This window comes from Bradyrhizobium sp. CCBAU 53421 (genome assembly GCF_015291625.1).
Classification (GTDB): domain Bacteria; phylum Pseudomonadota; class Alphaproteobacteria; order Rhizobiales; family Xanthobacteraceae; genus Bradyrhizobium.
Genome location: NZ_CP030047.1, coordinates 6,977,867 through 7,034,321 on the forward strand (window position 1 = coordinate 6,977,867; position 56,455 = coordinate 7,034,321).

Consider the following 56,455-nt stretch of genomic DNA (forward strand, 5'->3'; position numbering starts at 1 on the left):
GAGCATCCGTATCAGTTCGCCCGCCGGTTCTCGACGCTCGATCACCTCACCGGCGGGCGGATCGGCTGGAACATCGTCACCGGTTATCTCGACAGCGGCGCGCGCGGGATGGGCCTCGATGCGAACCGCGCGCATGACGACCGCTACGAGGCGGCCGAGGAGTTTCTCGCCGCGACCTATAAACTGTGGGAAGGCAGTTGGAAGGATGACGCGGTTCGACGCGACCGATCATCTCGCATTTTCACCGACCCTGCCAAAATCCATCGCATCCGGCACGAGGGCCGCCATTACAAGGTGGACGGCATCCATCTCGCCGAGCCCTCTCCACAACGCACGCCGCTGCTTTACCAGGCCGGAACCTCGAAGCGCGGCCGCGCCTTCGCCGCAAGACATGCGGAGGCGATCTTCCTCAACGGCCAGACCAGGCCGATCCTCGCCCGTACCGTTCGCGACATCCGCGATGCTGCCAAGGAGTTCGGTCGCGATCCCTACGATATTCGCCTGTTTGCCGGCGCGACGGTGATCGTGGCGCCGACCCGCGCGGAAGCCAACGACTTGCTGACTGAATATGCCGCACACGTTGATCAGGCCGGCCAACTCGCCCTGCTCTCCGGCTGGACCGGCATCGATTTCTCGACCTATCGACCGGATCAGGCGGTGCAATATGTCGAGAGCAACGCGATCCAGTCGATGGTCGAGAATTTCACGTTGCGCAGCGATCGCCCCGTCCGCGTCGGCGATCTTGCAACGCTCAGCCGCGTCGGTGCGCGCTCGCCCTTCGTGGTCGGCTCGCCCCAGGATGTCGCGGACGAGCTGATTGCCTGGGCGGATGAAACCGACGTCGATGGCTTCAACCTGTTCCGCCTCGTCGCGCCGGAATCGCTGAACGCTTTCGTCGATCTCGTGGTGCCTGAACTGCAATCACGCGGTGTCTACAAGACGGCCTATGCCGAAGGCACGCTGCGGGAGAAGCTGTTTCCGGGACGCGGGGCCCGCCTGCATGTCACGCATCCCGGCGCCGGCTACCGCCACGCGGCCTCCGCTGCGGTTCGTCCCGACGCCGCTGAGTAACGAAGCCCCGTTTCAGCGGTGACGCAGGCGGCGATTGACGCGGCGGGCGAGATAATCGCCCGCGGTCTGGACCGTCTGCACCAGCGCGATCAGCACGACAACGACAGCCAGCATCATCTCCGGCATGAAGCGCTGGTAGCCGTAACGGATGCCGAGATCGCCGAGGCCTCCGCCGCCGACGGCGCCGACCATCGCGGAATAACCGAGCAAGCTGACGATCGCGAGCGTCAAGGCGAGCAGCAGTCCGGGCAAGGCTTCCGGGATCAGCACCTTGAAGACGATCTGCAGCGGGCTGGCGCCGAATGAGGACGCGGTCTCGATCAATCCGGCGTCGACTTCGCGTATCGCCGCCTCCACCAGGCGGGCGATGAAGGGCGTTGCCGCGATGGTCAGCGGCACGATCGCAGCGCCCGAGCCGATCGAGGTGCCGGCAATCAGTCGCGTGAACGGGATGATGGCCACGACCAGGATGATGAACGGCGTCGAGCGGGCCGCATTGACGATCACGGCGAGCACGCCATTGACGGCGGGCGCCGCGAACAGCTCACCCTTGCGGCTGGTTGCCAGGAACACGCCGAGCGGAAGCCCGAACAGGGTCGCGACCAGGGCGGCGACCGACACCATGAACAGGCTTTCGCCGGTGGCCTGGATGATCAGATTGATGAGCTCACGCGACATAGCCGAGGCGCTCCACGCGGAATGTGTTGTGTGAAAGATAGGCGGCGGCCTGCTTGGCCGCGGCTTCGCCGCCGGGAATTCCTATCGTCAGCGAGCCGACATGCTGGCCGCCGATCTCGTCGATGCGGGCCGACAGCAGCGCCACATCGATCCCGAGCTCGCGCGCGAGCCGCGCCAGGATCGTGTCGCCGGCGCCGGCACCGCGCACCTGTATGCGGATGACGGCCTGCCCGCCCGCAACGGGCTGTCGCAGCAGGCGGCTGGTCAGCGACACCGGGAGGCTGTCGCCGACGGCCTCCGACAGGAAGGCCTGCGTGACCGGATGCCTCGGATGCGTGAAGATGTCGGCAACATGGCCGCGTTCGACGATCTGGCCGCCGTCGACCACCACGATTTCCCTGGCGAGCTGGCGGACCACCGACATCTCGTGGGTGATCAACACGATCGTGACGCCGAGCTCGCGATTGATGCTTGCCAACAGATCCAGGATCGCCCGCATGGTCTGCGGATCGAGCGCCGAGGTCGCCTCGTCGGACAACAGGACGTTCGGACGGGTCGCGAGCGCGCGGGCGATGCCGATGCGCTGCTTCTGGCCGCCGGACAGCTCGGACGGATACCGATCGAACTTGTCGGCGATGCCGACCAGCTCGAGCAACTCCGCCACCCGGACCGCAATGTCGGCCTTCGACCAGCCGGCGATCTCCAGCGGCAGCGCGATGTTATCAGCGGCGGTGCGCGACGACAGCAGGTTGAAATGCTGGAAGATCATGCCGATCGAGCGCTGTGCCAGGCGCAGCTCCCGGCCGGCGAGCGCGGAGATGTCGCGGCCATCGACGACGACACGTCCCGTCGACGGCTTCTCCAGGCCGTTGATGAGCCGCACCAGGCTCGATTTGCCGGCGCCGGAGCGGCCGATCACACCGGTGATCGAGCCACGCGGGATCGCGAAATCGATATCCTGCAGCGCGCGTACGCTCGGCTTGTCACGGTAGGCGGGATAGATCTTCGAGACCGTCTCGAACCGCACCATGGCGTCGCTCGCGGCGGGCTGCGGCACCGGCGACGGATGCGGTTCGACGGGCCGCGCCGTCGTCAGGGATTGATGCACGTTCATCCAGTTGGTCCAATTGGCAATGCTTCGGTCGGTCCGGGATCGCCCGGAACTCAATGACCAAAGAGCAGGTAGCTGCGGTCGACGGCGCGGCGGTCCCGCGTGTCGTCGGTCCAGCCGACGGCGCGGCGGTAGCTCCCCATCGCATTGGTCTGCTTGAGGGCGATCACGTCGATCGCCTGCGCGTCGTCCGCGAACGGAGAGACATAGAGCGCATCCTCGGGACAGTAAAGCTCGCAAAGGAAGCAGGTCTGGCAATCGCTCTGCCGGGCGATGACCGGAATTCCGTCCGTCTTGTCGAAAACGTTGGTCGGGCACACATTCACGCAGATGTCGCAGGACGTGCAGCGCTCGGCGTCGATGACCTCGATCATTCCGCGGCCTCCGCAAACGACGCCTCGGCATGCGGCCGGATATCGGTCCAGACCTCGTCAAGGCCGCCGGTCGTCACGTAGTGGCGCTGCCGCTCGTCCTGATCGGGGAAATCGTCGCGGCGATGCATGCCGCGGCTTTCCTGGCGGTCAAGCGCGCTGCGATACATCCACCGCGCGGTCGCGAGCATCGCCGCGCTTTCGCGGGCGCGCAGGATATCGGCCTTGCCGGCGGCGTCTGCATCGGACGCGTCGCGCCAGGCTGCGTCGAGACGCGCCAGCGACCCTTGCAGCCGTGTCGCTTCACGGAAGTAGTTCAGCTCGTATGGAAATACTTCGGCCTGGACGTCCTTCGCCAGCGCGGCCGGCTCGAATGCACGTTGGGAGCGGCTGCGGAAAGCGATGGTTCCGGCGGATGACAATTGTCGCCGGGCCGGCGCGGCAAGCTGGCTGGCATAGGTTGCGGCACCCTGCCCGGCCCAGGTCCCCGACGAGATCGCCCAGGCCGCATTGTGGCTCCCGCCACCGGTGAAGCCGCCACAGATCAATTCGCGCGTGGCCGCATCGCCGGCGGCATAGAGGCCCGCGACGCTGGTCGCACAGCTGTCGTCGACGATGCGCAGGCCGCCGGTGCCACGCACCGTGCCCTCCAGGCGCAAGGTGATCGGAAAGCGATCCGTGAACGGGTCGATCCCGGTCCGGTCGAACGGCAGGAAGAAGTTCGGCTGCGACGCGCGCATGTGACGCTGCACGTCATCGTCGGCCTTGTCGAGCCGCGCATAGACCGGGCCCCGCAGCAGCGCGCGGGCGATCGCCGACCGGCCGCCCTTCGACGCCGCGCCCGGGACGACGCTGCCGTCCTCGTGGCTGAAGGTCGCCCAACCGAAGAACAGCGTCTTGGTCACCGAGCCGAAGGCCGCGGATATCGCGTAAGGGTTGGAAAACTCCATGCTGCTGAAATCGGCACCGGCCTCGGCGGCCATCAGATACCCGTCGCCGGTCAGCACGTTCGAGCCCAGCGTCTTGCTCAGGAACGCGCATCCGCCGGTCGCGATCACCACGGCCTTGGCGCGCACGATCCAGCGGTCATGCTTTTGCCGGCGCACGCCGCTGGCGCCGGCGACCGCACCGTCGCCATCCACCAGCAGCTCCAGGGCCGGGCTGTGATCGAGGATGGTGACGCCCGCCTGCTTGGTGCGCTTGCGCATCAGCCGCATGTATTCCGGTCCTTGCAGCGAATTGCGCTGCGACCTGCCGCGATCGTCGACGGGATAGGGATAGCCCCAATCCGCGAGCCGGTTGCTCTGCTGATAGGTCCGGTCGAGGACGCGCGCCATCCAGCGGCGATCCTGCAAATGGCCGCCCAGCTTCTCGCGGTTGGCCATCGCGGCCTCGCGCTGTGCCGGATCCGGATCGACGTACCAGACGCCGGTGCCGGCCGCGGCCGTCGCGCCCGACGTGCCGCAGAATCCCTTGTCGGCCAACACCACGCGCGCCCCGCGTTCCGCCGCGCTGACCGCAGCCCAGGTGCCTGCCGGCCCGCCGCCGAGCACCAGCACGTCGGCATCGAACTCGACGGATCCGGTCGGCGCGAATACGCGCTCCGCGCGATGGGCTTTGCTCGTCATGGGTTCGCGCCTCCGGCCGAAATCGAATGCGACCGCAGATCGCGCCGCAGCGGTATCGTTGCGCGACCGGTTAGCGCTGGCAATTTCAGATATTTGCGCAGAATTGGACGAAGCTTTCATCGTCATAACCGGACGAAGAAGATTCCTGTTGCGGCATGGCGGATGTTTCGTTCCCGCCGGACGGCACGGTATGGATCGCGCGCGCAGTGCTTCCGTGAAGGCGGATATTTCTTTTTGCACGCGAATGCCCGCGGCGCGTTTTCTTGCAGGCATCGCGGCGATATGTCGTTGGTCCATCCACTCAGCGCACACGGCCGCCATGTCGCAACGTCAGCTTCATCTCAACGTCAATCTGCTGCACTCGGGCGTCTATGCGTCGGCCTGGCGGCTGCCGGAAAGCGATCCGCGCGCCTGCTTTGACGTCGGGCACTACGTTCGGGTGGCGAAGATCGCCGAGCGCGGCAAGCTTGATGCGATCTTCCTGGCCGATACGCCGGCGATCACGGACCGGATCGACTATCGCTCATTCATGTCGATGGAGCCGACCATCGTGCTGGCGACCGTCGCCGCCGCGACCAGCCATATCGGGTTGATCGCAACGGCGTCGACGACCTACAACGAGCCCTACAACATCGCGCGCCGCTTCGCGACGCTGGATTTGGCGAGCGGCGGCCGGGCCGGCTGGAATGCCGTCACCACGGCGGACGCCGCCGCCAGCCGCAATTTCGGCCTATCCAGCGTGCTCGAGCACAAGGCGCGCTACGAGCGCGCCAAGGAATTCGCCGAGGTCGTGCACGCATTGTGGGACAGCTGGGAAGACAACGCCTTCATCGGCGACAAGGCGACCGCACGATTCGTCGACACCTCGAAAGTGCATCCGATCGCGCATCGCGGTTCGCATTACACGGTCGCCGGACCGCTCAATGTTCCGCGTTCGCCGCAAGGGCGTCCCGTGACCGTGCAGGCCGGCGGATCAAGCGATGGCCGCGATCTCGCAGCCGCGCAGGCCGAGGCGGTGTTCACGCTTGCGCAGAACATCGATGAGGGTGTCGCCTACGCGCGCGATCTGCGTGCTCGCGCCACGGCCTACCGCCGCGCTGGCGACTCCATCGTCATCCTGCCGGGGCTTGCAACCGTGATCGGAAGCACTGAGGCCGAAGCCAGGCGGCGGCAGGATGATCTCTGGGAGCTGGTCCCAATCGAATACAGCCTCGCTCGCCTTGCCAGCACGCTGCAAGTCGACCCGGAGATCCTCGCACTCGACGCGCCCCTGCCCGATCCGTTGCCGCTGCCGGCCAATGCGAACCACACCATGTTCCAGGGCACGGTGAATCTCGCCCGCCGCGGCAATCTCACGGTCCGTCAGCTGCTGCGTGCGCTTGGCGGCGGCGTCGGGCACCGGATCATCGTCGGCACGCCCGAGCAGATCGCTGACGACATCGAGGCCTGGTTCAGAGCCGGCGCAGCCGACGGATTCAACCTGATGCCGGACGTCTTGCCGACGGGGCTCGAGGTCTTCGTCGACACGGTGGTGCCGATCCTGCAGCGCCGCGGCCTGTTCCGCAGCGACTATGCCGGGACCACGCTGCGCGATCATCTCGGCCTGCCGCGACCGGCCAGCCGCTTTGCGCGGCAGGCGACGGCCGCAGCGGGCGCCTGATCTCGTCAGCGCCCGCTAGCCGACAATGGCGGCTTTTCGCCGACCGCAGACGCGGCGCGCGCGCGCGGGATGACCTCTCTGGCGAAACGCTCCATCTCTGCCTCGAACGGCTGGAACTGCAGCATGAACAGTTCGATGCCCGCGGCATGGAACGCCTTGATCCGGTCCGCCACCGCGTCGTAGCTGCCGACGAGGCCGGCCGCGGTACCGCCATTGCTGCCGACCCGCGCCGATTTCTGCATCGTCTGCATCATCACAACCTTCGGATCGGTGTTCTGTTTCTGGATCGCCTTGATCGGCGCGTCCTTCCTTGACAGCTCAAGCAACCGCTCATAGGCGGCCTCGGCTTCAGCCTGTGTCTCGCGCGCGATCACGAAGGCCGACAGACCAAAGCGAAGCGGTGCCGACGCCCGCGGCCGGGCCGCGACATCGGCAATCAGGCCGGCGACATCCTCCAGCGGCTGCCCATTGATGAACCAGACGTCGCCGTGATCCGCGACCAATGCGCGCGCAGGTTCGGATTCGCCGCCGACATAGATCAGCGGCCGGTCGCGATAGAGGCTGGTCGGCCGCAGCAGATAGTCGCGCACGTCGAAATGCTCGCCCTTGTAGGTCAACCGCTCGCCCTGCATCAGCCGCGACACCACCGTGATCCATTCACGGCCATAAGCATAGCGGGCGTCATGCTCGGCGAAACCGATCCCCGCCCTGTCGAGCTCGGGCCGGTTCCAGGCGTTGACGAGGTTGATGGCAAAGCGGCCGCGGCTGATGTTCTCGATTCCGAGCGCCAGCTTGGCGAGCACGACCGGATGATAGAGATAGGGCTTGATGGCGGCGATGATCTCGATCTTGCCGGTCAGCGCCGCAATCGCAGCCGCCGCGCTCCAGGCCTCGAGCTGGTCGAGGTCTTCCTGATGCGGGTTGATCGTGTGCTGCGCGATCAGCGTCGAGTCGTAGCCGAGCGCTTCGGCCGCAAGCACGAGATCGCGGTTGCGTTCCCATGACGCATCATAAGGCTCTTCCGGATCCTGATAGGCGGCGCGCGAGCCGTGCACCAACGCCCAGATGCCGAAGCGGAGCGGTCGTGTCGTCATTGCGATCTCCAACATTCTCTACGTCACGTGTGAGCTGTTTCACGCCAAGTGCGGCGCGATAGCAAGCAACGGCGCATCAAAAGATTTTCCTTGTCGCGCCGCGCACGCGGATAAACCAGAAAACTCCGGAACCAACGACAATTGGAAAACCGCTCTATTTCTGTTGGCTGAAAATCGTGGGAGAGTTTGTAGCGTCTGAACGACGCTTACATTCACGAGAGCGGCGCGATGCCGATCGCGTGATCGTTGACCTGTGCCATGCGTGATCAACGACGATCACCCATGTCGATGAACGAGGACGGACTTAACCTTGAGCAACCTCGAACAGGCCGCTGCATCGGTCGCATTTGATACTTCGCCGAATGACGACCGCACGGCCGCGCCCTCCCGAACCAGGCAGTTCGAGATCGGCCGACGCGGCCTGCAACTGCTGTCGTGGCTTGCGCCCGCGGTGATCGTCATCGTCTGGGAGTTGCTGTCGCAGGCCGGCTGGTTGTCGCCGCAAGTCTTGCCGGCGCCGAGCAAGGTCGTCAGGACCGCATTCAAGCTGATCAGCTCCGGAAGCCTGCTGAACGATCTCAGCGTCAGCCTGTTGCGCGCGGCGATCGGCTTTGCGATCGGCGGCAGCATCGGCTTCCTGCTCAGCATCCTTGTCGGCTTCTCGCGGATCGCCGAGGCAATGATCGATCGCAGCGTCCAGATGATCCGCGCTATCCCCTTCCTCGCGGGGGTGCCGCTCGTCATCGTCTGGCTGGGCGTCGGCGAGGCCGAGAAGATCTTCCTGGTCGCGCTCGGCGTCACCTTTCCGATCTACGTCAACACCACGCTCGGAATCCGGCAGGTCGATCCGAAGCTGCTCGAGCTCGGCTGCGTCCAGGGCCTCGGCACGCTGGAGCTGATCCGGCGCATCGTCCTGCCGGGGGCGCTGCCGTCGATTCTGACCGGCGTGCGCTATGCGCTGGCCACCGCGTGGCTGGCGCTGGTGGTTGCCGAGACTATCGGCGCGCAATCCGGCATCGGCTTCCTGGCGATGGATGCGCGGGAATTCCTGCGCACTGACGTGATCGTGCTGACGATCGTCATCTATGCCCTGATCGGCGTCGCCGCCGACGGCATCGCGCGTTTCCTGGAGCGACGGCTGCTGGCCTGGCATCCGAACTATGGAGGCGCGCGATGACCTTGCACGTCGTGCCGTCTTCGACCGCGACGTCACCTGCCGTGGTGGTGACCAACCTGCGCCGCGCCTACGGCGAACGCGTCGTGATCGAGAGCCTCAATCTGCGCATCGAGCGCGGCGAGTTCGTCGCACTGCTTGGCGAGAGCGGCTGCGGCAAGACCACGCTGCTTCGGGCGCTGGCCGGCCTCGACCCGATCGACGGCGGGCGCATCGCGGCGCCGCGCCGCCCCGCGGTCGTGTTCCAGGAGCATCGGCTGCTGCCGTGGGACAGCCTGTGGCGCAACGTCTCGCTCGGCCTCAAAGCCGACGATCCACGCGGTCGCGCCGCGACGGCGCTGGCTGAAGTCGGCCTCGGCGACCGGCTCGACGACTGGCCGCGCAATCTCTCCGGTGGACAGGCGCAACGCGTCGCCCTGGCACGCGCGCTGGTGCAGGAGCCGGAACTGTTGTTGCTTGACGAACCCTTTGCCGCACTCGATGCGCTGACCCGGATCCGCATGCACGAGCTGGTGCGCGACCTGGTGGCAACGCATCGGCCCGGCGTGCTCCTGGTCACTCATGATGTCGACGAGGCGATCGCGCTGGCCGACCGCATCCTGGTGATGCGCGAAGGCCGGATCGCCTTCCAGCATCGCACGAACGGTCGCGGCAGCGCATCGATTGCCCGCACCGAGCTACTGGCAGAGCTCGGCGTCGGTGCCGTTCACCCTATCCCCGCTTGAATCTTCTGAAGGACCGCTTCATGCCTCGCCCCATCGCAAAACCTTCCCGCCGTGGCTTCCTCGGCGGCGCCGCGTTCGGCATCGGTGCCCTCGCCGGCTTCAACCTTCCGGAGACAGCGCAATCGGCCACCGGACGGGTCACCGATACCGTTCGTCTCACCTGGGGCCTCAGCGGCCTCAACCTGATCGCCAGGGAGCGCGGAGAGTTCGAGAAGCATCTCGCCAAGGACGGCATCAAGGTGGAATGGCTCGGTCCGTTTCCGAACCATGCCCCAACGCTGCAGGCCGTGACCGGCGGCAGCGCGGATTTCAGCTTCGGCGGCAGCACGACGCCGGCATTGGCCGCGATCATCGCCGGCTCGCCGCTCGTCTTCACGCAGTTCGTGGTCTACGAGCCCCGCACCACCGCGATCATCGCGCGGGATGATTCCGGCATCAACAAGGTCGAGGATCTCGTTGGCAAGTCGGTTGCGGTGAACCGCTCCGGCCTCGGCGAGTTCCTGCTGGTGGCCGCGCTTGAGAAGCACAAAATCGATCGCTCCGCGGTGAAGTTCGTCTACCTCAACCCGCCTGACGCAGCACCGGCCCTCGCCTCCGGCAAGGTCGATGCGTGGTCGATGTGGAGCCCCGGCGTCGACATCGCCCGGCTCGACTACAAGGCGCACGACATCTTCCTCGAGGGACGCGACCTGGATTTCCAGATCGACTACACGTCGTACCTGACCACAAGGAAGTTCGCGACGGAGAACCCCGGGCTGGTGCGCGCCGTCAACGACGCCTTCCGCGCCGAGGGAAAATGGATTTCCGAGAACAGCAAGGACGCCGAGTACATCGCGCAGAAGGCCGGCAAGTACAGCGACCAGGTGCGCGACCAGTTCGTCGCGCTTGACCGGAAGTACCGCTACTTCCCGGTCAATGACGAGAAATTCCTGTCCGAGCTGCAAAAGGCCGCCGACTGGCTGGTCGCGCGCAAGGTGCTGCCCGAGCCGGTCAAGGTCACCGATCACCTCGCGCAACTCTGAACCAGATTTTTCGACCAACGCCATCCGGGGTCATTCAATGAACAAGCCTGTATCTGCCACCTCGCTGCAGCCGTCCGATCGCCTCAGCACCCATGCACCCGACATCGACGCGCTCCTCAGCCGCATCGCAGAGGGCGCCAGCGATCGTGAGCGCGAGCGCGTCCTGCCCTTCCCCGAGATCGATCTCATCCGCAATGCCCGCCTTGGTGCCCTGCGGCTTCCCACCGATGCCGGCGGTGCGGGTGCATCGATCCGCAGCCTTTTCGAGATCGTCATTCGGCTGGGAGAAGCCGACGCCAACGTCGCGCACATCCTGCGCAACCATTTCAGCGTGGTCGAGCGCCTGGTACGCCGGCCGAACGACGATCAGCACCGGCAGTGGCAGAAGGCGGTCGCCGACGGCGCGATCGTCGGGCTTGCGGCGACCGAGCTCGATACGCCCAAGGTCGGCAACGTGACGCCGAATACCACGCTGACCGCCGACGGCGACGACTATGTGCTGAACGGCACGAAATATTACAGCACGGGCACGCTCTATTCCGACTACGTCCTGGTACGCACGGCCGATACGTCCGGCGCCAACGCTGCGGTCCTGATCCCGATCAAGCGCGAGGGCATCGATCTGATCGACGATTGGGACGGGCTGGGGCAACGGCTGACCGCGACCGGCACCAGTCATTTTCGCAACGTCCGCGTCAAGCGCCAGGAGGTGGTGTTCGATGCCCCGGATGCCGGCTACGGCATCGCCTACGCCAACACATTCGCGCAATTGTTCCTGACCGCGATCAACGCCGGCATCTCACGCGCAATCCTGCGCGACGCCGCCGCCCTGGTGCGATCCCGCAAGCGGACGTTCTACTACGCCCCGAGCGAAACACCGGTCGACGACCCGCTGCTGCAACAAACCATCGGCCAGATCGCAAGCGGCGCGTTTGCCGCCGAAACCGTCGTGCTGGCGGCGGCCGAAGCGCTCGATGTTGCGACCGATGCGTTTGACGCCGGCGACGCCAGCGCGGCCGAGGCTGCGCACCGTGCTGCGCTGCTTTCGGCGAAGGCCAAGATCGTCGCGGACGAATTCGCGATCCGCGGCGGCAGCCTGCTGTTCGACGTCGGCGGCGCCTCCGCCACCAAGAAGTCGACCAATTTCGATCGGCACTGGCGCAACGCACGGACACTCGCCTCGCACAATCCAAATACCTTCAAGGCCCGCTCGATCGGCCAATACGAGATCAGCGGAACGCCACTGCCAGCCAAGGGCTTCTTCTGACCGAAGGTCCGATCCGGCGAGGCAAGGAGAGGGAGAGACCCGATGAGCAAGCCGGACATCCACCTCGTCGATGCCGCGAACGAGATCGAACGCCAGTTTCGGCTGGTCATGCGCCGCCTCGCCGGCGGCGTCTGCATCATCACGGCCGGACAGGGCGAAGACATCACCGGCATGACGGTCACCTCCTTGACCTCGCTCAGCGCGGCGCCGCCCCGGCTGCTGGTCAGCATCAACCGCCAGGCCTCGTCCTTTGCGCCGATCGCCCGTCACCGGCTGTTCGGCGTCAACATCCTGGGCTCCGACCAGCAGGCGCTGGCGGAGCGCTTCAGCAATGGCCGCCTGAAAGGCCGCGAGCGCTTCGACGGCATCGCCTGGTCTCACGGTCCATCCGGCGTGCCGCTGCTCGAACGCTCGCTGGCGATGGTCGAATGCCAGGTCGAGGAGATCATCGAGCGGCATTCGCACGGCATCATCGTCGGCCGCCTTTCCAGCATGGAGCTCTCACACCGGCTGTCCGGCCTCACCTACTGGAACGGACAGTATGTCCAGATCGATCACGAGGCCGACCTCGATCTTCTGGCCGAAGTCAGCATTCCCCTTGCACACGTCCGATAGACCCGGAGCAGCCAATGAAGCGCGAAACGCCGCCGCAATCGCCGCCCTCATCGGTGGGGCCGGCAGGAAGTCCGCCCGGCCGCTGGCAACTCGACCGCATCGTCGCCGAGCTGCGCGTTTCCCGCGAGGAGACCCACAGCATCCGGCAGGACGGCGAAGCGCGGCGCGCCCCCTCGCGCGATGCGCTCGAGGCGATTCTCGACGGCCTCACCGAGGCGCTGTTTCCACGGCATTACGGGCAGTCGGACCTCGACGGCGAGAACATCGACTATTTCGTCGGCAACAAGCTGAGCATGGCACTGGACTCGCTCAGCGCCCAGATCCACCGCGGCGCGCTGTTCGTCGGCGACGAGCTCGAACCGGGCTTCGTGGCCGAAGAGGCGGTCGAGCTGACACGCGCATTCGCATCGCAATTGCCGCAGGTCCGGGGGCTGCTGATCAACGATCTGCGCGCGGCCTTCGTCGGCGATCCGGCCGCCCGGAACTTCCCGGAGATCCTGATCGGCTATCCCGGGATGACCGCGGTCATCCACCATCGCCTCGCGCATCTGCTGTACCGGCTCGGCGCGCGGTTGATCGCCCGCCTGATGTCGGAGATCGCCCATGCGCGAACCGGCATCGATATCCATCCGGGCGCCAGCATCGGCTCCGGCTTCTTCATCGATCACGGCACCGGCGTCGTGATCGGGGAAACCGCCATCATCGGCAACAATGTCCGCATCTATCAGGCCGTGACGCTCGGCGCGCGGCACTTTCCCACCGACGACGAAGGCAGCCTGATCAAGGGCGATGCGCGCCATCCGATCGTCGAGGACGATGTCGTGATCTACGCCGGCGCGACCATTCTCGGCCGCATCACGATCGGCCGCGGGTCGACCATCGGCGGCAATGTCTGGCTCACCCGCGACGTGGCACCGAACAGTGTCATCACCCAGGCCACCGCCCGGAACAGTCCGGGCGGTACCTGATCACACGCCTCACGCCGTCACCGGTGCCTTCCAGCGCATGAAGCGCCGCTCCAGCGCCTCGAGGACGGTGTTGAACACCAATCCGATCACGGTGATCGCGAGGATGCCGAAATACATCTGCGGGATCAGGAAGCTGTACTGGCTGTTGATGATGAGATAGCCGAGCCCGGCCTTGGCGCCGACCATTTCGGACGCCACCAGCACCAGCATGGCCGAGGCGCTGGCGAGGCGAATGCCGACAAAGATGGTCGGCAGCGCGGCCGGCAGGATCACTTTCCGGAACAGCTGCTGCGGGCTTGCACCCATGGTCCGCGCCGACTTGATCAGGAGCGGGTCGACCTGCTTCACCGCCGCGATCGTGTTAAGCAGCAACGGCCAGGCACAGCTATAGACCACCATCGTGATCTTCGAGAGCTCGCCGATGCCGAGCAGCAGGATGAACACCGGCAGCAGCGCCAACGGCGCGGTGTTGCGGCAGATCTCGATGAACTGGCTCAGGAGGTCGCCGAGCCGGGCATACCAGCCGACCGCAAGGCCCAGCGGCACGATCAGTGCGACGGAGATCAGAAACCCGCTCAACGCCCGCAGCAGGCTGGCCGAAACGTCGTCATAGAGCTCGCCGGTCTGCGCCAACTGCCAGCCGGCCGCGATCACCTCGGAGAACGGCGGCAGGAACACGGCGTCGATCAGACCGAGCCTCGGCGCCGCTTCCCACACCGCCAACAGGGCAATCAGCAGCAGGGACCGGCGACCCGCGGAGGCCAGCAGGCGAAGGGCAGCGCGCATCCGGACCGCCGTCGATGCCTTGCCGTCCGCGCCGGTCTCCCGCCGGCCATAACCAAGCTCCAGCAGGGTCAACATCTCCAGACTAGACATGCGCAGCCTCCTCCACCCCGCGGCCGGCGCGACGCACGCTGCCCGCCAACTGTCCCTGCTGGGCCTTCTGCACTTCCTCGCGCAGCAGGCTCCATATCTCGTGCCTGACGTGACCGAACTCCGGCAGCGAACGCACGTCCTCGGCCTCGCTGCGAAGCGCGTCCGGGATTGCGATCACCTGCTTGATCCGGCCCGGGCGCGACGTCATCACCGCGACGCGCTGACCGAGCACCACCGCCTCGTCGATGCCATGGGTGATGAAGACGATGGTCTTGCCGGTGGTGCGCCAGATCCGCAGCAATTCGCCCTGCAGCGTCTCGCGCGTTTGGGCATCGAGCGCGGCGAACGGCTCGTCCATCAGCAGGACCTCCGGATCGTAGGCAAGGCTCCGCGCGATCGCGACGCGCTGCTTCATGCCGCCGGAAAGTTCGTGCGGATAGCGATCGGCAAAGCCGGTCAGCCCGACCAGGTCGAGGAAGTGCCGCGCGATCTCCTGTCGCTCCCTCTGCTTCAATCCGGCGATATCGAGCCCGAACTCGACGTTCTGGACGGCGGTTCGCCAGGGAAATAACGCATATTGCTGGAACACGATGCCGCGGTCGCGACCGGGGCCGCCGATCGGCCGGCCATCGAGCAGGATGCGGCCGCTGGTCGGCGCCGTCAGGCCGCCCAGCAGATCGAGCAAGGTCGATTTACCGCAGCCGCTCGGTCCGACCAGCGCGAGGAATTCGCCAGCACGAACGTCGAGCGTGACGTCCTCCAGTGCGGTGAAACGGCCTGCCGGGCGGCCGCCCTCGCCTCGCGCGACGAACTCCTTGCGGACCTGCTCGAAGCGGATCTTGACCGGGGTCGTCATCGCGCCTCCGCCGTCTTGCCGGGACGGAAATGGTTGAACTCATTGGTGTAGGTGTCGGCGGCCTTGATCTGGCCGGGCTTGAACAGCCCGTCCTTCACGAGCCAGTCGATCCACACCTGGATCTCGGCATCCGAGATCACGCCGCCTTTGCTCGCGACACCGGTGCTCTTCCAGTACTTGATCGAGGAGCCGTCCTCGTTGCGTTTGCGTTCGGCGATGATCCGCTCGAAACGGGCCCGGACGTCCGCCGGTGGCGTGGTCTGGGCCCATTGGATCGCGCGCGAGATGCCCTCGACCAGCTTGCGCGACGCATTCGGATTGTCCTTGATGAACTTGTCCCGCAGCACATAGGCGCCGCCGGTGAACTGGCCGAACAGATCGGTATCGTTGAACAACGAATGGATGCCGCCCCGCTCCAGCGCCTTGTCGCGCAGCACGCCGCTGAGCGTGCTCACCTCAACCTGGCCCTGGCGCAACGCCTGCTCTCCGGTCACCGGCGGTATCGCCACCAGCGTCACCTGCCTCGCCTCGCTGGCGCTGAGGCCATTGCGCGCCAGATATTCGCGGAGCGCGAATTCGAGATGGGCGCCCAGCGTATTGACCGCCACCTTCTTGCCGATCAGGTCGCGTGCCGTCTTGATCGGACTGTCGTCCTTGACGAAGTAGCCCTGATAGGTGTTGGCGTCGGAGCCGTAATAGCCGACCACCGCCTTGATCGGCGCTTTCGCCGCGATCAGCTTGAGGATGGCGCCATAGAACGCGCCTCCGATGTCGATATCGCCGGTGACGACGGTCTGGATGTCCTGCGGTCCGCTGATGGTGTTGCCGACCCATTTCAGCTTCAGCGGCGCGAGATAGCCGAGGTCTTCGGCAAGCTCAGTGAACGTGACCTGCCCGGCCCAGCCCTGGTAGCGGATCTCGGTCTTCTCGAGCGGCGGCTCGGCGAAGGCCGGGGCCGCAAGGCCCATTGCGACGGCGACGGCGAACAAGGCACGCGCGGCCGCGCGCGCGGCGAGACGCCGCGAGCGAAGAAGTCGAATCAATGCGTTCATCGTGGTGACTTTCCCAGAGCTGAATTAGGCTGCCTTCGCGGTCTGCGGCTTTGATGTCTTGATGCGCGTCACGCTGTGACGGCCGTCGATCGAAACCGGGACCTCCCCATCGATCGTGGCGCGGCGCACCACGCGATGCTGATCGCCGTAGTCGTTGACCGCATAGTGCTGCGTGGCGCGGTTGTCCCAGATCGCGACGTCGCCGGCCTTCCAGTTCCACCGCACCGTGTTCTCGGGCGCCGTGATATGCGACTGGAACAGGTCGAAGAGTTTCTGGCCGTCATATTTCGGCAAGCCGACGAAGCGCTGCACGAAATTGCCGAGGACGAGCGTGCGCTCGCCGGTCTCCGGATGAACCCGCACCACCGGATGTTCGGTCTCGTAGACCGTGCCGGTGAACACCTCGTCGAAATGCTTTCTGTCCGCTTCGGTCGCACGCGACTTCACGGCGTAATCATAGGCATTGCTGTGCACCGCCCAGAGTTCGTCGGCGAGCCTGCGCAGCGGCGCCGGCAGATCGAGATAGGCAGCGGCAGTGTTCGACCAGACGGTATCGCCGCCATAGGGCGGGATCACCACGCCGCGCAGCACCGAGATCTTCGGATAGGCATCGACGAAGGTCACGTCCGTGTGCCACTGGTCGGCGCGTCCGCCACCGCGTCCCGAATCGAGATCCAGGATCGACGATGTCCCCTTCGACGGACCGATGGTCGGATGCGGCACCAGCTTGCCGAGCCGCACGGCGAAGCGCTCCTGCTCGGCGTCATCGAGGTGCTCCTGGTCGCGGAAGAAGATCACCTTGTGCTCGAGCAGCACCTGGTTGACGGCACGCACGACCTCGTCGGACAGGTCGCCCGACAGCTTGATGTTCCTGATCTCGGCGCCGAGCCGGGCTGCTCGTTTGACGATGTCCGCGCGCGGAATGACGTTGTCGATGGTCGTGGTGCTGCTCATGATCCTGCTCTCATCATGCGATCCCTGGACAAGGCTCCGCCATGCGCCGGTCGCGTGAGCGACGGCGGAGATTGATGGCATCGTTTGTGGGTGGGCGTTACTCCGCTGCCACGTACTCCGGCGGCCGCCAGATCGCCGACGCATAGAGATCCGGCGCAAAATCCTCGGCGATCGTCCCGTTGATGCGTGCTTCATGGGCGGCGATATCCGCCAGGAACAGATCGCGGCTGATCCGCGCCACGATCGATGGAATATCGCGCTTGAAGCTCGGAACGTCCCCGACCGGCAAGCCGAAGCTGACAAAGGCCGCGGGATTGAACACGTGGATGTCCCTCAGATACGGCGCGCGGCCCGGTACCTTCTCCAGATATTCATGCGCCGATCCGAGATAAGGATAGGCGGCCAGCGTCTCGTCCCGCTCGTCATCGGGCGGCGTGAAGCGATCGCGCCAAAGCTGGATCTCGTCCGCGAAATCGCGCAGCTCGGTCTGGGTCCCGAGATCGACCGAATAGCCGGTGGCGGCGATCGCAAAGTCGAACGCGAACGCGCCGTGGGCCGTCTCCGCAACGGGACGCACGCCCTGCAACCGTGCCGAGGTCCACGGCGCGTTCAAATGCAGATGGAAATTGGGGAACGACACCGCCCGCGAGATCGCATCCGGCGGCGGCGTCGAGCCGGCCAGTCGAAAGCGGATTGCCTGGTGCCAGCGCACCGGGTCCGGCAGCGCACCGTAATTGTCGTAGGCCCCCGGGTAGCCGCGAATCCGGATCACCGGCAACGACGCCAACGTCTGCCGCCGCGCGAACAGGTGAACATCGCGGGCGCCGGCCTCCAGCGCGACTGCCGCGGCATCGAAAGCCGATGCGGCGCTGCCGATCACGGCGACCGACAGGCCTCGCAGACTCCTGAAATCGATCGTCTCGGATGAATGCGCATACAATCGCTTCGGCAGGCCTTGCAAAGCCTCGGGGACATAAGCACCGCCGCTCCCGGCGAAGCCCGTGGCGAGCACCAGCTTCCGCGTGGTCTCGACAATCGGCGCGCCACTCCGTTCCAGATGCAGTCGCAAGTGGCCGTCGGCAGGCTCGACGCGGAGCAGCCGCGTTCCGTAGCGGATCGCGACACCGGTGACCTTGCGGTACCAGTCGAGATACGCCGCCCAATCAAGCCGCGGAATGCGATCGAGCGCGTCATAGGCGGCCGCGCCGTGGCGTGCCTCGTACCAGGCCTGGAAACCGAGCCCCGGCAGGCCCAGCTCGGGCCCCGGAAGCGTCTTCGGCGTCCGCAGCTTGTACATGCGCGCGCTGGTCAGCCACACGCCCGACCTTGCCGCGTCGGGCGCGGCATCGATCACCGAGACCTTGCCGATCCCCGCGCGCCGAAGCGCGAAGGCAAACGCGGAGCCGGACTGCCCGCCACCGACCACGACGACATTGTGATCGATGCCGTCGCGATCCGGAACCCAATTCTGCGGGTCGGCCCCGATCAGGCGAAGGGCTTCGCGGGCGACGCTGTCGGGATCGGATTGCGGCATGGAGAACGACCTCGCTTTGACGTTGCAAATCGTAAGAGCGGGCGATGTTCAGTCAATGAAACGAAACCAGCTTTGTTTTCGCCCGCGCGCAACGATCGCTTCGTCAGCCGCGCGCGCGCTGAAAAATTTGCGGCGATCGCCTCGGGATCGACCGCTTCCGACCCGACGCGACGAGCAAAATTGCGGCGATCGACACCGAGCGCATCCCAAATCACTGCGCGGTGGCGCCACCGCAATCGCACTCGTCTCCGCCCGGCGACCAACTCATAACGTTCATGCTCGCTTCCCGGACAACAACGCAAATTCATTTCAGCAGCACCGACGTAGAGTTTGTTGCAACCACAGCACCACGTCCGACACGCGGCTGCACGACAATGGACGGAGCAATGCCCCAACCCGGCAACATCATCAGCCTCGAGCGTGACACACCGGAGCTCGCCCGCTCCTATGACGAAGCGGGGCTCGTTCAATTCCGTCATGGCAAGTTCCTGATCGGGCCGCTGGCGATCAAATCGGGCGAGCAGGTGCTCGACATCGGAACCGGGACCGGGCGGCTTGCGGAATTCGTCGCCGGGCTCGTCGGGCCGACGGGCCACGTGATCGGGATCGATCCCCTCGCCGGCCGGATCGAGATCGCGCGGCTGCGACAGTCGGAGAACCTGCGGTTCGAGACCGGCCGCAGTGAAGACCTTTCGCGCTTCGCCGACGGACAGTTCGATGCGGTCTATCTCAACAGCGTGTTTCACTGGATCGCCGACAAGGACCGCGCGCTGCGGGAGATCCACCGGGTGCTCAAACCGGGCGGCCGCCTCGGCCTGAACGTCCAGGATCCGTTAAGGCCACATCAATCCCGCGTGCTGCTCCGCCAGGCCATCGCCAAGGCGGGCCTCGCCGACCACCACCAGGATTCCAGTCCGGTGCTCGGATCGACCGATGCGGAGCTCGAAGTGCTGTTCGTAGCCAACGGGTTCACCGACTATCGCAGCGAACTGCGCGCGCTGGTCGACATTCATGCCGATGCGGATTCGCTGCTGCGCTGGTCGGAAGCGAGCGCCTTCGGCAACTTTCTCGACGCGTTCTCGGCGACCGAGCGCAAGCTGGTACGCCAGGCGTTCGCGGACCTCGTCGAGGACAAGCGCACGCCCGAAGGCCTCTCGCTGGAACGCTATCTGCGCTTCGCGTTCGCCCGCAAGGCGGCGCCGGCCGCCTGACCTGATCATCCCGCACGAGTACCAGCCATGAGCAAACGGCAGCTTTCCCTCAACTTCTTCATCTATCCGGACGGCCACCATGAGGCGGCCTGGCGTCACAGCGCTTCGGCTTCCAGCCGCCTCCTCGATGTCACCTACTATCAGGAGCTGGCGCAGCGCGCCGAAGCGCACAAATTCGACGCGGTGTTCTTCGCAGACGGGCCGGCGCTGGCGGAGAATGTCCGCCACGCAGCGCGATTTCGGCTCGAGCCGATCACCCTTCTCACCGCGATCGCTTCCGCCACCCAGCGCATCGGCCTGATCGCGACCGCGTCGACGACCTACACGGAGCCCTACAATCTCGCCCGCCTGTTCGCCTCGCTCGACCATCTCAGCCGTGGCCGCGCCGGCTGGAACATCGTGACCACGAGCACGCCACAGGCGGCGCAGAATTTCGGGTTGCCCGAGCATCCCCCGCATCATGAGCGCTACGAGCGGGCGCGGGAATATCTCGATGTCATCACCAGGCTGTGGGACAGCTGGGAGGACGACGCGCTGGTCAACGATCCCGTTTCCGGCGTCTTCGCCGACACGGCGAAGATTCACGCCATCAACCACGTCGGGAAGCATTTTCGCGTGCGCGGGCCGCTCAACATCTCGCGTCCCCCGCAGGGCCGGCCGGTCTATGTCCAGGCCGGCTCGTCCGACGACGGGCGCGCCTTCGCCGCACGGTTCGCGGAAGCGATCTTCACCGCGCATCAGACATTGGCCAGCGCGCAGGAGTTCTATGCCGATATCAAGCGGCAGGCGCGCGCCTTCGACCGCAGCCCCGATCAGATCAAGATCCTTCCCGGCATCAGCCCGTTCATCGCTAGCACGCAAGCCGAGGCCGACCGGCTGCAGGACGAGTTCAACGCGCTGATCCAGCCGGAATATTCGTTGGCGCAGCTGCGCCAGATGATCGGTCTCGACCTCTCCGGCTTCGATCTCGACGGGCCCTTCCCGCGCCATCTGATCGACACCGATGGCGCGCGCGGTGTCGCCAGCCGGTTCAAGCTGGTCGTCGACATCGTCGATCGCGAGAAACCGACCATCCGTCAGCTGGTGCAACGCCTGGCCGGCGCGCGCGGCCATTGGGTGATCGCCGGGCCGCCGGAAAAGATCGCCGACAACATCCAGACCTGGTTCGAGAACAGAGCGGCCGACGGCTTCAACGTCATGCCGCCCTGGCTGCCCGGCGGCTTCGATATCTTCGCCGAGCAGGTCGTCCCGATCCTGCGCAAGCGCGGCCTGTTCCGTCACGACTACGCCGGCACGACGCTGCGCGACCATTACGGGCTGACCCGGCCGGCAAGCAGCTATTCCAGCTCAATCCAGGCGATCGCATGATCGCCTGACGCCCGCTCCGCGCCGCCGGCGCCACGAATCCCGCAGTGACCGACCTGCGACAAGAAGCGTCGATCGAAAGACCTCGGATCGACCTTCCATGACCGGTCCTGGGGTGTCCCGAGTCGGTCTCGGGATCGGCCTTGGGGTAGCCCCCTTGAAACAGCAACCGTCCCTGAACGGGCAACGGACTCCAGCGGGTCCGCCCGAGGCCGAAAATCTGATTTCTTCAACAATATCAATGGATTGGGCGGGAGGGATCGAACCTCCGAATGGCGGAATCAAAATCAGGCGGGACGCTGAGCGATATCAACGCACGTTCTGAATTCTGGGCAAAACCTTACCACAGACTGAACAATAGGTTAGCGCGCAATTCAGAATGACGACGGCGAGAGATTTGCAGTCCGATAGCAGCGCGAGAGGATTATTCTGGGCTGCGGGCGACAGCCCGAACCGATGATCCTCTCGAGGCCGCCGGGGCCGCCAATCACCCAGGGAGAGCCGACGTTACAATCCCGCGTGCGCCGTGAAGTGGTCGCCAGCGAAGTTCCTATGTCGGATCACCTTTCGGCTGCCGCTCGCCAACGATGGCATCACCCCGATTCCAGTCCGTTCGATGGGCTAGACTGACTTGGTGATAGTGAATGTATTCGTCGCTCACTCATCTGTTGGAGATGCTCTCCCCGTTGCCGATCTGCGGCCGAGGCTCGATGGTCAATCGGTGGTTGGCGTGTGATCCCAAACGTGAGCGCGTCCCACGAGCCGATGGTGAGGATAATGATCCTTCGGCACTTGCCGGTCTGTCGGGGGTTCGAGTCACCGGAGCGCTACCGCTTTTCCCCACACCAACCAAACCTTCGATACATTATCCAATCCATCGCATAGGGCAGTTCGTGAGCCCGTGGGGGCGAGTGCAGATTTATCCCAACAAAGCGGAACGTTGAAAGACCTCCGCCTGCAGATCAGGCGAAAATGACCTCTGCCGCGGAATATCGAAAGCCCGTCTTCGGTGCCGGCATCGTACCGCAGGCGCGTGGTGCCCCTCGTCTGCTTCCTTCCGACCACCTCCGGCCAATTTCTCGGCTGACCTACCAGATCGCGCCAGACCTCTCGCTGTCGCGCGGATACCATTTCTAGACTGGTCGCGGGTCGATGACGACTGGACAATCAACCTATCCCATGTGCCAGGCACACCACTGCGATTGCCTCGACAATGCGCTGGTCGAGACTGGCGTAAGCGCCCAGATAGGTCTGCGCATGCGCCGATTGGACGATCTCAAGGTTCGCCGACGCTGCTACGGCAGCCGTCTGGCGGATGGCCCTAACTCCTCCTATTTGTCGCGAACGGATGGAGCTGATTCTGCGGTCGGCCGCTCGCGCTCGGCGACGTGATTGCATGACGCGGTGCCTACCGTGCTCGCCAGCCTGCGCCGCGCTGTTTTTGCTTCGGCCAGTCCAGATAGCTCACCATAGCGTCCCAGCGCATCAGTAGAACGTCAAAACCAAAATGGCTCGTTGCGGAGCCCCGAAATCTCGCCAAAGGTTTCGCTCCGATTCAAATCGTGCGTCTTGCCATTTCACGCCAATCTTGTGGAATAATTCAGCTATCGATCGCGCAAGGTCGTCTGCGATGGGGCGCTTGCCGATGTTTACCGGCAAGTTGCTGCCGCCTGTAGACAACGGGCTGAACCTTCATCAAACGCGAGAAAGTGCGGCTAAAACTGCTTGCACTGGAATAGCCGAGGAATTTTGCGATGTCTGACAGAGGCTTGCTCGAGTCCGCGAGCAGCTGGCAAGCCATATTCAAGCGAACCTCCGCAAGCATTGCGCGGTAGCTTGTGCCCATACGGCTGAGATGACGCTGCAACGTCCGCGTGCTGATCTTGCAGGCGCGAGCTGTGCCATTTATGGTTGCGTCACCGTGTCGCAGCGACGCGACAATGGCCGTGCGGATCGCCTCGGACGAAGGCAAACGGACGGCTCTCATCTGTTGGTGTGAGGCACGAAGTCCATGCTCCGTCTAGAGAATACCAGATGCTTCGAGGCTATGGGTATTCCGTGTGGCCGACTGTCCGGTAAAACCAGGCATCTTTCGATCACACAGCGGCTCTCTTCGACATTGTCGAGCGCACGCAATATTGCGAGGGTACGGAGTGAGAATTCATGGCGACGCAGAACGAAGCGCTCACCTTTCCTCCATTCCGGTCGTAGTTTGGATCTCAAGCAAGCCTATGCAGCGAATTGCTGGCCGTCTGGCCATAAGCCGCCAAAAAAGCCGGCAAGGCTCGCATCAAACGAGCGGCTCCGCTGATCGACGCAATAGACCGCTGGGGTGCAGAGAACGGTGGATGCCCGGAGGGGGTAGCGAACTCTTTCCTTCTTGACGGCGACGCCAACACCAGGTCCCAGCGAAATTCCCGCCGACAGGCAGCATTCATTTTGCGATCGAGGGGCGGCTCGGTGGCAAATATTCATTTGACGCGCAGCCAATTCCTCATGCCCTTCGTTGATATCCTTAGCGAAATCGGCGCATCGACGGGTTCGTTTCTGGCAAAATTTCATCTTCCGACATCATTGGAAGAGAAAGCCAATCACTATGTTCCGATTCTGCGTGCAATCGACTTCGCGGAAATCGCCCGGAGATCACAAGGTATTCCGGATTTTGGATTCCTCGCTTCCCAACGTCTGCACTATTGTCACCTGAGCGAAAAACCCGGACTCTGATCGGCCATGCCCCAACGCTGTTGGTCGCGTTGTAACAGGCTTGCAAATGGGCATCGATCGAGGACTCGAACTTGAAGAACTGGCTCGAACGCCACGACGATCACGTGAGGTTTTGCAGCAGTCTCACTGGAACAAAAGGACTCCTGCATCTCGAGCATTCACAGTGGCTTCAGAATATTTTCCCCATATACATCGTTCAGCAATTCGCCGGACCGGATTGGGCTCCTGCAACAATCGCCTTTGAAGCCCGCTATGCGCCGAGCCCTGCGTGTCAATCATTCTGGCCGAATACGCGCTTCCTGTCTGGACAGGACGCATCATGGATCGACGTGCCGATCTCGCTCCTCAGCCTCCCCAACCGTGCAAGGGTGAAAGTGCTCTCCCTGCCGGACGGTCAGGCTGGCCCGTCAGGTCATGATATCATCGCAACGCTCAAGTTGATGTTGCCGTCCTACCTCGACCAAGGACTTCCGGCTCTCGCTGAAGTTGCGGAGATGGCTGGCGCGAGCGCGAGAAGCCTACAACGCAAACTCGCGTACGCCGGCATGACATACTCGGATCTGCTCGACACAATCCGGTTCGAGAATGCAAGCAAGCTTTTGCGGGACACGGATTCCAAGATTATTGAAATCGCATTCTCCTCCGGTTACACTGATCCGGCGCATTTTACTCGCGCCTTCCGCCGAGTTACCGGCGTTACGCCGCGACAGTTTCGTGCGCAATCGCGGCCGTGATAAGCGCATTCTGCGTTGGGTGCCATGCCACCCGAATGATTGAAAGTATCCTTTGATTCGACACGACCTCACCGTCGATCTATCTGGATCGACCTCTCCTCCTTTGCGCCGTGGAGTTGAAGCGTCGGTCTCTATCAGCAGAACGGCGTGACGCCGCCGACGGTCACGTGGCGCGGCGCGTGTGCCACGAAAGCGCAGGACCGTCATCCTCGAAAGCGCATCAGGCGAACCTAAAAGTCCGGACCGAATACGTCATCGTTGAACTGGGCTGACGCGTCATCGTTTTCCATGCTGTTGATCAGGTTTTGCTCCGGATTCGTAAAGCCGCTTTCCGAGAGCGCAGTTGCCGGCAATGCACCATAACTGGCGCGATATTTGTCCATCGCGGCCACGCTGCCGACATACGCACAGGTACATCCGGAGGGATCGGCGTAGACGTAGTAGGGGCGTCCGCCCTTTTGCCGTAGCTGAAACTGATTGGTCGGAAATGACATCAGCCGTTTCAACATCTCCGGCGTGGTAGCTGCGATGGGATTAAACCCCGATGATATCAACAATTGGCCCGTCGATTGCTGAGCGTAACTGCGGGCACCCGAGTATAACTGGACGAGAAGAACGACCGAAACGATGGCTGCAGAAGCGCCTGCAAATCGAAGACGCATTTTTTCTCCGGAGATACCTGGATGGGCTACCAATTGGAGCCGAGAGTGAAACGGAAGGCGTCTATAGATATGCCGTATACGAGCCGATCCAGACCAGGATCGACATCAGCAGGCCGATGACGCCGGCGTTGTCCGCGAACACGGTGGCGGTGCCCGGCATTCCGAGCCGGAGTTGGCTGCGGTCGATGGTCTTCGGGATCGAAATAGCAGCCGGATAAACCTTCGCGCCTCCGATCGAACCGACCCGCGCCAGCGTACCTGAGACCGCTATCTGGCCCTGCCCCACGCCTTGGGGAATAGCCGTGACCGTCGCTTCATGGATACGGCCGGGGTCGTCGTCGAAGACGAGCTTGACCTGCGCGCCGGGCCTGATGGTCTTGAATCCGTTCGGCGGGAACATGCCGGTGATGACGACATCGTCTGCGACGATGAACGACAGCACCGATCGCGCCGGCATGGCACGGTCGCCGACGGACAGCGCCATGATTGTAACGACGCCATCACTTACCGCACGGATCGTCGTCTGCTCGAGCTCCCATTTGGCATGGTCGAGCTGGGCCAGGATCTGCGCCACGCTCGTGTTGACACCGCCGATTTCCGATTCCATCGCCAATTGCGCGCTCAGCTGGGTGGCCTTGGCCGCCTGGAGCTGGAATTCGACCGTGTCGTACTGCACCTGGACGTCTTGCAATTTAAACTCGGCCTGCGCGTCCTCGCTGACGAGCTTGCGGTAATCGGCGAGCCGCTGGGTGTGAAAGGCGAGCTGCTTGGTCAACCCGTCGACATTCGCCGTCGCCTGCTCGTAACTGGCCTTCAGCTGCTTGACCTGCTGGCGTGCTTGCGCGAGCGACGCCTCGAGCTGGTTGACCTTGTACTGGAACGGCGCCGGATCGATACGAAACAGCACCGCGCCGGCCTTTACCGGTTCGTTCGGCTTGGCCGGAATTTCAACCACCTCGCCGGAAACGTTAGGAGCGACCTCCATAACGCGGGAAATCACGACAAAGCTCCCCGACGGGGTCAGGTAATTGAACATCGCCAAAAACACCGCGAGGATGAAAGCGCCGACGAGCCCCGCGAGCGTGCCGGACGCCCAGCCCCACCTCACCAGCTTGAGCCTAAAGAAGACCAGCCATACCAGAACGAGGTAGAGCGTCAGAATGATGAGCACGACCGAATTCCTCTATCTGCCGTGCAGAATTGCACACCCACAAGCCTGGTAGAACGGCGATATCGGCCAATGCTTGATCCGCGACACTGTCGCCGCGCATCCGGCCGATACCAATCCTATCTCTACGACACGCGCTTGAAGCCGGGCGGCTTCCACGTCCCCTCGCCAGCCGGCAGAATCGACGGCGGCGTGGTTTTGGGCCAGTACAGCCGCATCGCCACATAGATCGGACCGTCCGGCGCCGGCAGCCAGTTTGCCTCCTTGTCGGCTCCGGGCGACTTGTTCTGGACGTAGATCGTCAGCGAACCGTCGGAGCCGCGCTTCATGTGCGGCAACATCGGCGAGTTGATCAGATAGCGATTGATCGGGTTCTTCACCAAAAGCTGCGTCTTGCCGTCGTACATCGTGACAGACCAGAACGCATTGACCGGCGGCAGTTGCTCCGCAGGGAAGGTGAGCGTGTAGTTCGACTTCGAGCAGTCGAGCTCTTTGCCATCGGCGTCCACTTTGCCCAGAGGGTACATGGCCTCCACCGCGTCGTTGCCATAGATGCCCGCCTTCGCTGCTGCCGCGCGCAGGAGCCAATCGCCATGAAAGAATGCGGCATCGCCGAACGACGCGCCGACGCGCCAGCCGTTGATATCCTTGCCGAGGGTTGCTACCGCCTCGGTGACCTTGCGCTCGCCCTCCTTCATGCCGAGCAGGATCTCGGCTTTGTCTTCCAGCGACAGGCTGCGGAAATCAAAGCTCTTGCCCGGCCCGACACCGATCCGCGCCAGTTGTTCGCGGATCCAGCGATCCTCCGGCAGCGCCGGCGCGAACTGAAGCACGAAATCCAGGTATTCGAAGAACTCCGTGCGCACGAGGTCCTTCGCGAATTTGGGGAAAGAAAGCGCCGGTGCCGGCGCGGGAGCAGGCTGGTTCAGGAAGCTGGAGAGCGATTGCATCTTGTAGCCGGCCTGAATTTTCTTGACGGCCTCGATATCGGCCGGGTCGAATAATTGCGTACGCAAAAGCGCGAGGCAGAAATCGGTGGTCGAGCGGAACACCTTCTTGATGCCGGCGGGTGTCGCGCCAGTCCATCGCGGGCCGACGATCATATAGCTTCCGGCATCGCTGCCAGTGGCGCGCGTGCCGACATAGCCAAAATTATACGTGTTAAGGTCGTTCAGCTGCAGCGCGTAGTAGCGCTTGGGATCGATCGCCGGCACCGAAAAGACAAGCGGCTCGGCCCGCAAGTCCAGCCAAGCGAACGAGTACGGCGTGTCACTGTTGGGCGTGATGACGGCTGTATCTTCGTATGTGAAGACGCGCGCCTCGTTGAACAGCGTATTGAACGGCGCCTTGTACTGGCCCGACGACTTGTCGACCGCGTACTCATTCATGACGCCATAGGCCATCACCATCGGCAGGCCATAGATGAAGCCAGCCTCTGCAATGTCCTTGGCCTTGAAGAATCCCGGACGTTCGGACCATTCGGCCCAGGCCTGGCTCGATTTGGCGCCAGCAGCGGCGACGCTCGCCAGTGCGGCAGATCTCAGTAAATCGCGCTTCGTGAGCATGTACGGGCTCTGGATCGATCGCTTTTGCATCAAAATACTCCGTTTCCGTGGTGGACGGGGCTGACACGCCAAGCGTCTTTTCGTCCGTTTGCCAACCTAACGAAAACGCGCCCACCCGCTATGCAGATTCGGCAAGTGGCAGACTCGTGCGAAGCAATGGTCTGAAATCGCGTTCAGTTTAATGCCAGCAAGGGGTCTTCGACTTCGGCATGCGCCCGCTAGCCGATTCCCAATTCGCCAAGCGATTGGTCGGATGGCCCCGATCCAGGTCAGAAACTGCATAGCAGATGCTGGAAAGTACAGGCTAGCCTGCCTTGCGCGGCACAAGATGGAGCGCCGCAACGCTGCCATACAACCGTCTTGAACGAAACCAATCCCAGGAAAGAACGATGGACATCACCCGCCGTTTTGCGCTGAAGACCGGACTTGCCGCCGCTTCCACCGCACTGACCCCGTCGATCCTCCGAGCGCACGAAGGCCCAGTATTTGATATCGTTGAAGGGGCGGAAGATTTTTGGCTCGCCACCGACGCCTATGTCTTCGGTTATCCACTTGTCACAATCGAGATGACGCGCCGGGTCTTCACCAACGTGGTCAAACCGGAGGGCACGCGTGCCCCCATGGGGCAAATCATTAGGTTGCGTCAGTATCCGGACGCCTCGTTTCGCGATGTGACAGCACCGAACGCCGATACGCTCTACACCACGGCATTCTTCGACGTCGGCAAGGAGCCATGGGTGCTGAGCATTCCCGACATGAAGGACCGGTATTTCCTCATGCCGATGCTCGACGGCTGGACCAATGTGTTCGCGGTGCCCGGAAAACGCACAACCGGCACCGGGGCGCAGACCTATGCAATCACGGGTCCGGGCTGGAGCGGCACGCTTCCGTCCGGCGTCAAGGAATTGAAAGCCCCAACCAACATCGTCTGGCTGCTCGGCCGGATCTACTGCACGGGCACTCCGGAAGACTACGCAGCCGTCCACGCCTTGCAGGACCAGTTCAGGCTGGTGCCGCTGAGCTCCTACGGAAAGGACTACACGCCTCCCTCGGGCACGGTCGATCCGTCCATCGACATGAAGACGGCCGTGCGCGAACAGGTCAACCGCATGGATGCGGCCGAATACTTCACCCTGCTCGCCCGGCTGATGAAAGTGAATCCTCCCTCTGCTGCTGACGCGCCCGAACTCGCGCGGTTCGCCAAGATCGGTCTTGTCCCGGGCCAGGACTTCGATGCCAGCAAGCTGGACGCGGATTTCGTCAAGCGCATTCCCCGCGCCGCGTTCGATCGCATCATGCTCCAGCTCAAGGTCAACGACGCCATCAAGAAGGTCAACGGATGGATCTACGACACCGAGACCGGCGTCTACGGGACCGACTATCTCAATCGTGCGCTGGTCACCGCGATCGGGCTCGGCGCGAACCGCAACAGAGACGCGGTTTATCCGCTTTCGCTAAAGGACGCAGACGGTAGCGACTATCACGGCTCGAACAAATACGTCATGCGTTTTCCAAAGGGCCAACTGCCGCCGGTGAGCGGCTTCTGGTCCGTTACCATGTACGATGCCAACTATTTCTTCGTCTCCAACCCGATCAATCGTTACTCGATCAGCTCACGACAGAATCTCAAGGTCAATCCGGACGGATCAACGGACCTGTACATCCAGAATCAATCCCCGGGGGCCGACAAGGAGTCGAACTGGTTGCCCGCGCCGACCGGCAAGTTCATCCTGATGTTGCGCATGTATTGGCCGAACGAGGACGACCCGTCGATACTCAATGGCACGTGGTCGATCCCGGCGGCCAAAAAAAGCGACGTAAGTTGAAGCGGCGGGGCTGTGGGGACGCTTCGCGGCGTCCCCTCGCCCGTCACGCTACGCAGCGAATTGAGCAACGATCTCGCACCGTTGTAAAAAGCTCCCCCGTGACCAATGATGCGCTAAGCTTTCGTTGCGAGCGCTCGCCCGGAAGCCAATGTAAGCGGCGGCGCAGGTACCCGGTTGCGGAGAACAGTAGCCAAATGCTGATCGACACACCGACCGCAGCGCACCTGTCGCAGGTCATTTCGCAAGTAGCGGCGCCGGCGTTTCTCCTTGGCGCGGTTGCGGCCTTCGTGTCGCTTCTGATCGGGCGCATGAATCGCGTCGTCGACAGGCTACAGGCATTGCACGCTACGGCCGACGACGGCCGTTCCGGAATGCACCCTGATATCCCACACCTCGAGCGTCGCGCTGTGCTTCTGAACAAGGCAATCGTTCTCGCGACGGTCAGCGCAATCGTCACCTCGCTGCTGGTGATCCTGGCGTTCGTGTGCACCTTCTTTCAATTCCAGCATGAATACGGCGTTGCGCTACTCTTTGTAGTCGCTCTCAGCTTCTTCACGCTCTCGCTTGTGGATCTGGTGCGCGAGGCCCGCCTTTCACTGCATGACCTCAGTCATCACAAGCCCAATCCGTAGCAAGCAGTCGGCTCATCCGGACTCTTTCGGGGTGTAGCGCCAAGACTCGAAATCGGCTCGTTTCTGGACGGGCCGGCGCTTCCTCGAGTCGAGAGGACCATCGTCCAGTGCCGGCTGGCCGCAATTGGTACACACGGCGCGTCGGCCCGCGGCTGGCCCAGCGCAACGACGCCAGGCCGAACTCCGCGCGGTCCCGCTAGTAGCATGGAGGATAGGGATAGTATCCGCAAACCGGCGGCCGATAGTAATACGGGTGGTAGACGTAAGCAGCCGCAGCGCCAGCCGCCGCGGCGGCTCCGGCATAATACGCACCTCGATAGGCGGTGCGTCGCGCAACGCCCGCGAATGAAAGCGGCGTAAACGGAAGGCCGATGATGTCGATGAAGACAGAGGCAGGACCATCGGCGCCCTTGATGTCACCCTCGAGAATATCGACATCGAAGGCAAGGTTGTCGCCTTCGAGCTTGGGATTCTTCAGCGTTACAACGACATCGCGCACAGTGTTGCCCTCCTTTTGGAATACGGACACTGTGGCGTTGGGCGGATTCTTTGCGAAATTGTCGCTTCCGGTTCCCCAGTCTTCCACGATATGGCTGGTTAGATCGTGACCAGCCGAGCGAACCGGCCGGTCCGCAAATATGATCGCATTTGGCGCGACGCCGGTGAGGACCAGCTTGCCGGGCTGCACGTTCGCGCCCCTGGAGTTGAACACGATCAGCGATGGAACGACCTGGGGTTTGGTGGCCCCGATCGTCTTTAGAGGCGCGCCGGGCGCCGTGTCTTGCGCCAAGGCCATGTTTGTGACCGTCAGAGCACCAAGAAAAGCAATCGCACGCATCGTATTCGACAGCATGATCAACTCCGGAATCATGGGCTACCTGGGCCCAAGCATGATGGAAAAGAATGGAGGCCGGCCGAATTGGCCGACCTCCTTTCTTCATCAGTAACCAAACTTGTAGTTGAGGCGGAGTGCGAGCAGACTCGCGTCCGTCTTGGTGTTGGCGGTGATGGACGTGATGCGCCCGAGTGACGGCGTCGAGAAGGTGTTGCTCTCGTTCACTCGCCACAGATAGTCGTACTCGATGCCGGCCGTCCAATTTGGAGAGAAGCCGTACTCGAAGCCGACACCCACGACGCCACCCCAGCGGGTCCGATTCGCAAAGGCGAGGCCCGTGCCGGTCACATTGTCGATGATGGCAAAGTCCTGGCTACCAACCGCGCCGCCGCCCTTGACGTAGAACAAGGCCTCGTTGGCCGCGTAGCCAAGTTGAGCCGTGAAGAGACCCAAGCCGGCGAGGGTCGACTTGTAAGTGCGTGTCGGATCCTGCGCACTGATGCGCGTGTTGCGGATGTTGGCCCAGTCGCCCTGCGCTTCCAGACCGTACACCAATTGTCCGGCCTGCCAACGATAACCAAGCTGGCCGCCGATGATGCCGCCGCCTTTGCTATTGCAGCCTTCCGCGAACACTCCACCAATTCCATTGACCGCGGTGAGATCGATACACTGGTTGCTCCAGCCATATCCGCCGTTCATGCCGAGATAGAAGCCGGACCAGTTGTACATCATCGGCGCAGCGATCGGCGCCGCCTTGTACGTCGGCCGCTGCGGAAGATCGGCGGCCTTTGCAATACCCGTGAACGAAACGGACATCACCACCGCTGCGGTAAGTAAGCTGATTTTTTTCATCGCCTGTGAGCCTCATAGAATGTGGAAAACACATGAGCCATTTGCCATCGACCTTGTCTCAGTCGGTATGCAGAAACTGTCACCGCCGACCAATTCTTGGTGGTGTTGCACCAAAACCCCACTCCAAGGTCACGGCGCGTTACCTGACCTCGATGCGAGAGACCGGCGATATGTCTCGGATGGCAACTCGCCAAACAGCGACCGGTAGTGGCCAGCAAATCTGCCGAACTCAGTGACGCCATGGGTCGATAGGATATCGACGACTCCGACCGATGCACCGTTGTCACGACTGATCTCATGATAAACCAGGTTCAACTGCCGCAGCCTCAGATAGTGCTTTGGCGAGAAGCCGAGATAGCGCTCGAAAGCGCGCAGCAAGGTGCGGTATTCCACCTCGGTCGCTCTCACGATATCCTTGATATGGACGATGCTTTCCGACCTTGTCCCGACGAACTCGAGCGCCTCCAGAACGATTCGCTCGTACGAGAGGGTGTACTTGTTGGGCAGGAAGGTTTCGCTCAGACGACTGTCCCGGATGCAAGCCAGCTGATCCATCAGGGCCTGCTCAGCCTGCCGGGCCATCGTAGGCCGATCGACGGGATCGGAGATGGAACGCAAAGCCTGCCTCGACGCCTCGATCAGTTTCGATTTGATCGGCTCTGGCAGCCGGATGAGGTGCTTGGCGGTCTTCGGCGAAGCCTGAGTCGTGGCTGCAGGGAGCATCTTCCTCGCGATACTCTCCTCCTTCGGCAGCGACCACGCCACCCATTCGACATGACCGGAGCGGACAAAGGTGAAGTGACAGTTGGGAGGGAAAATGACCAGGTCAGAGGCCTGGCATGGTGCGCCATCGAGCACGACGCGATCGTTGAAGTTGGACGACTGGATGATCAACGTCGTAAAATTCGGGTCAGTGACGCCATGTGCAATCCCCGGACCGCCGTCTGCGCCGAACTGAAGGATCGTGCGATTCAGTGTGAGCGACTTCACCCCCCAATCGTGAGTGGACGGAGCGGATTTCAGAAACGTCACCCTCGCGCCCATAATGGCGTCGGTGTATTGCCCGAAATCATTCAATTTCAAATTATCCCGCTCGTCTGAGCGGCACTTCAAGCGAAAAATAGAAACAGGCTGTGCCGCTTTTAACAAGACCGCGCACAGCGGATCGGTCCGTAGCGGGCGACCGATCCGCTCTTAGGGCAATCTACTTCATCTGAATGCCCATCATCTCCCGCTCCGCTTTGAACACGACGGAAATAGCGTCGATGATGAGTTTTTCGGGATTTGCCTTGCAGTAGACGATGACTTCGTGCTCCACGAGCTTGCCCTTGCGCAGGTCGAGGAAATGCTTCTTGGCAAGGCCGTTGTACCAGCCGCTGTACCAGGCCGTCAGTGCATCGGCGTCCTCCTGGTAGGTCCCGGCGAGTTGCGCGCAGGTCAGCTTCTGAACATCGATAAATCCATTCGCGTCGACATAGGCCGATAGCGGGGTCTGGGCCCTGGCGGAAACCATTGTAGCAACCAGCAGAGCTACGGAAAGCAGCAGTCTCGAACGCATTGGGGATCCCATTTGTAATGAATCGGATGTGGAAAGGTCTCAGACGACTTTCAGAGGCCGGGCGCCTTCGCGGGCGACTGGCATCCGAGCTGAAAAGCATCGGCTCGGATGCGCGATCGAGATCAAGACAGTCCTATCGGACGGTCGAGGCGGCGTATCGTCCGTCGAACAAGACCGAATATGTGATCAATGGCCCTTGTTCAGAACCGGTAGTTGATGCCGCCACGCACGACATTCAGTTCATCCGTGCTGACTCCGGTGCCGACGACTTTCGTGTAGAGATACTCGGCCTTCACGGACCAGTTCGGTGTGAAGCCATATTCCACGCCGAGACCCGCGGAGATGCCCGGACGCCAGGACGAGCCTGAGCAATCCGGCAGGACGCCAAGCGTGCCGCAGGGTACGCCGGCGATGGTTGATGCGCTGGCGGTCGACTTGACGAAGGCCCCGCCGCCGGTGGCGTAGATCAGCACGTTGTTCATGGCGATACCGACCCGAGCCCTTGCCGTCGCCAGCGCGCTGATGTTTGACGAGGTGTTCAGCGTAACGCCCTGCCCGATGCCGAGAATGCTCGGCGTTACGACGGAGGACCCGCTGATGTTGGCCCAGTCGATGTCACCTTCCAGGCCGAGCACGACGTATCCCTGCTGAATCTGCGCACCAAACGTGCCTCCGATCATGCCGCCACTGATGTCAAAACCGGCTCGATCGAACCTGTTGGCGAACAGCACCATCGGGTCCTGGTTGCCCCAGCCGTACCCGGCGTTGCCGCCGATATAGAACCCCGTCCAGTTGTAGACGGCGGCAACCGGAGCCTGCGCCTTGTAGGCGGGCGCCGCCGGCAAATCCGCAGCAGCCGCGTAACCGCCCATCATCAGCGAAGCCGCGATCGCAACTCCAAACTTTCCAGTCTTATTCATTGCCGCACCTGATTGATTGAATAAATCGTGCAGCGGTGATCGCATCGAATGCGCGCAACCTACTATGCAGATTCTGACGCGCGCGTTCTGTTTTCCCGACTGTGGCCAAGTTGCCGCAGCGGAAGCATCGGCGCGCAGTCGATGTTGAGCGTCAATGGTCTCTCGGTGTCAGGCGAGCAGGCTGACGAATATGCAAATTCTGACAATCCGGTGATGTCGAGCGGCGACCGGACGCTCCTGGCCTGGTTCAACCTTGCCGAAACACCGTCATGGTGACCGGAAGCCTAATTGCGTGCGAAATAGAGCGGCGTTCTGAGCGTGATCTGGTAAGCAGGCTTTGGCACCCACATGATCTGCGCGGTCACGCCAAACAGGCGGTTGTCGTTGTCGTCCATCCGGTCAAGGTCCAGTCGCACGATCGGCTGGGTGAAGGAGGAGACTGACGCGCGGCTCAAGAGCTGAGCGCCGCCGAAAACCTGCACGCCCGCGCGACCCGTAAACTTCCAGTTGTTCGGCCATTGGTAGTAACCGCCGACATAGCCCATGATATCGGGATGGATGGTCGCGAGTGGACTACCGACGATAACCCGCGTGTCCTGTACTCCCGCGAGCCACCCACGGGTCTCGTCCTGGTCGAACGCATAGTCGAATTCGAAGATGTTAGTAAAAGTCGTGGTAGCGAATGGCCCATTCGGAATCGCCTGGGTAATGGTCGATTGCCAAGTCAAGGTCGGAAGCGAGCCGCCGTTCTGATTGTAGAGATCGGCCTGAAATCCAAGATTCCAGCTCGTGATCGCCACGGACGACCAGCCGGTCATCGGAGTGCTGGTCGAGCTGGCCGACACGCCGGCATAGAGCGAGACGTTATCGCTCACATCGATCGTCATGGGAAGATCGACCACGGCACTCTGGGCGCCCGGCAGCGTCGCACCGCCTGCAATTGCCGCCAAGCTGCCAGCATTCGAGACGGCGGCGGATTGCAACGCCGTGAGCAGCGACGAATTGCCGAAACCGACTGCCAGCGCACCGGCGGGCACCCTCGCGTAGGTGGTTCTCATGTCGAGGTAGACGTTCGGAGTGCTCGACACCCCCTTCGACGAATCATCGTCGTCAGCACGGGCAATTCCGCTGGAGAGGCAAATCAAGACGGCCAGCACCAATCCTGGGAAACCAACGCAATTGCGCGCCTTCAGCGCTCCAACTTTCGCCGTAACCTGCAAGACGCTCTCCTCGAACGAGATCCTTATGGGCGATGTCTGACAGTAGTGATGCGGCCAAGCTGATCGATCGGGTAGCGACAGGCGCTATGTCGGTCAACTCGCGCACTATGCGCCGTCCGGCGAACCCGGCACATTGCGGGAGAGCATCGTTGAAACGATATCCACAATGCGTCGGAACGGTCTATGCAAAACCTGCCAATGCACAGGCTTGCCGCATTGCGGCAGGCTCCTACGGCAGATCCGGCTCCTTGGTATCCTCGAATGTGGCCGGCCCGACCAATGGCGGCTCGGACGTTTCCGCAAGCCAACGGTGAATGATCGCCGAAGGTATCGCCCGCCGCGGTGTGCAGGGATTGATGGTGCCCGCGGTCACGATGTATCCTTGCTCGAACTTCTGGCGAGCAAACCTCCGGGCGTCGAGCTCGGTCGGAAAGCTCTCACTCCGCCTCGGCTGGCGTTGCGCAGATGCCTTGCGCATCCTTTTCGGCACCTCGAAGGAAACATACCAGGCCTTCGTCAGGTCAATCGACACGGCGCCCTTCCGATTGGTTTTCCCTGTAGGCTCGCCTCATCTCAGCCAGCCCGCTCCCGCTATGCGCTTTCGACATCACGATCTTGAACCACGCCCATCGCGCTCGCGCCGAAAGCTCTCGACCGTGGATTCTGGTAGTCGATCCTGGCGTTGCGCAGTCCAGCTCTGCCATCGTGCGATATCTCGCTGTCCCGGCCCGCCGCTCGAAGCGTCTGCGAAGGGCTCTCGCCGAACAGCTTGCGATACTCGACCGAAAACCGTCCAAGCTCGAAAAACCCGAAGCAGATCGCAATTTCCGTCACCTTTGCGGTCTCGCAGTCCACCGCAAGAAGCGCCTGCCTTGCCTGGTTCAGTCGGAGCACACGAATTCGACGGCACGGTGATTCTCCGTAAACGCTTCTGAACGCCTTTCGTAGGGTACGCTGGCTCACCGAGAGCTGATGGCATATCGCGGGGATGCGGGGCATTTCTTCGGCATTCCCCGCAGCGATGGCTTCGGCGCGCGCGACAAGAACGCGATATCGATCGCTGGTACCGCCAATCATTGGTCGGCGCCTTTCGATCGCATCAAAAAAGCCGGTGAAGTGAGGAAGCTACCCCCAATATTGCAACGCAACCCGTTTGCATGGCCCCCTGACGGACCACTTCGCGCGGACGTGCAGATCAGATTGGCAGCAGCAATGGCAATAGGCGAGGCGCAGTGCATAATGATTGACCTCAACGTCTGGCTTTACCTCTGCATCTCGCGTCTTTCAGCGCGAAGCGTCTTGCCATTTCGCGCCAATCATTTACGCACGGCGCCATTTCTTTCGGGCCGCATTGCCGCCGAAAAACACAGCTCAAACACCAGTAGAATGCCAAGGCGATGCTCGTTTGCGGGGCGACGCAGGGCCGCTGGCTGCGTCGTGGCCGTGCGCGTTCGCGCCTACCACGACCAATCAGTGCAAGCGCCCACGCACTAACTTTTGCTGGCACGCGCCTTGCCATCACCTTTTGCGGCCTGCTGCTGTCGATACGCAATCGGCGGCATTTTCATCAAACCCGCAAAGCTTCGGCTGAAACTGCTCGCTCCGGTGTAGCCAAGCCGTAAGGCGATGTCCGAAATGCGTTCGGTGGACTCGGCAAGGAGGCGGCAGGCAGTATCGAGACGGACTTCGGCGACCTATTCGCTGCAATTCGTCCCCATACCAGCGAGGTGTCGCTGCAGCGAACGCACGCTGAGGCCCAGTCGGCGCGCCGTGCGCTGCACAGCTGCGACATCCTGACGCAGCAACGCCGAAATCGCCGCTCGGACAGAGTGTCGGGATGGCGAAGAGACGGGTTTCATGCGCACGTTATGAAGGATTGCAAGCGTGATCTCCTTACTCAGACCGCTGCTGCTTGCGATCTTCTTATAATGTGATCGAATTGGTGGCCCGTCTGGCCATGGGCCGCCTAAATTGCAATTTCGGATTCAAGGTCAATTGCGCACGTCTCAGCCTCACATGCTCCGCTGCAATGCGGCGCTCCATGCATCCATCAAGCAGATTTCGCGATCGCTCCTCATACTCTTGCGACGACAAAGCGCGGCCGTAAAGATGAACGCCGCACGCAGGGGACGAGCAACATGAGCGGAATTCCCCTAACCCGCTGCCAATTCCTCATTCCATTTGCAGACATTCATAACGAGATCGGAGCTCCCACCGCGACGCTCCTGTCGAAATTTGGCCTCCCGACAGCGCTGCAAGAAAAAGCCGATCATTATATTCCGATATTGCCTGCCATATCGTTTGCGCAAGCCGCGCAGAGATCGCAGGGCATCACGGATATTGGCTTTCACGCTTCGCAACGGCTGCAGTTCTGCCACCTGAGTGATAAGCTTCGAACCATCATCAGCTACTCTCCAACGCTGTTCGCCGCCCTGCAGCAACTGTGCAAGTGGGCATCGCTCGAAGACACGAACTTGTACATGTGGCTGGAGCGCCGCGGCGATCGTGTAATAATTTGCAGCAAGCTGGGCGGGACTACCGGCATGCTCCATCTTGAACACTCACAATGGCTGCAGAACGTCTTCGTCATCCACATTGTTCGACAGTTCGCCGGGTCGGAGTGGGCTCCCTCAACGATGGCCTTTGAGGCGAATTATGCACCAGGCTCGGAAGCTCAGGCTTTCTGGCCGAATACGCGCTTTCTGCCGGGCCAGGAAGCCTCCTGGATTGATGTGCCCGTGGCGCATCTCGACCTACCCAGCCTGACACACGATACGGTGATGAATCTCTCCGAGGACGAGCCTCAGCCGTTCGGCGACGAGCTTGTCAGTGCACTTAAGCTGATGCTGCCTTCTTACCTGGATGAGGGAATCCCGGCGGTCGCGAAAATCGCTGAGATGGCGGGCACAAGCGTCAGGAGTTTTCAACGCAAACTCTCAAGCGTTGGCCTGACATATTCAAGCTTGCTCGAATTGATCCGTTTTGAGAATGCCGCCAAGCTTCTACGTGAGACGGACGCCAAGATCATCGAAATCGCGTTCTCTTCCGGCTATGCCGATCCGGCGCATTTTTCGCGTGCGTTTCGCCGTATTTCCGGCGCTACGCCACGCGAATTTCGGGAGAAATGGAGACCGCGGTAGGCACAGCCCCTGCCCTTGACGCATCGCTTCCGTTTTCGACGGCAGCCCCTTCCGATTGGCGCGGAGGCAGTTTTCGCCGGCGCAAGCCCGCTATGGAAAGCGCGCCACGAGCATTCGTCGAGCAATTCGGGACTGCACAAGCGGCGGTCGGACGGCGGCGCGCTAATAGATCGGACGCAGTTGGAGCCCGGAAAGGCCGAGGGTCACATTGACAGCTACCGAGCCCTCTACCGAAACGGGCTGCAACGCAAATGACCGCCCCGACCCACCGACAAGAACATTGACGCCGGCGCCTAAACCGAGGCCGATGTCGCCTGACGCCCCGACATATTCGCCGGCGAGAGCTCCGGGCGGAGGGCCTGCCGTCGGGGCAAGGACCGCCCAAGCGAGTGCGCCTCCGGCCGAAACGCCGATATCGATTCCGACGGTATTGAGGGCGCCTTCATAGAGTTGTGTCGGAAATGGCGAGTTTTGTGTAAAGCGACACGACATCGATTGATGGCCGAAGATGACAAACCCGACGCTAGGGTCGAGCTTGCAAGCCAGCATGCCGATCTGGGTCCACGATGCCTGCTGGGCGCCTGCGGAGGACACGGAGCCGGACCATGCACAGAGGAGGCAGAGGACAGCCAGAATTCGTGCACGCATTTCGCTTCCCGATCCTCTCGCAGCAACTCGTTGATCGCGGATCGGCGCTTGGTCCCGACCGCGTTCTGTTTTCGCAGAGGAGCATGCGCGATGCCGATGCGACTATGCAAAAACGGCACGCCGCTTCCGTCGTGAACGAAAACTAGCACTTCGATGGCGGGATGGCGGGCGAGAGGCCAATGGCCGAGCCACTTAATTCATCACCTACGTCTGTCCTAGCATGGGTTCGAACGAGGGGCTGGACAAGAGTACCCAGCAACGAACCGCTCATATTGATCAGAAGTTGTGTGCGACATAAGGTGCTTTTCCGAAGACGACGCTATTGTCGAGCGTTCTCTGGTATCCGAATGAAGCGCGGAGCATTCAGGTGTTCTGGATGAGAACGATAAGGATCGAGGATCCGCTGCTCTCCCCGAGCGCAATCCAGGGATGCGAGGTCAATCTATTTCCAACAAAGCGCGGCGAGTTCGAACTGAAGATGGAGCAGATTGGATTGGACCGGCTTTGGATGAGCCGGTACGAGGTAAATCTGCCGCAGGTCAACCGAATTGCCGTCCGGCCGGGCCGAAGATCCATTGGCTTTCTGACGCAATTGGATGGCGCTCCGATGCAGCACTGCGGCGTGGACGTCGCGCCGGGCGACATCATCATCGACAAGCTCGACGTGTCGCATCAGCGTTCCGACGCCAATCACCGCTATGCCTCCATGTCACTCACCGAGGATGATCTGAGTGCAACGCTGGCGACTGTCGTTGGATCTGACCTTCTGGAAAAGTTGACAACGCGCGTGGTTCGACCCCACCCGGAGTTGATGTCGCGCCTGTTGAAGATGCATCAAACCGTCGGCGATCTGGCCCAAACGACCCCGGATGCTCTGGAGTCGCCGGAGCTACGTCGCGGGGTCGAAGAACAATTGTCCCATCTAATGGTTCGATGCCTCGCGGAAGGAGCCGGCATCGAGATCACGAGCAACAGGCAGCGCCACGATGCGATTATCGCGCGGCTCGAGGATCATCTGGCCGAAAATTCCGACCGTGCCGTCTACCTGACCGAGCTCTGCGCTGCGACCCGCGTTTCCGAGCGGACGTTGCGATCGGCCTGCGAAGAGCATCTCGGCATGGCTCCAATGCGCTATCTCGCCTTGCGACGAATGCATATGGTCCGGCGCGCACTGCTGCGCGCTGACGCCTCCACGGCTACAGTCACCCGTATCGTGACCGACTACGGGTTCTGGGAGCTCGGGCGCTTCTCGGTCGCCTACCGCACCCTGTTTGGAGAGTTGCCCTCGCAAACACTGCGGCGCCCCGCGCAGGACCCCGATCTTCATCTCATTCGTCCCACGACGCTGCCGACCGAAGTTATCGTGGGACGGCTTCACTAGCCCAAGCATTTACTTTACCTTACCGCGCAAATCGACAGGCCATTTTTCGCCAATTCGGCTCTCGCTCGAAATTTCATTTCCGCGCCTCTTTGAGCGCGCCAATTCGTCTCGCGCGCCGGAATTGCATAGTCGCCTCCCATCCGTTGACTGATGGTGGCCCATCGAGGAAGCCCTTGGGCATCAAATGGTCGCGAGAGCCATTCGCCCGTCCGATGGGACAAGGGATATGGCTGAGCGCTCCATTTCAAGGTTTGACGATCCAGCAGCCTACGAAGCCGGATTTGGTGACGCCGGTGTAATTCTTACGATAACTGGTCCCGGAGCTTTCGAAGCGGAGCTACTGCGGCTGAAACTGGAGCATCTCGTCATCGTACGGTTGCGCGAATGGCTACCGCGAGTTGCCTGCATTTCGCTTGCAGCCGACAGGGTCTATCTGTCCTTTCCGGTTGGCCGGACGAGCCTGGAATGCGACGGGTTTGCCTTCCAAAGCGACCGGATCGCCTTTCATGGCGCAGGCCAACAGGTGCATCAGCTATCGAGCGGGAAGTGCCAATGGGGCCTGATATCCCTGCCTCTCGATCAACTTGCAAGCAGTGGCGCGGTATTGACCGCCCGGCCGATCCTGCCACCGCGCTCCACCAGACTGCTCCACCCTTGCGGCGCGGACCTGTCCCGTTTTCTAAGCCTGTTTCGGCACGCCTGCCATCTGGCGAGGCCCGCAGGCAAACTAATCGAGCGGCCCGAAGTGGCAAGAGCGCTCGAACAGGAGATGCTTCATGCCGTGATCCATTGCTTGGCCGGCGACGGGATGGAAGACAGTTCCAGGACACGCTCCAACCACACCGCCTTGATGACACGGTTCGAAACAGCGCTGCACAAATCCGTCGACCGGAAGGTCACGCTGCCCGATCTTTGTGACGAAATCGGCGTGGCCGAACGCACATTGCGGATGTGCTGTCGCGAGTTTCTCGGCGTCAGCCCGATGCGATACCTCTTGCTACGCAGGCTGAACAGCGCACGCGCCGCACTGCGGCGCGCCGACCCGTCTACAGCGAGCGTCGCCAGCATCGCGCGGGAGCATCAATTCATTGAACTCGGACGCTTTGCCGCGACATACCGTGCCGCTTTCGGAGAAGCACCGCTAACGACGCTTCAGCGCAAAGCCTAGCTGTTGTTCGACGAGCCGGTCGACGACGGCGATCAGACTGCAAATTGCAGATGAACGAGAGCTCGATCCACCACGCCGGACGATGCAGAAAACATCATGATTGGACGCCCCTTCATTTCTGCCGATTTTGCATAGGCGGCCGGTTTCGCGGTGTCTACGGTCCGCATCGACCAACCGCCGGAAGCCTCCGGCCGATCGCAAGGAGAACGAGATGCGCAACAAGAAGGGCATGCAGATTTGCATGGCGTTGCTGGCAGCGACGTTACTGCTCGACACCGGGACCGCGCCGGCTCAGAACGCCACGCAAGGACAATTGAAGACGATCGGCTCGCCATCTGCTGCGCATGCTCAAATTGTGCCGTCGCTTATCGTTCTCAATTCCCGCGGTGCGACATTGCAAGGCGACAGTCTGGTGTTGACCGGGATCATGCCGAACTCGATCATATTCGCGGACCGGCCCGTGCGCGCCGCCGGCCATCAACTGACGGCTGACATCGTGGCCGACTGGGGCACAGGCAAGGACAGCTTTGCCAGCGATCCTCCGAATGCGACTGTTTCGGCTTTCAACAGCAAGGACGGCACCGTCAAGGACGCCGTCGTCGTCCTGAAGAATCCGAAGCTGGACGGAGACAAGTTGATCTTCACCGTTCAGACACTCGAAGGCGATCTCACCGGAGCGGACGGCGCGGCCTCGATCTTCATCGATATTATCGGCCGCCCCTTTACACCGCTTTCCTTTGCAGGCGTCGCGCGGCGCACCGCATACCGGGGCGCAATGTATGCCGGTGCTGCAGCCGTTGGAGCTGCCGCCGTAGGAGCTGCCTATGCCCGGCCCTATTGCGGCTATTACCCCTATCCTCCTTGCTACTGAACAGGTCTCGTGCCGGGCGGCACGTAGCGGTCGCCCGTGCAAGGACCAGCGATCACTTTGCGTCGCAACAGCCACCCGTTTTCAACAGAATCGGCCACAGGCAGAAGTCGGGGCTTGAAGAAGCTCCGTCTGCTTTACACCCAAACACCGGATGAACTGAGCTGACAGTGATGGCCTCGCAAAAATGACCTTCCTCCTCGTCAGCGCGGTTCGCGGAACCGCGTCGTCGACGCATCCTTCTTAATTGGGGTCGATGAGACCAAAGCGTCTCAAGCGACGTCGGCACGCACGGGTTTGCGTGAGGGCGAGATTCGGATAAGGATCGGCAGCGGCGCCCCGCGTTGGGCCACCATCTAGCGCGCGAAATCGCAGAAAATCGTACGATTGGATGCGGGAGCGCTACCGCTTTTCCCCACACCAGGCAGGCCTACGATATCGCATCCAATCTTACGGATAGGCAGTTCGTGAGCTTTGGGCGAGCGGAGCTTTACGTTCATACAGGGGATGTTGAAAGACGCCCACCGGTCGGGCGAAAGCAGCCTCTGTCGCGGAAAATCCGAGGCGAGCGCAATTTTCGGTACCGCGATCGTGGGATTGGACGGGGCGGGGCCCCTCGTCGGAATCCATCCAGTGGGGATTGCAGGTTCAAATCGGGGACCTAGTTTGCTCTCAACTTGCGAAATCAAAAAGGCGGCCCGAGCGGCGCGGCCGATCCTACGGCGTCGCAATCAGATCGGAACAATCCATGCCACGGGCAGGCCGCTGCGCTCTGCATCCACCATTTCAGCGACGTCGCCGTCAGGCTGGTCGCCCATGCAGGCCAAGAACTGCCTCGCCGTCGATGTCAAACAACCGGATCGCCTTGCCCCATTTCGACATAGGCGAGTTCGGCACCGTTTGCGGAAATTCGCTTCACGTCCTGAGCGATCGCGGTCGCCGCCAAAAATATCAACATTGCAGTCCTCAAAATGACCCTGAACATTTCCGTCACCATCGACGTGCGCATTGCTTTTTGTTGCTGCCCGATCGATCCTCGGCGAGTTCCCGAAGCGGATTGGCATCGAGTACGACGATGCTGCCGTGCTCGAGCCGAACCCACTCACGCGCGGTCCAGGCGCGCAACTGCTTGTTGATGCTCTCGCGCGTCATGCCGACCATCTCGCCGATTTCCTGTTGGGTAATGGCGATCGTCCGGCTTCCGGGGTTGAGCTTGCGCCCTTCGGTCAGGTGAAGTAGCGCGCTGGCGAGCCGGCCCGGCAGATCGAGCAGGATGAGTTGTTCGACCTGCTCGCTGGTGTGGCGTAGCCGCTCACAGAGCAGCTCGATGAATTTCATCGCCAGTGCCGGTTGGCTTCGCACGAAAGGCAGAAAATCTCGACGGTCAATGACGAGGATCTCGCAATCGGTGTTTGCGATGGCATCGGCCGTCCGCCCCTTGCCGGTAAGAACCGCAATCTCGCCGACCATCTCACCCGCTCCGATCAGATTGAGAATCGCGTTGCGGCCTTCTGACGAGGAGATACTGATCTTCACCGTGCCTGAAATTAGCGCAAACAGGTTGTCTCCCGGATCGCCCTTGGAGAAGATCGTCGCTCCTCGCTTCAGCGAAGTGTGTCTGGCGTAACGGCAGAGCTGGTCGAGCGCTTCGGGCGCAAGATCGGAGAAGAGCGGATGCTTGCGCAATACCGCCCACTTACTGCAAGCATTTCCTGCCTGATCCTGAGACATCACGGTCAGAACTCCAGACGCGGAATCCGCAGAACGAGCTTCCGGAAATCGGCAACCTTGCTACAGAAGACACCGCCTACCGCCTGCAGTTGTAAGTGGAAGAAACGCGGGCATCTCCGAATCGCGGACATTTGTTTGTTCCGGAAGGGTATAGGATAGCCTAGGCTATTGCTTGGGAGGCGGTGCCAAAGTGCCGATCTGGTGAAGCTGTGCAAAGCGGTCGGGGACTCCCCAATGCTCAACCAATTTGCCTTTCTCAAAGCGACAAATATCGATCACCGTGAAGGAAACAGATTTTCCTGAGCGCGAGTGTGTTCCAGTGCATGTGCTTCGCCCCCATATCTTGCTGCCACTCTCGACGAGGTCTTCAACTGTCAGAGAGAGGTTGCTTATGTTGCGGCGCGCTGTTTGGATTTGATCCTTCAAAATCTCAGGTCCGGGAACGTCTGTCTTGGCGAGGTATTCGTGTTCAATCAGCCTTTCGGCGCAGACTTCATCCGCGATGGACAAGTCACCGCGGTTGAAGCCGCGATCGATGATGGCGTTGAACAATCGGACATTCGTTGAGGGGCCGCTTTCTTGAGCCACCGCAGGGTGGATTTTCGCAGAGCAGATAGCGATGCTCGCGAATATTGTCCCAAAGAGCCGCCTTGTAAGGCTTGTTTTCATCGCATCCTCCTCTGTGGGGAATTGGACATGCGGTAAAAGGCTTTGCAAAGGCTTTGCGATGCTGATGGCTTATTGTCTGACATGACCAAATCTTCAAAGAAACACGGCGTTAGAGCGCATGCGTGAGCGTTTGGCAAAGACGGCTATAGTCTCGTTCGACCTCTCCGGGGAAACGACGTCCATAAAACGCCCGCGCGATGTCAAAGAACCTCTGCGGGGTGAAGTCGGGCAGATGGCGCTTCAGGATGATTGCAGCTTCGCGAGCTTCACCGTAGCGTCCTTGCAATCCGAGAGCACAGACAAGTTCAATCCATTGAGCTGGAGCGTCGCTATAAAGCTCGATGGCTCGTCTCGCGGAGTCCTCCATCGCCTCAAGGTCACCCGTCTTCCAAAAGCACCAGCCTGCATAGTGGTGCCACCGATGACTGCGAGGGTCTCTCGGACTTATTCGCATTGCCTTCTCGATTAATTTCAGGCTCTCGGAAACCTTTTGGCCGGCGACCCGACGAACATTTGCCAACAACGCTAGAGTCTGCGGATCCTCTGGACCATCAGAAGCCGCAGTGCTTAGGAGCTCCAGTGCGAGGTCAATGTTTCCCGAAGAATACAGCGCAGTATCGGCGCAGTTTGCCAGCACATAGGGATTTCGTGGCGCCACTTCCCGTGCGCGGGCCGCGTAGCTGATGGCTGCTGCTCTGTCCTGCGAGGCATCGGCCCTCGACCAGAGCGCCCGCCAGGTATGAACAGCTGACAACAACGATTCAGCCATGGCGTAATCTGGCTCAATAGCGAGTGCCTGCTCCAGTTCTTCAATGGCCTGGGCCAAACCCTCAACTCGTCGCTTGAACAGGATGTGACCATTGGCCCTCTGCAGTCTGGCCCAGGCATCGAGATTCGGCGTCTCGCTTGCAAGTGCCCGCTTGATTTCAGATAGCATTAGACTTGGCAGCAATCGGCTTGCCGCGAGTTTAATGATCTCGTCGCGAACCTCGAAAAACCGGACAAGTTCCCGGTCAAACGTTTCGGCCCAGATGTGAAGGCCGGTTTCTCCGTCGATCAGCCGAACGTTGATGCGGAGCTGAGCTCCGCGAACTTCCACGCTGCCTTCGAGGACGTAGCGCACTCCGAGTTCCGCCGCGATCCGGCGGATGTCGAGCGAGGAGCGTTTGTAGACCATGGCCGACTGACACGCGGTTACGAATAGCCCGGGGACTCGGGCCAGCGCCATCGCCAGTTCTTCGGTCAGTCCGTCGGCGATGGCTTCATTGCGATGCCGGCCGAGGCCACGATCGACGAAAGGAAGAACTGCGATCGAGGGTCTGCCCTGAATGGGCGCCATTAATCGTGGATTGGGTGGCGCCGCCACATCATGCTGACGATTGATTTCAGCAATCCAGGTCGCGGGCTGGATTTCATTGTCAAGCGGCTGTGCCGGCGGCAATGATCCGAGTGCTCTGCCTATGGTTGCCGAGCTTTGATGTGATGGGGTACGTCCGCATGATTTGAGCGCTTCGGCGAAAGTACGATATTGTTCAATCGCCAGCGCCACGTCTCCTTGATCGAGATAAAAGTGAATGAGCGATTGCTGAGCCTCTTCGCATGTCGGGTCAAGTGTAATCAACCGTTGCGCAAAGAGCTTTCTCTCACTCGGTCCGGTAGTCGATAATCTTAACAGACACAGCAGGCTTCTGCATGCGTCCTGCCGAAACTCGAGCCGCCATTTGGCCAGCCACTCCTGAAAGGAGCTGTTCTTTATATTGGCGTCTTCAAAGAGGTTGCCCCGAAAAGTCCGGACCACTGTCGCATGATCTCCGCGCTGGATCGCATCTCGAAACAATTCGATATCGGTTCCGATCTGTGCGGGAAGTTCAATCCGGTCGCCCTGGCTCCAGTCAGCCGCCGTCGTGATAGCCAAGTCGTGGCGTAATGAGAGAAGTTGCTGGCGAAGATTGGATCGTGCGCGATGGCTTCTTCCGTTCTTCCACAACAAATAGGACAAGCGTTCGCGGGTCCAATTGTTCCTCTCGACGGCCAAGCAAGCCAGGAGTGCCCGGGAGCGCTCGCTTCGGATCGGGATTGACAGCCCGCTTCCGTCGCTGACCTCAAGGTTTCCCAGACAATTCACGGTGATCTTGCGCTTGGTCATCATCGCAATTTCCGTAGCACTGGATGGCGGGAAAGCTTAGCCGAAAACACTCTCCGGCCAGCGTCAATTCTTTCAATCCGAGGGCGCGGCATTTTTGACGCGCAGGTTCAAATGCCTCATGCGACAGATCGTGTGGCAATAAAGGGGGATGCCCTAAAACGAGACCTTCAGGCTATCAACCCGCGGCACGGCTCTCGCCGCGCAAACATCTGAGCCGCTGCCATTTGGGAAAATACCGACGAAACCGGAGTGCAGCAAATGGAGGCCATTTGTGAAGCAGCGTACGGGCCTCCTCGTGGAAACAGGCCCGCATGTCGCCGGGGTCCGCGCGACATCCGGCGAAGAGATTCCGGACGAGCTCATCGCCAGGCCGTACCGTACGTTGCCGCAAACTAGCCGAATTGGACGCCTCGCGGAGGAGCATCGTCGCTGGGCCCCGGTGCTGCAGGCGTCGGGGTTGAAGTTCGGCTAGGTAATAGATATCGAACGAGAGCCGCCCTTGGCGATTCTGCGGCCAAGTGCTCCGGGCCGAGGGAGAGATGCTGCGACAGGGTTTCATCGGCGGCACCCAAACCGATGATCGGCGATCAGTACGAGGTCGTGGTGCAGACCCACGCCACCATCAAGCTCGACTCGAAGGCGGCATCTGGCCGATCGAACCGACGAGGTCGTGGTGCCGGAGCCGGTGCGCCAGCGTCGGCGTCTCGTGGTGATGCCGAGTCCGCTGATCTGCGATCCGCTCGCTGGGCCTCATGTCCAGCCCGCCGGATTGGGCGCACCCACCACCCGCAGCTGGCTGGCCGTGGTGCCTTCAGACGCCACTCACTTTAGGTGGGGCAACCAGCATACTTTCCGGCCCCGCCCATCAGACCACAAGCCGGCGCAGTGATGGCGCCCGACTTCAGCCCGTCATATACGGCATTGCCGATAACACCGGCGAGAACGCCCAATCCAAATGCTACCAGGGCTGGGTTGCCACCTGAGACCTGCTCCAGGTGATCGAGGGACAATTCGTGGCTGATGCTCGGCATGTAGTGCCTCTTCCCTTTGCTCTAAGTGATGGGCCATCCATCACTAGGAGATCATGCGACAAGCCGAGCCACCGATCCGTGACTAGGATCACGCACGGCGTTCGCTTGAGCTGGCGCACCTTCCGCTCGATTGACGCAAGCCTTGCGAGGGCTGGAGACGCCACGCATGCCTGCAAGGCTGCCGATACTCGCATTCCGTCTGAGCCATCAATCGAGCTCGCTGAGTGCAGTCGCTGAAGCGACGTGGCGGATCGAATCGATGCCTTCAGATCAACGTTAGGCGCGATAGTCGATCAGAATTTTAGCGCTGCGTTTGGCTATCCTCTAGAATGCGATCCAAATCGCCTAAGGATTCGAAGGCTAGCGTGATGCGTGAGCATACGACGCGGCGCTTCGATGGGCGAACTAGGATGTTGTGGAGCCCACGAACCCTCTGGTTTGGCACACGCGCCATCCTGGCCAGCGCCGTGCTGGTTACGGCTTCCGCTGCGCAACAAGAGGCCGCCGATCGCCGGCGGATGGTTCGCACGGTGCCAGGTAAGCCCACCATTCAGCGCCGGACGGATTCTAGCTTCCAATCGCGCGCCTGATTCTCGCCAGTGCCTGATCGAGGTCCGCCAAATTCGTGCAAATCCCGAACCCGAAGCGAAGGCGGTCGCCGCGGTGATCGCAGTGCACATGGATTTCGGCAAGCTTTGTCTCAATCTCGCCTGCACGCGGCGTCCGAAATGTAAGAAAATTGCCGTGTTGGGCCTTGGCGCCCCATGGCGTAATCAAATCCGCAAACCGCAATCCCTCAATGTGCTGAAGCGCAAGCCCCTCGATGAACAACGTCATCAAGGCCTGCGCGTGACAGTGGATTTGCTCAACCGCGATGCTCTCGCGGGCCAGCCAATCGAATACGGCTGCAAGCCGGTAGAGACCCGAGGGATCGAAGGTCGCGCCCAGGAATCGACCGGCATCTCGCGGATACCCGACTGATTTCCCCGGAGGCGCTGCGAGGGAGCCGAAATCGGCGAACCAACCTGTGTCCCGGGGTCTTGGCCCGTAGCCGGGCGGACAGTGCAGGAAGCAGCATCCCTCCCCTGCCATCGCATACTTGTAACCGCCTGAGAGATAGAACGTGCGCCCAGCAATCTCGGACAGATCGGTCGGACGGGCCATAAAGCCGTGATAGCCGTCGATTACGATAAAAGTATCGCGCGAAGGTACCGCTTCGACCATGGACTTGAGATTTCCCGACGTTGCCGACGAGGTGAAAAACACCTGGCTTACAAAGACAAGGTCATGTTCGCCCCTCCCGCACGCTGCATGAAAGCGTTCAGCAAAGGTCTCGAAGGGCTCGGCGGGTATGCGTGTGACGGCAACCAAGCCGTCCTCCTCCAAACGCTCGAGCTGACGCCGTGCGGTATGGAACTCGGCATCGCTCGTGAGGATACGAATGGGCCGATCCGACGGAAAGCAGGACAATAGCCGGCGCAAGAATTCATGCGTGTTGGGTGCAACTGCGATTGTCGACGGGTCAGGTAATTGGAGGTGCCGGGCGATTCCGGCCTGGACGCGCGGGATCAGTTCACCGAAGACCAAGTCCCATTTTTCGCCGGCGAGCCGCGCCGCATCGTGCCAGCACTGTTCCTGCGCCGCGAGTGTCACGTCCGGCCAGTCGTGGTGGCTGTGCGCCGCTAGGTTGATCCGCTCAGGCGCCGCCGCGCGAAACTTCTCGAAATGAGCGGTAAGATCGAGCACGGTCATGACGCGTACACGAAGCTCATCTGCCGTTGGACCGGAGCCGGAAGCTCGGGCACGGCTGAGCGCGGAATGAGGAAAGTGGACAGTCGGAACAGATCAGCGAAAATGCGATGTCGCTCGGCCGTCATCCGAAGGTAGTCGTGACCCGAGGAGCCGCCAGTACCGATCTTCAACCCGATCATGCGCTCCACCATGAGTGCATGCCGATATCGCCAAAGAGTTATGGTTTCGTCGATGTCCGTGAGCGCGGTCAAAAGGCGGAACGCCGACTGCACAGCAGGCTTGTCACGATAAAGCGTGATGAAAAGAGCGGCCTGAACTGATTGCGGCAACAGCCGCCAACTGCCTCCCTCGCCTGTTTCCGAGAAAATTTCCGAAAACGACGCGATCGCGCGCTCGATATGCTTCAGTTCGCGGTCGCGCTTTTCCGACGGGATCGCAGAATCCGTGCGCAGCAGCTCGGCATCGCGAGCTAGATGTTTGTCCACCGCAGTGCGATAGGCCTCGCGGAATGTTTCCCCTCCCCAGTCGAGAAATGGCGTACGTGCAAGCCAACGATTGAGCAAGTCAAATAGCGATGGCCGAGCGCTGGCGGCTCGAAGAGCGTCGCGATCGGATTGGGAAAGACGCTCGTCGATCGCCTTCTCATCAAATGGAATGCGCGTTTCAGGCGGCAGGCCGAGCCGCGTCTCGATCAGCCGGAACTGCAGGGACTGGAAGCCCGAAGCCGGCATCAGCAGGTCGCGAAAGTCCAGGAAGTCAAATGGCGTCATGGTTTCCAGCACGTCAAGCTGGACCACGACAAGCTTGAGGATTTCATGGATACGGTTGAGCCCGTGTATGACGCGGGCCATGGCATCATCGGTGACCGGGATCGTGCCGAAGTCCGTCTCAACCCGATCGAGTTCATGCAGTATCTGCTTGAACCATAGCTCGTAGGCCTGGTGGACGACGATGAACAACATCTCGTCATGGGCACTGATGCCAATTTTGGCGCTTTCGGGCTCCTGCGATGACAGGAGCCGGTCCAGCCGCAGGTAATCACCGTAGTAGACCGGTGCGCGCATAGCTGATCTCCATCGAAATGACCGACGACACCAACTCTTGCAGGTCATCATCCTCGCAATGCGGGTCCGCAGCAAGTGTAGACTGAACTTCGCCGATCTACCCTTGAAACGTTCCCGGTGCTGCGCGGCGCTCCCGATCGTTGGCTCGGACCGATTGCGAGGCGCTCGAGTACCTGCCCATTTCGGACACGAGAAGTCCGTACAGCTGTTTGGTCCATCCGGCTCTACTCAGCGGGCTTTTCACAAGCTACAGGGCTATCGCTGGAATTTGGTAGCAAGCGAAGCAGGTGGTCGAATCCAACGAAGCCTACTCGCCCAACCTCTTGGCGCGCGATTGTATCCCATCTAGGATGTAAACATCGGGATCATGAAACCTGGTCAACATCGACGGTGACACGGTGGAGAAGGAGGAAAATCGAGCCGCCCGGTCTGAGCGATCCGACTTTCGGAACGCGGGCGTTCGCCTTGTGCGACAAGAGACAGTCGTGCTGCTGGTGGACCTTGTGGAGTCGGTCCGGCTCATGCAGGAGCACGAGGACCGCACCGTTCGCCGCTGGGCTGAATTCGTCCGCATCGTCAACACCCAAATCCTGCCACGCTACGATGGCGTGATGGTGAAGAGCCTGGGCGACGGGCTGCTGACGCGTTTCGAATCGGTACCCGACGCCGTCAATGCCGCCGCCGAGATGCATCGAACGCTTTCAACGCAGAACGCTGCTCTCCCGGAAGATCAGCATTTCCACCTTCGCGCCGGCGTAAACGCTGCCATGGCGTGGAGCAATGGGATCGACTACTACGGCACGGGCGTGAACCTCGCCGCGCGACTGGCAAACCTGGCCGGCCCGGGCGAAACTATCGCAAGCGCATCGGCGCATGAGCAACTGGCCGCCGCGCTGGCGACCCTTGCGAAACCAGGCGAAACGATCAGCAGCGCTGCAGCGCGCGACGAGCTTACGCACGGGGTGGACGCGCTATGCGAAGACCTCGGCGAGTGCATTCTCAAACACTTCGACAAGCCGGTTCGGGCCTACCGCGTCGGCCCCGCAAGCCCAAAGCCGGGTCCAATCCAGCGTCCCGGCTTTGGAACACCAATGGAGCCGACGATCGCCGTAATTCCGTTTCACGCGAGGAACAACGCTCCGGAACATCTCGACATCGGCAATCTGATCGCGGACAGCGTCATCTGGCGGCTGTCAAAAGCACCGAACCTGAAGGTAATTTCACGGCTTTCAACGACCGTATTCCGCGGCCGCGCAAGCAACATCGATGAAGTGTCAGCCTACCTCGGTACCAATTATATCCTCAGCGGCGCGTATATCGTGGACGCAGGGCGGATTTTGGTAACTGCGGAGCTATCATCGGCGCGTCACGGTCAGGTCGTCTGGACCGATCGCTTGACAGGGGAAGTCGGCGATCTGCTGAGACCCGAAAGCGAATTGGGGGATCGCATCGCCCAGATGGTGCACTTGTCCGTATGCGACGCCGAGGTCGAGCACATCCTGACGCAGCCGTTGCCGACACTGGAGAGCTATTCGCTGCTGCTTGGCAGTATCAAGCTGATGCACCGCTCCACCAAGGATGAGTTCATCCAGACGCGCAAGGTCCTCGATGAGCTGATTCACCGGCATGCCCGAATTGCCGCTCCGCGGGCTTGGCTCGGCAACTGGTACATCCTGAGGGTGACGCGCGGCTGGTCGGAGGACCGCAAACGCGAGGCGATCGAGGCGTTGAGCTCCACCCATGCCGCGCTCGACCGGGATCCGTCGGATGCGCTCGCGCTGGCAACAGAAGGGTTCGTCTATTGTCACTTATTGAAGGACCTGGACACCGCTCGAGAGCGCTGCGACGAAGCGGTTGAGGCCAATCCCAGTCATGCACTGGGGTGGCTCTACCGGGGCACGGTCAACGCGTTCAAGGGCGAGGGGCTCGCGGCTGTGCACGCGACGCGGCGAGCGATCGAGCTCTCCCCGCTTGATCCCCAGCGCTACTATTTCGAATCGCTTGGCGCGACGGCAGAGCTATCGGCTCATCAATATGAGAATGCCGAAAGGCTTGCGCGTTCGTCGCTTGCGCTCAATTGTACGCACCCCTCCACATGGCGAGTGCTGACGATCGCGCTGGTTTCTCAAGGACGAATGGATGAGGCACGCAATGCGCTTTCGAAGATGAGGCAACTCGAGCCGGCGCTGACCGTCGATAGATATCTTGCGCGCATCCCAAATGCGCAGCTTGAAACAGGCCGATATTGGGCCCGCTGCCTCGCAATGGCAGGTTTGCCATCTGGAAATTGATTTGTTCATAGGAAGTTAGGTTCAGCAAAAAGGGCGCTCGGGTCAGCGGCCGTCTTGATGGGCGCACAAGCGACGTCGGCAATGGGTCACTTGCGTCGGTCCGGCCTGCGCGATTGACCTCCGGTTAGGTCCGTTGATTGGACGTCTTTAGCCGGCCCATTCGTCTCACGCGGGCTAAGACCAGACACGCAAATGCTCGATCGCTGCGCTCCTTTGAGAGCACATTGGGATCAGAAGGTGTGGGGTCTGCTTGGCGGCAGACCCTTTCCGCGGACCGAGTCCGCGGAAAGGGCACGCATGCCTACCGCGCTGGCGCGCGCATCGACGCCGGCTGGCCTGGCAGCTTTAGCCTGGGCCCTACCTCGGTCAGCTTGCCGCTTGTGAGCTGAAACACCTGCAAGTCCTTCTCGAAATAGTTGGCCACATACAGGTAGTCGGCGTTCGGACTGTAAGCGATACCCTCCGGTAGGCCGCCGAGCGGCGCGCGCGCAGTCACCGTCAGCTTTCCGTCGGTGCCGATCGACATCAGAACGAGTTCGCCGGCTTTGGTCTTGAACCAGTCGCTGTCCTTGGCCGCGGTGCCGAGCAGCAGCGGGGTAGCTGCGGTCTTCCCATCCGGCGCGATGGCGAAGCCTTCCGGCCCGGTACCAGGGGTCATCATGTCGACCACGTGGGGATGTGGGCTGGTCGCTTCGATGATCACCTCGGCATCTGCGTTGTTCTTCTGCGCACCTGTGTTCGAGGCGACGACATATTTGCCGTCTGGTGTGATGTCGATGTTGTAAGGATTGAATGCCGATGGAATGTCCATCGACTTGTCGTAGGTCACGTTTTGTCCATCGATCGCCAACACGCCGATCTTGTTCGCAAGGTTCAGGCAGACAAAGGCGCGCTTGCCGTCGGGTGCGATGACCACGGCGGCAGCCTGTTGCTCTAGCGGTACCTCGCCTACGGTCTTGACCGTCAAGCCCTGGATCGAGACAACGGAGACACTCTTGCCGTCTCGATTGGCGATCAACGCGAGATCACCCTTCCTGGAGATCGACAGACCGGACGGCTGCCGCCCCACGCTAATCGTGTCGATCAATTTCGGCGGGTCGGCGGTGAGGTCAATAACGTACAGTTTGTCGTCCGGGACCGGCTTCCAGGAGTTCCCGTCCTGCACGTGAACCACGGAATTGGCGACTAGGCCCAGCTTGCCGTCTGGAGTGATCTGCAGGTTGGTTGGCGGGCCCAGCAGGGAATTCGACAGCGGCAGGCTGGCGCGGATCCTGGGTTTGGCGGGGTCGGAGATATCCAGGACCAGGACTGCGTCATTACCCGGAGCGCCGTTCACCTGCCCTTCCGGACCATAGGTAATCTTGCCGTCAAGGCCGATCAGGATATCGTTGGTACCGGCCCGCGCCAAGCCGCCGCCGACGATGCCGGCCAGGCACATGACGCAAAGAAAACTGCGTAAAGTCATGATGCGTTTGTCTCCCCGTCCCGACCCGTTTCTGGATGAGCCTGTTCCACCACCGTACTTCGCGGCATTTGGTGCTGGCAACCATTTACCACGCTGACGAGCGGCGGGACCTTCGCCAGCGCCGGGAGGACCATTGATATCCGAGCAACGCGCCGCCCGGCCGCGTGACAACCGCTTCGGGTCGAAAAGGCGCCGTTTCGCTATCGGCCTATCCGTTCCGGCTCGCCCGGCCCTGCGATGCACTAATTGACGCAAACGACCAAAGGCAGTCGTTGGCACACTTTAGTCCTTGTCGAGCTCTCCGATATGACGCTGGGCATATAGCTCGAGGCCGATCCTCGCGACGAGTTCGATCTGGGTTTCCAGAAAATCGATATGCTCTTCCTCATCGTGCATGAGTTGCTCAAACAGATTCCGTGTCACGTAGTCTTTGACCTGATGGCAATGGGTCGCAGCTTCAGCGTAGAGGGAGTGCGCCGACAATTCGGCTTGCAAATCGCTATCGAGCACGGCCTTCACGGTCTTCCCGATATGAAGGGATTCCAGCGTCTGCATATTGGGAGATCCGTCTAGGAAGATGATGCGTTCGATGAGCTTGTCTGCATGTTGCATCTCTTCAATCGATTCCTTGCGCCACGCCTTGGCCAGCACCTTGTAGCCCCAATTGTCGAGCAGGCGGTAGTGCAGCCAATACTGGTTCACGGCGGTGAGCTCGTGGCGCAGCGCTTTGTTGAGGTATTCGATAACATCCTTATCGCCCTTCATGCTCCGCTCCTTTTCGCGGGTGCCACTGGGATCGATTGGTTGTGTGGACGCCTGGACTTGATGTTTGGCCGGCGCGATGGAGAGTTTAGAGCGTCAGCGCTTTCGGTTCGAGCAGTTTGGGCATCTACCGCTCGCCTAGAGCGGCGACGCAAGGAAAGGGGCGTTCGGCGTTGACTTGCTCGCCGTTCGACACACATGAGAGGTTAATCTCTGGGCCGCGACTACAAATGGCGTAGGGAGATAGAACAGGGGAGTTTTGGCCATGATCGAGGGGATCAGCGCGCTCACGCTGGGCACCCATGACATGCCACGAGCTGTCTCATTCTACCGAGCCCTGGGATTTGAGGTCCTGCATGGCGGCGAATGGTCACCGTTCACCAGCTTTCGAGCAGGTTTGAGCTACCTCAA

At 61.7% G+C, this 56,455-nt stretch carries 54 protein-coding genes (2 of these 54 cut by a window edge); 21 read left to right on the forward strand and 33 right to left on the reverse strand.

Annotated features, from left to right (window positions below):
- Window positions 1-1,071, forward strand: partial view of an LLM class flavin-dependent oxidoreductase gene (locus tag XH92_RS32770; RefSeq protein ID WP_194455830.1) — the 3' portion only. Its footprint begins 333 nt before the window's first position; 1,071 of the gene's 1,404 nt are visible here — the last part of the coding sequence; the start codon falls outside the window, past its left edge; the stop codon is at window positions 1,069-1,071.
- A 12-nt stretch (window positions 1,072-1,083) separates the two neighbouring features.
- On the opposite strand, the gene XH92_RS32775 is transcribed toward XH92_RS32770, so the two are convergent.
- From XH92_RS32775 to XH92_RS32790, 4 genes are read right to left on the reverse strand one after another with little or no spacing between them, the layout of a single operon-like run.
- Window positions 1,084-1,749, reverse strand: coding sequence for a methionine ABC transporter permease (locus tag XH92_RS32775; RefSeq protein ID WP_194455831.1), 666 nt, complete (start codon window positions 1,747-1,749; stop codon window positions 1,084-1,086).
- Window positions 1,739-2,863 (reverse strand): methionine ABC transporter ATP-binding protein, encoded by a 1,125-nt coding sequence (locus XH92_RS32780; RefSeq protein ID WP_194455832.1) that lies wholly within the window; start codon window positions 2,861-2,863, stop codon window positions 1,739-1,741. The genes XH92_RS32775 and XH92_RS32780 overlap by 11 nt, the downstream gene beginning before the upstream one ends.
- 50 nt (window positions 2,864-2,913) lie before the next feature.
- Window positions 2,914-3,234, reverse strand: coding sequence for a ferredoxin family protein (locus XH92_RS32785; RefSeq protein WP_194455833.1), 321 nt, complete (start codon window positions 3,232-3,234; stop codon window positions 2,914-2,916).
- Window positions 3,231-4,859, reverse strand: a complete 1,629-nt coding sequence (locus tag XH92_RS32790; RefSeq protein WP_194455834.1) for an FAD-dependent oxidoreductase — start codon at window positions 4,857-4,859, stop codon at window positions 3,231-3,233. Before XH92_RS32790 ends, XH92_RS32785 begins: the two co-directional genes overlap by 4 nt.
- Before the next feature lie 319 nt (window positions 4,860-5,178).
- Here XH92_RS32790 and XH92_RS32795 point away from each other — a divergent pair, with 319 nt between their 5' ends.
- Window positions 5,179-6,519 (forward strand): LLM class flavin-dependent oxidoreductase, encoded by a 1,341-nt coding sequence (locus XH92_RS32795; RefSeq protein ID WP_194455835.1) that lies wholly within the window; start codon window positions 5,179-5,181, stop codon window positions 6,517-6,519.
- A 5-nt stretch (window positions 6,520-6,524) separates the two neighbouring features.
- Here the strand turns inward: XH92_RS32795 and XH92_RS32800 are convergent, their stop codons facing one another.
- The gene (locus tag XH92_RS32800; RefSeq protein WP_194455836.1) at window positions 6,525-7,613 is read right to left on the reverse strand and encodes an LLM class flavin-dependent oxidoreductase; all 1,089 of its coding nucleotides are present in this window, start codon (window positions 7,611-7,613) and stop codon (window positions 6,525-6,527) included.
- 406 nt (window positions 7,614-8,019) lie between these two features.
- Between XH92_RS32800 and XH92_RS32805 the strand changes: the two genes are divergently transcribed.
- Genes XH92_RS32805 through epsC form a run of 6 tightly spaced genes read left to right on the forward strand, consistent with a single transcriptional unit; the run spans window position 8,020 to window position 13,384 of the window.
- Window positions 8,020-8,790 (forward strand): ABC transporter permease subunit, encoded by a 771-nt coding sequence (locus XH92_RS32805; RefSeq protein ID WP_246788601.1) that lies wholly within the window; start codon window positions 8,020-8,022, stop codon window positions 8,788-8,790.
- Window positions 8,787-9,512, forward strand: coding sequence for an ABC transporter ATP-binding protein (locus XH92_RS32810; RefSeq protein WP_194455838.1), 726 nt, complete (start codon window positions 8,787-8,789; stop codon window positions 9,510-9,512). The genes XH92_RS32805 and XH92_RS32810 overlap by 4 nt, the downstream gene beginning before the upstream one ends.
- A 20-nt stretch (window positions 9,513-9,532) precedes the next feature.
- Window positions 9,533-10,534 (forward strand): NrtA/SsuA/CpmA family ABC transporter substrate-binding protein, encoded by a 1,002-nt coding sequence (locus tag XH92_RS32815; RefSeq protein ID WP_194455839.1) that lies wholly within the window; start codon window positions 9,533-9,535, stop codon window positions 10,532-10,534.
- Between the two features lie 37 nt (window positions 10,535-10,571).
- Window positions 10,572-11,801, forward strand: coding sequence for an acyl-CoA dehydrogenase family protein (locus tag XH92_RS32820; protein ID WP_194455840.1), 1,230 nt, complete (start codon window positions 10,572-10,574; stop codon window positions 11,799-11,801).
- Between the two features lie 42 nt (window positions 11,802-11,843).
- A complete protein-coding gene (locus XH92_RS32825; protein ID WP_194455841.1) occupies window positions 11,844-12,416 on the forward strand; it encodes a flavin reductase family protein in 573 nt (190 codons plus the stop codon).
- A gap of 14 nt (window positions 12,417-12,430) precedes the next feature.
- The gene (epsC, locus tag XH92_RS32830; RefSeq protein ID WP_194455842.1) at window positions 12,431-13,384 is read left to right on the forward strand and encodes a serine O-acetyltransferase EpsC; all 954 of its coding nucleotides are present in this window, start codon (window positions 12,431-12,433) and stop codon (window positions 13,382-13,384) included.
- Window positions 13,385-13,393: 9 nt separating this feature from the next.
- Here the strand turns inward: epsC and XH92_RS32835 are convergent, their stop codons facing one another.
- The 5 genes from XH92_RS32835 to XH92_RS32855 all read right to left on the reverse strand — a co-directional run bounded on the left by XH92_RS32835 (window position 13,394) and on the right by XH92_RS32855 (window position 18,656).
- On the reverse strand, window positions 13,394-14,260 hold the full coding sequence (locus XH92_RS32835; protein WP_194455843.1) for an ABC transporter permease: 867 nt from the start codon (window positions 14,258-14,260) through the stop codon (window positions 13,394-13,396).
- A complete protein-coding gene (locus tag XH92_RS32840) occupies window positions 14,253-15,116 on the reverse strand; it encodes an ABC transporter ATP-binding protein (RefSeq protein ID WP_194455844.1) in 864 nt (287 codons plus the stop codon). Before XH92_RS32840 ends, XH92_RS32835 begins: the two co-directional genes overlap by 8 nt.
- Window positions 15,113-16,168 carry an ABC transporter substrate-binding protein gene (locus XH92_RS32845; protein WP_194455845.1) on the reverse strand — a complete coding sequence of 352 codons (1,056 nt, stop codon included), beginning with the start codon at window positions 16,166-16,168 and terminating at the stop codon, window positions 15,113-15,115. Before XH92_RS32845 ends, XH92_RS32840 begins: the two co-directional genes overlap by 4 nt.
- Before the next feature lie 24 nt (window positions 16,169-16,192).
- Entirely contained in the window at window positions 16,193-17,122 is a 930-nt protein-coding gene (locus XH92_RS32850; RefSeq protein WP_194455846.1) for a TauD/TfdA family dioxygenase, read from the reverse strand.
- A 97-nt stretch (window positions 17,123-17,219) separates the two neighbouring features.
- On the reverse strand, window positions 17,220-18,656 hold the full coding sequence (locus tag XH92_RS32855; protein ID WP_194455847.1) for an FAD-dependent oxidoreductase: 1,437 nt from the start codon (window positions 18,654-18,656) through the stop codon (window positions 17,220-17,222).
- Between the two features lie 386 nt (window positions 18,657-19,042).
- On the opposite strand from XH92_RS32855, the gene XH92_RS32860 reads away from it, so the two are divergent.
- Together XH92_RS32860 and XH92_RS32865 are read left to right on the forward strand one after the other, a co-directional pair.
- Window positions 19,043-19,867 carry a class I SAM-dependent methyltransferase gene (locus XH92_RS32860; protein WP_194455848.1) on the forward strand — a complete coding sequence of 275 codons (825 nt, stop codon included), beginning with the start codon at window positions 19,043-19,045 and terminating at the stop codon, window positions 19,865-19,867.
- A 27-nt stretch (window positions 19,868-19,894) separates the two neighbouring features.
- Window positions 19,895-21,235: an LLM class flavin-dependent oxidoreductase gene (locus tag XH92_RS32865; RefSeq protein WP_194455849.1), complete on the forward strand. Its 1,341-nt coding sequence runs from the start codon at window positions 19,895-19,897 to the stop codon at window positions 21,233-21,235.
- Window positions 21,236-22,832: 1,597 nt separating this feature from the next.
- Here the strand turns inward: XH92_RS32865 and XH92_RS43960 are convergent.
- The gene (locus XH92_RS43960) at window positions 22,833-23,219 is read right to left on the reverse strand and encodes a helix-turn-helix transcriptional regulator (RefSeq protein ID WP_194455850.1); all 387 of its coding nucleotides are present in this window, start codon (window positions 23,217-23,219) and stop codon (window positions 22,833-22,835) included.
- 473 nt (window positions 23,220-23,692) lie between these two features.
- Here XH92_RS43960 and XH92_RS43240 point away from each other — a divergent pair, with 473 nt between their 5' ends.
- A complete protein-coding gene (locus XH92_RS43240) occupies window positions 23,693-23,956 on the forward strand; it encodes a hypothetical protein (protein WP_246787791.1) in 264 nt (87 codons plus the stop codon).
- 71 nt (window positions 23,957-24,027) lie between these two features.
- Window positions 24,028-24,690: an AraC family transcriptional regulator gene (locus XH92_RS32875; protein ID WP_246787793.1), complete on the forward strand. Its 663-nt coding sequence runs from the start codon at window positions 24,028-24,030 to the stop codon at window positions 24,688-24,690.
- Window positions 24,691-24,920: 230 nt separating this feature from the next.
- Here XH92_RS32875 and XH92_RS32880 read toward each other — a convergent pair whose 3' ends face one another.
- The 3 genes from XH92_RS32880 to XH92_RS32890 form a co-directional block, all read right to left on the reverse strand.
- Complete coding sequence (locus tag XH92_RS32880) at window positions 24,921-25,352, reverse strand: hypothetical protein (RefSeq protein WP_194455851.1); 432 nt, start codon at window positions 25,350-25,352, stop codon at window positions 24,921-24,923.
- A 61-nt stretch (window positions 25,353-25,413) separates the two neighbouring features.
- Complete coding sequence (locus tag XH92_RS32885; RefSeq protein ID WP_194455852.1) at window positions 25,414-26,523, reverse strand: HlyD family secretion protein; 1,110 nt, start codon at window positions 26,521-26,523, stop codon at window positions 25,414-25,416.
- Between the two features lie 122 nt (window positions 26,524-26,645).
- Window positions 26,646-28,085 (reverse strand): DUF1254 domain-containing protein, encoded by a 1,440-nt coding sequence (locus XH92_RS32890; RefSeq protein ID WP_194461525.1) that lies wholly within the window; start codon window positions 28,083-28,085, stop codon window positions 26,646-26,648.
- Window positions 28,086-28,474: 389 nt separating this feature from the next.
- Here XH92_RS32890 and XH92_RS32895 point away from each other — a divergent pair, with 389 nt between their 5' ends.
- Together XH92_RS32895 and XH92_RS32900 are read left to right on the forward strand one after the other, a co-directional pair.
- Complete coding sequence (locus XH92_RS32895; protein ID WP_194455853.1) at window positions 28,475-29,911, forward strand: DUF1254 domain-containing protein; 1,437 nt, start codon at window positions 28,475-28,477, stop codon at window positions 29,909-29,911.
- 194 nt (window positions 29,912-30,105) lie between these two features.
- The gene (locus XH92_RS32900; RefSeq protein ID WP_194455854.1) at window positions 30,106-30,543 is read left to right on the forward strand and encodes a DUF2721 domain-containing protein; all 438 of its coding nucleotides are present in this window, start codon (window positions 30,106-30,108) and stop codon (window positions 30,541-30,543) included.
- Between the two features lie 196 nt (window positions 30,544-30,739).
- On the opposite strand, the gene XH92_RS32905 is transcribed toward XH92_RS32900, so the two are convergent.
- The 5 genes from XH92_RS32905 to XH92_RS32925 all read right to left on the reverse strand — a co-directional run bounded on the left by XH92_RS32905 (window position 30,740) and on the right by XH92_RS32925 (window position 34,753).
- Window positions 30,740-31,396 (reverse strand): hypothetical protein, encoded by a 657-nt coding sequence (locus XH92_RS32905; protein ID WP_371817847.1) that lies wholly within the window; start codon window positions 31,394-31,396, stop codon window positions 30,740-30,742.
- A gap of 87 nt (window positions 31,397-31,483) precedes the next feature.
- Entirely contained in the window at window positions 31,484-32,230 is a 747-nt protein-coding gene (locus tag XH92_RS32910; RefSeq protein ID WP_194455855.1) for an outer membrane protein, read from the reverse strand.
- 129 nt (window positions 32,231-32,359) lie between these two features.
- Window positions 32,360-33,313, reverse strand: a complete 954-nt coding sequence (locus XH92_RS32915; protein ID WP_194455856.1) for a helix-turn-helix domain-containing protein — start codon at window positions 33,311-33,313, stop codon at window positions 32,360-32,362.
- A 121-nt stretch (window positions 33,314-33,434) separates the two neighbouring features.
- Window positions 33,435-33,743: an HdeA/HdeB family chaperone gene (locus XH92_RS32920; protein WP_246787795.1), complete on the reverse strand. Its 309-nt coding sequence runs from the start codon at window positions 33,741-33,743 to the stop codon at window positions 33,435-33,437.
- 245 nt (window positions 33,744-33,988) lie between these two features.
- Window positions 33,989-34,753 (reverse strand): outer membrane protein, encoded by a 765-nt coding sequence (locus tag XH92_RS32925; RefSeq protein ID WP_246787796.1) that lies wholly within the window; start codon window positions 34,751-34,753, stop codon window positions 33,989-33,991.
- A 3-nt stretch (window positions 34,754-34,756) separates the two neighbouring features.
- Between XH92_RS32925 and XH92_RS32930 the strand changes: the two genes are divergently transcribed.
- Window positions 34,757-34,984, forward strand: a complete 228-nt coding sequence (locus XH92_RS32930) for a hypothetical protein (RefSeq protein WP_194455858.1) — start codon at window positions 34,757-34,759, stop codon at window positions 34,982-34,984.
- An 8-nt stretch (window positions 34,985-34,992) separates the two neighbouring features.
- Here the strand turns inward: XH92_RS32930 and XH92_RS32935 are convergent, their stop codons facing one another.
- From XH92_RS32935 to XH92_RS43250, 4 genes are all read right to left on the reverse strand, one after another.
- Window positions 34,993-35,928, reverse strand: a complete 936-nt coding sequence (locus XH92_RS32935; protein WP_246787798.1) for a hypothetical protein — start codon at window positions 35,926-35,928, stop codon at window positions 34,993-34,995.
- 229 nt (window positions 35,929-36,157) lie between these two features.
- Entirely contained in the window at window positions 36,158-36,460 is a 303-nt protein-coding gene (locus XH92_RS32940) for a hypothetical protein (RefSeq protein ID WP_194455859.1), read from the reverse strand.
- Window positions 36,461-36,519: 59 nt separating this feature from the next.
- Entirely contained in the window at window positions 36,520-37,005 is a 486-nt protein-coding gene (locus tag XH92_RS43765) for a helix-turn-helix domain-containing protein (protein WP_194455860.1), read from the reverse strand.
- 413 nt (window positions 37,006-37,418) lie between these two features.
- Window positions 37,419-37,565: a hypothetical protein gene (locus XH92_RS43250; protein ID WP_305825880.1), complete on the reverse strand. Its 147-nt coding sequence runs from the start codon at window positions 37,563-37,565 to the stop codon at window positions 37,419-37,421.
- Between the two features lie 501 nt (window positions 37,566-38,066).
- Between XH92_RS43250 and XH92_RS32955 the strand changes: the two genes are divergently transcribed.
- Complete coding sequence (locus tag XH92_RS32955; protein WP_194455861.1) at window positions 38,067-39,068, forward strand: AraC family transcriptional regulator; 1,002 nt, start codon at window positions 38,067-38,069, stop codon at window positions 39,066-39,068.
- Window positions 39,069-39,230: 162 nt separating this feature from the next.
- Here XH92_RS32955 and XH92_RS32960 read toward each other — a convergent pair whose 3' ends face one another.
- Complete coding sequence (locus XH92_RS32960; RefSeq protein WP_194455862.1) at window positions 39,231-39,716, reverse strand: DUF992 domain-containing protein; 486 nt, start codon at window positions 39,714-39,716, stop codon at window positions 39,231-39,233.
- Between the two features lie 322 nt (window positions 39,717-40,038).
- Between XH92_RS32960 and XH92_RS32965 the strand changes: the two genes are divergently transcribed.
- The 3 genes from XH92_RS32965 (at window position 40,039) to XH92_RS32975 (ending at window position 43,136) form a co-directional block, all read left to right on the forward strand.
- Window positions 40,039-41,097 carry an AraC family transcriptional regulator gene (locus XH92_RS32965; protein WP_194455863.1) on the forward strand — a complete coding sequence of 353 codons (1,059 nt, stop codon included), beginning with the start codon at window positions 40,039-40,041 and terminating at the stop codon, window positions 41,095-41,097.
- Window positions 41,098-41,323: 226 nt separating this feature from the next.
- On the forward strand, window positions 41,324-42,265 hold the full coding sequence (locus XH92_RS32970; RefSeq protein WP_194455864.1) for a helix-turn-helix transcriptional regulator: 942 nt from the start codon (window positions 41,324-41,326) through the stop codon (window positions 42,263-42,265).
- A gap of 211 nt (window positions 42,266-42,476) precedes the next feature.
- Window positions 42,477-43,136 carry a hypothetical protein gene (locus XH92_RS32975; protein WP_246787800.1) on the forward strand — a complete coding sequence of 220 codons (660 nt, stop codon included), beginning with the start codon at window positions 42,477-42,479 and terminating at the stop codon, window positions 43,134-43,136.
- Between the two features lie 844 nt (window positions 43,137-43,980).
- Here XH92_RS32975 and XH92_RS32980 read toward each other — a convergent pair.
- From XH92_RS32980 to XH92_RS33010, 7 genes are all read right to left on the reverse strand, one after another.
- On the reverse strand, window positions 43,981-44,118 hold the full coding sequence (locus XH92_RS32980) for a hypothetical protein (protein ID WP_194455865.1): 138 nt from the start codon (window positions 44,116-44,118) through the stop codon (window positions 43,981-43,983).
- Window positions 44,119-44,123: 5 nt separating this feature from the next.
- The gene (locus XH92_RS32985; RefSeq protein ID WP_194455866.1) at window positions 44,124-44,864 is read right to left on the reverse strand and encodes a Crp/Fnr family transcriptional regulator; all 741 of its coding nucleotides are present in this window, start codon (window positions 44,862-44,864) and stop codon (window positions 44,124-44,126) included.
- 165 nt (window positions 44,865-45,029) lie between these two features.
- Entirely contained in the window at window positions 45,030-45,533 is a 504-nt protein-coding gene (locus XH92_RS32990) for an ester cyclase (protein WP_194455867.1), read from the reverse strand.
- A gap of 109 nt (window positions 45,534-45,642) precedes the next feature.
- On the reverse strand, window positions 45,643-47,679 hold the full coding sequence (locus XH92_RS32995; protein WP_194455868.1) for a hypothetical protein: 2,037 nt from the start codon (window positions 47,677-47,679) through the stop codon (window positions 45,643-45,645).
- Between the two features lie 827 nt (window positions 47,680-48,506).
- Window positions 48,507-48,710 carry a hypothetical protein gene (locus tag XH92_RS33000; RefSeq protein WP_194455869.1) on the reverse strand — a complete coding sequence of 68 codons (204 nt, stop codon included), beginning with the start codon at window positions 48,708-48,710 and terminating at the stop codon, window positions 48,507-48,509.
- A 567-nt stretch (window positions 48,711-49,277) separates the two neighbouring features.
- The gene (locus tag XH92_RS33005) at window positions 49,278-50,462 is read right to left on the reverse strand and encodes an aminotransferase class V-fold PLP-dependent enzyme (protein WP_194455870.1); all 1,185 of its coding nucleotides are present in this window, start codon (window positions 50,460-50,462) and stop codon (window positions 49,278-49,280) included.
- The gene (locus XH92_RS33010) at window positions 50,459-51,526 is read right to left on the reverse strand and encodes a tryptophan 2,3-dioxygenase family protein (RefSeq protein ID WP_194455871.1); all 1,068 of its coding nucleotides are present in this window, start codon (window positions 51,524-51,526) and stop codon (window positions 50,459-50,461) included. Before XH92_RS33010 ends, XH92_RS33005 begins: the two co-directional genes overlap by 4 nt.
- A 485-nt stretch (window positions 51,527-52,011) precedes the next feature.
- On the opposite strand from XH92_RS33010, the gene XH92_RS33015 reads away from it, so the two are divergent.
- Window positions 52,012-53,817 (forward strand): adenylate/guanylate cyclase domain-containing protein, encoded by a 1,806-nt coding sequence (locus tag XH92_RS33015; RefSeq protein WP_194455872.1) that lies wholly within the window; start codon window positions 52,012-52,014, stop codon window positions 53,815-53,817.
- A 301-nt stretch (window positions 53,818-54,118) separates the two neighbouring features.
- Here the strand turns inward: XH92_RS33015 and XH92_RS33020 are convergent, their stop codons facing one another.
- Both XH92_RS33020 and bfr read right to left on the reverse strand, forming a co-directional pair.
- Window positions 54,119-55,282, reverse strand: coding sequence for a YncE family protein (locus tag XH92_RS33020; RefSeq protein WP_194455873.1), 1,164 nt, complete (start codon window positions 55,280-55,282; stop codon window positions 54,119-54,121).
- Between the two features lie 282 nt (window positions 55,283-55,564).
- Window positions 55,565-56,047, reverse strand: coding sequence for a bacterioferritin (gene bfr, locus XH92_RS33025; protein WP_194455874.1), 483 nt, complete (start codon window positions 56,045-56,047; stop codon window positions 55,565-55,567).
- A 262-nt stretch (window positions 56,048-56,309) separates the two neighbouring features.
- On the opposite strand from bfr, the gene XH92_RS33030 reads away from it, so the two are divergent.
- Window positions 56,310-56,455 carry the beginning of a VOC family protein gene (locus XH92_RS33030; protein ID WP_194455875.1) on the forward strand. It continues 223 nt past the right edge of the window, so 146 of the gene's 369 nt are visible here — the first part of the coding sequence; it begins with the start codon at window positions 56,310-56,312; its stop codon lies beyond the right edge, outside the window.

Excerpts from the sequence above, each read along its gene's own strand:
- XH92_RS32775 (WP_194455831.1), bottom strand. The coding sequence starts at position 1,749 with ATGTCGCGTGAGCTCATCAATCTGATCATCCAGGCCACCGGCGAAAGC.
- XH92_RS32780 (WP_194455832.1), bottom strand. The coding sequence starts at position 2,863 with ATGAACGTGCATCAATCCCTGACGACGGCGCGGCCCGTCGAACCGCAT.
- XH92_RS32785 (WP_194455833.1), bottom strand. The coding sequence starts at position 3,234 with ATGATCGAGGTCATCGACGCCGAGCGCTGCACGTCCTGCGACATCTGC.
- XH92_RS32790 (WP_194455834.1), bottom strand. The coding sequence starts at position 4,859 with ATGACGAGCAAAGCCCATCGCGCGGAGCGCGTATTCGCGCCGACCGGA.
- XH92_RS32795 (WP_194455835.1), top strand. The coding sequence starts at position 5,179 with ATGTCGCAACGTCAGCTTCATCTCAACGTCAATCTGCTGCACTCGGGC.
- XH92_RS32800 (WP_194455836.1), bottom strand. The coding sequence starts at position 7,613 with ATGACGACACGACCGCTCCGCTTCGGCATCTGGGCGTTGGTGCACGGC.
- XH92_RS32810 (WP_194455838.1), top strand. The coding sequence starts at position 8,787 with ATGACCTTGCACGTCGTGCCGTCTTCGACCGCGACGTCACCTGCCGTG.
- XH92_RS32815 (WP_194455839.1), top strand. The coding sequence starts at position 9,533 with ATGCCTCGCCCCATCGCAAAACCTTCCCGCCGTGGCTTCCTCGGCGGC.
- XH92_RS32820 (WP_194455840.1), top strand. The coding sequence starts at position 10,572 with ATGAACAAGCCTGTATCTGCCACCTCGCTGCAGCCGTCCGATCGCCTC.
- XH92_RS32825 (WP_194455841.1), top strand. The coding sequence starts at position 11,844 with ATGAGCAAGCCGGACATCCACCTCGTCGATGCCGCGAACGAGATCGAA.
- epsC (WP_194455842.1), top strand. The coding sequence starts at position 12,431 with ATGAAGCGCGAAACGCCGCCGCAATCGCCGCCCTCATCGGTGGGGCCG.
- XH92_RS32835 (WP_194455843.1), bottom strand. The coding sequence starts at position 14,260 with ATGTCTAGTCTGGAGATGTTGACCCTGCTGGAGCTTGGTTATGGCCGG.
- XH92_RS32840 (WP_194455844.1), bottom strand. The coding sequence starts at position 15,116 with ATGACGACCCCGGTCAAGATCCGCTTCGAGCAGGTCCGCAAGGAGTTC.
- XH92_RS32845 (WP_194455845.1), bottom strand. The coding sequence starts at position 16,168 with ATGAACGCATTGATTCGACTTCTTCGCTCGCGGCGTCTCGCCGCGCGC.
- XH92_RS32850 (WP_194455846.1), bottom strand. The coding sequence starts at position 17,122 with ATGAGCAGCACCACGACCATCGACAACGTCATTCCGCGCGCGGACATC.
- XH92_RS32855 (WP_194455847.1), bottom strand. The coding sequence starts at position 18,656 with ATGCCGCAATCCGATCCCGACAGCGTCGCCCGCGAAGCCCTTCGCCTG.
- XH92_RS32860 (WP_194455848.1), top strand. The coding sequence starts at position 19,043 with ATGCCCCAACCCGGCAACATCATCAGCCTCGAGCGTGACACACCGGAG.
- XH92_RS32865 (WP_194455849.1), top strand. The coding sequence starts at position 19,895 with ATGAGCAAACGGCAGCTTTCCCTCAACTTCTTCATCTATCCGGACGGC.
- XH92_RS43960 (WP_194455850.1), bottom strand. The coding sequence starts at position 23,219 with ATGAGAGCCGTCCGTTTGCCTTCGTCCGAGGCGATCCGCACGGCCATT.
- XH92_RS32880 (WP_194455851.1), bottom strand. The coding sequence starts at position 25,352 with ATGCGTCTTCGATTTGCAGGCGCTTCTGCAGCCATCGTTTCGGTCGTT.
- XH92_RS32890 (WP_194461525.1), bottom strand. The coding sequence starts at position 28,085 with ATGCTCACGAAGCGCGATTTACTGAGATCTGCCGCACTGGCGAGCGTC.
- XH92_RS32895 (WP_194455853.1), top strand. The coding sequence starts at position 28,475 with ATGGACATCACCCGCCGTTTTGCGCTGAAGACCGGACTTGCCGCCGCT.
- XH92_RS32900 (WP_194455854.1), top strand. The coding sequence starts at position 30,106 with ATGCTGATCGACACACCGACCGCAGCGCACCTGTCGCAGGTCATTTCG.
- XH92_RS32905 (WP_371817847.1), bottom strand. The coding sequence starts at position 31,396 with ATGCTGTCGAATACGATGCGTGCGATTGCTTTTCTTGGTGCTCTGACG.
- XH92_RS32910 (WP_194455855.1), bottom strand. The coding sequence starts at position 32,230 with ATGAAAAAAATCAGCTTACTTACCGCAGCGGTGGTGATGTCCGTTTCG.
- XH92_RS32920 (WP_246787795.1), bottom strand. The coding sequence starts at position 33,743 with ATGGTTTCCGCCAGGGCCCAGACCCCGCTATCGGCCTATGTCGACGCG.
- XH92_RS32925 (WP_246787796.1), bottom strand. The coding sequence starts at position 34,753 with ATGCGATCACCGCTGCACGATTTATTCAATCAATCAGGTGCGGCAATG.
- XH92_RS32930 (WP_194455858.1), top strand. The coding sequence starts at position 34,757 with ATGCGCGCAACCTACTATGCAGATTCTGACGCGCGCGTTCTGTTTTCC.
- XH92_RS43765 (WP_194455860.1), bottom strand. The coding sequence starts at position 37,005 with ATGATTGGCGGTACCAGCGATCGATATCGCGTTCTTGTCGCGCGCGCC.
- XH92_RS32955 (WP_194455861.1), top strand. The coding sequence starts at position 38,067 with ATGAGCGGAATTCCCCTAACCCGCTGCCAATTCCTCATTCCATTTGCA.
- XH92_RS32960 (WP_194455862.1), bottom strand. The coding sequence starts at position 39,716 with ATGCGTGCACGAATTCTGGCTGTCCTCTGCCTCCTCTGTGCATGGTCC.
- XH92_RS32970 (WP_194455864.1), top strand. The coding sequence starts at position 41,324 with ATGGCTGAGCGCTCCATTTCAAGGTTTGACGATCCAGCAGCCTACGAA.
- XH92_RS32975 (WP_246787800.1), top strand. The coding sequence starts at position 42,477 with ATGCGCAACAAGAAGGGCATGCAGATTTGCATGGCGTTGCTGGCAGCG.
- XH92_RS32980 (WP_194455865.1), bottom strand. The coding sequence starts at position 44,118 with ATGTTCAGGGTCATTTTGAGGACTGCAATGTTGATATTTTTGGCGGCG.
- XH92_RS32985 (WP_194455866.1), bottom strand. The coding sequence starts at position 44,864 with ATGTCTCAGGATCAGGCAGGAAATGCTTGCAGTAAGTGGGCGGTATTG.
- XH92_RS32990 (WP_194455867.1), bottom strand. The coding sequence starts at position 45,533 with ATGAAAACAAGCCTTACAAGGCGGCTCTTTGGGACAATATTCGCGAGC.
- XH92_RS32995 (WP_194455868.1), bottom strand. The coding sequence starts at position 47,679 with ATGACCAAGCGCAAGATCACCGTGAATTGTCTGGGAAACCTTGAGGTC.
- XH92_RS33000 (WP_194455869.1), bottom strand. The coding sequence starts at position 48,710 with ATGCCGAGCATCAGCCACGAATTGTCCCTCGATCACCTGGAGCAGGTC.
- XH92_RS33005 (WP_194455870.1), bottom strand. The coding sequence starts at position 50,462 with ATGACCGTGCTCGATCTTACCGCTCATTTCGAGAAGTTTCGCGCGGCG.
- XH92_RS33010 (WP_194455871.1), bottom strand. The coding sequence starts at position 51,526 with ATGCGCGCACCGGTCTACTACGGTGATTACCTGCGGCTGGACCGGCTC.
- XH92_RS33020 (WP_194455873.1), bottom strand. The coding sequence starts at position 55,282 with ATGACTTTACGCAGTTTTCTTTGCGTCATGTGCCTGGCCGGCATCGTC.
- bfr (WP_194455874.1), bottom strand. The coding sequence starts at position 56,047 with ATGAAGGGCGATAAGGATGTTATCGAATACCTCAACAAAGCGCTGCGC.